Source organism: Ruegeria sp. YKSF070, assembly GCF_059612725.1.
On record NZ_JBXWRD010000023.1, the window covers coordinates 1 to 55,937 of the forward strand.

The following is a 55,937-nucleotide window of genomic DNA, read 5'->3' on the forward strand; positions in this document are numbered from 1 at the left end:
TCCTTCGTCAGATCGCCGGCGCAGCCCTGTAGTTCTCTCCCTTCACGAGCAGCGCCCAAGCCCTGCGCGCTGTCTTGTTGGCGATGGCCACGGTCACGAGCCGCGTTGGCTTACGTTCAAGCAGGGATCTGACCCAGGCCCCGGTCCGGGTGTCAGTAGTTGTCACGCGCCGTGTCACCGAGGTGGCGCCGACGACCAGCAAGCGGCGCAGGTAGCCGTTCCCCATCTTCGACACGCGCCCCAATCGCTCCTTCCCGCCAGACGAGTTCTGCCGCGGCACGAGCCCGAGCCAAGCCGCAAACTGCCGGCCCGATTTGAACACGGACGGATCCGGCACGCTGGCCGCGAGCGCCGTGGCGGTGATGATGCCCACGCCCGGGATCGTTTCGAGCCGCCGGCTCGCCGCACTCTGCCGATGCCACGCCATCAGCTGTCGTTCGATCTTGCCTATCTCTTTGGCCAGGATATCAAGCTGGGCGGCCAGCGACAGAAGCGCCGACCGAGCGAGAGCTGGCAGGTCCAGCCCGTCGTCGGGATCGCTCAGGCGCCGGACGAGGTCGACAACCTTCCGTGGGCCCTGCGCGGTGATCATCCCGAACTCCGCCAGATGTGATCGGAGTGCGTTGAGGATCGGCCAGAGCAGCGGCACGGTTCATCTTGAAATTTGGACTGGTGTAGAGGCTGCGTTCAGAATTGAAGAGGTTGTAAATCGAGGCATGGACGGCGGCGAATTTCTGTAAACTTCGCATGCGCCGAAAGCGTTGCATCGCCCGTTCTCGTCGTCGAAACGGCAGGTGCGAATTTTCCGCTCTGTTGTTCAGCCAGCGACCTGTCTCATGCCGGTCCGTAGCTCCGACCTCCTTCAGCGCGGCGCCGTAGGATCGAAGCTTGTCTGTTACGAAGACGTGCGGCCGACCGTAGCGCTTCATTGATTTCCTTTTGAATTTCAACGCGGCTTTCTTGTCCCTCGTCTTCGTGACAAAGCTCTCCAGGACCTCGCCCTCGTGGTCGACGGCCCGCCAAAGGTAGTGCCGTTCTCCGTTGATCTTCAGGAACATTTCGTCCAGGTGCCAACGCCACTGCGGACCCGAGCACAGGCGCTCGGCGCGTTTCTTGCGGATTTGGGAGGCGAACATCGGGCCGAACCTGTTCCACCAGAACCGCACGGATTCATGGCTGATGTCGATCCCGCGCTCATGCAGCAGATCCTCGACATTGCGCAGCGACAGTGAAAATCTGACGTACAGCATCACCGCCAGGCGGATGACCTCGCGGCTCGTCTTGAAGTATTTGAACTGGTCAGGCTTCATCATCCCAATTAGCTACTCAGGCCCCCGCCCTGTCGCAAGCCAAGTTCCCCTGACATCACCGCGGCGTGCCATAGACGGTCTCGAACGCAAGCGCCATCTGCGCCCGCGCCCCTTGGGCTCGTGCCATGGTGTTCTCCTTTATCAGGAATGTTTTGGTCTATCTTTCGGGGGACGGAGGCCGCTAAGGTCTCAGAATGCCGTTACTTCGGCGATGCTGGCCATGCCAGCAGGCCGTTCGAGGATTACAGACCATGTCGCAGACCGACCCATCATCGCATTCTCAAACACCGACCGGCCAACGCGGCGGTCGATCGCATCTCGCCGCAGGAACAAAACTTTCGGGCGATCTCACGGTCCCGGGGTTCATGGAACTGTTTGGACATGCCGACGGTACGATTGTCGCCGACGGCATCGTGATCCAGGATGGTGGGTCGGCCGTCGGTGAGCTGCGTGCCCGAAGTATCGCGATCAAGGGTAGTTTCGAGGGTCGGATCGTCGGCGGTGACGTCCGACTGCAATCCAGCGCTCGCGTGTCCGGAGAAATTTCCTACTCGAAGCTCGTCATCGAGGCCGGGGCCGAAGTGAATGCGGCCTGTTCCCGCGCATCGCAGGGCAGCACCTGACCTCCGGTTTCTGTCAAGTCAGCGGATCGGCCGTGGAATAGTGCAGCACCACCGGGATCATGGCCGCCTTCAGGCTCGCCGCGCCCTCGACCGGCAGATCAACCGGCGCGACGCTTCCGCCTCGACCCAGTCGCAGAGCCCGCCCAGAGTGCGGTCAGCGACAAGCGCAGCGCCGATGCTGGCAGTCAGCGTATCGAAGGCGGCGTCACGGTCGCCGCCCTGCACGACAGCCTCGATCTCGGCGCGGTGCTGGTAGTGGAAGGCGAGCGGTGACAGCGTCACCTCGGGCTCGCCCGGCTCGCCATCCCGCAGGATCAATAGACCTGCAGGCGGCACGCGCTCGGGCAGGACCTCACCTCGGAGCACGGTGGCGGGCACCACCGACAGCCGCGCGTGCAGCGCTGTGAGGATGGTTTCGCGGGTGGTGGGCATTGTTGTTCGCTAACCTGCAGAGACACAAAAAGTCGGGGCGGAGGCTTAAGCGGACCTATGGGAACTCAGCCTCAATCGTGCGTGAGACCAAAACGCTTGCATGCTTCTCGACTTTGGACTTAGCGTGGCTGAGACACGCCGCAGATCACTTCACATCGTATCGTTGTCTTGGAGGAATTCTCTCTTGCCGAAGCGATGGGTTGTTCTGTTTGTGCTGTTTTTCGCCCGAACGGTCATGGCTATCCAGTTCCAGTCCGTTGCGGCGCTGTCTCCGTTCATCATGGACAGCCTCGCGATAACGCTCACGGAGATAGGAATCCTGATCGGTCTCTTCTCGGGACCCGGTATCATTGTCGCGGTTGCAGGCGGTGCGGTTGCAAGCTGGTTTGGTGACAAGCGGACAGTCACCGCAAGTCTGGTGCTCATGGTCATCGGCGCGGCGATATTCATGACAACGACGACTCTTGCATGGGCTGTTGCCGGTCGGATCATTTCAGCCATGGGCGGGCTGGTTCTCAACGTTCTGATGACCAAGATGGTGATCGACTGGTTCGCCGGGAGGAATGTTTCAACGGCTCTGGCGATCTTCATCAGTTCCTGGCCCGTCGGGATCGCGCTTGGTCTGCTGATACTGCCGCCAATCGCCGCCAACGCAGATTTACGGACAGCCTGGATCGCCCTGACGATCCTCACCGTGGCGGCCCTTCTGCTTTTCGCCTTCGTCTACAAGGTACCGCCCGGCGCGGTAGCAAGTAACGCGCGGATCAGCTTCTCCGCTCTGCCCTGGACGCCATTGGCATGCGCCGCGGTTCTGTGGGGCCTCTACAATTGCGCATTCGCAATGATCTTCAGCTTTGGCGCCCTTGTTCTCGCTGAGCGCGGAATGCCGGTCATCGCGGCCAGTTCCGCGATCAGCTTTTACATCATTGCGGCCACGACATCGATTCCGGTCGGCGGATGGCTGGCGGATCGGACCGGAAAGCCCAATCGGATCATCCTCGTAAGTCTGGTTGGCGGAATGCTCGTCTTTCCGGCAGTATTTTTGCTGCCAAACAGCTTTTTGCTTGCCGCACTCGTGCTGGGCGGCCTGCTGGCCGGGCTGGCGCCCGGGCCCATGGTTGCCATGCCCGGCCTTATCCTTGCGCCCGACATGCGCACCTTCGGGACCGGCGTGTTCTACTCCATGTATTATGTGCTGATGATGATCGCCCCGGCCTTGGCGGGCGTCCTTGCCGATTACATCGGCAATGTGAGCGTCGCCTTCGTACTGGGTGCCGGCATGATGCTGCTCGCGATCTTTGCGCATTGGGCGTTTCGGCTAACAGCCTCTGCGCCGCAGGTCGCGGGATCATGATCCGGCCATCGAGTCAGAAGAAGACAAAGCCGCGTGGTTCACAGGCCTGGCCCGAGCAATGACGGCCTGCGAGGAAAGGCTATGACAGACCGTGGTTTCGCAGAGACCGAGAATGGCAGAATTCTGACCGGGATGGCCCGAAACTGCCGCATGATCTTTTTCACCGGGCTGCCAGCGTCCGGCAAATCGTTCTTTCTCCGCGCGCTCCTCTCGATCGCAGGGGATGCCGGGCGCCGCGTGCATTTGATGCGCTGGGATGCGGGCCTGGCAATGTTTCAGACGGATGAAATTCTGGCACGCTACCCGGATGTCGCGGACGGAAGCCACCCGATCGTCCGAATGGCCGCCGGATTATGGGGACGGCAGGCCATTGCACGCTGGCTGGACATGCATCCGGATCACGCGGACCTTCTTGTCGGAGAGGTCCCCATCGTCGGAAACAGGTTTTCCGAGTTTGTGAAAGTGCTTCCCGATGAGGTTGAGGCCGCCCTGGTATCGCAGGAGACGGCTTTTGTTTATCCGGTGCCGACCAGGGAGATGCGGGTAAAGCTGGAAGCCCTTCGGAGAGAAACCTTCGCGAACCCAAGGCATCCGGATGAGGCCAGGGATGCTCCTCCCGCCACCATGGACCTGGCCTGGAAGCTGACCTGCACGAAGTCCATCGAACTTGGGCTGGTCCAAGCGGCGGAAGGCGAAAGCACGCCCGCATATGACGCGGCATTGTACCGCCTGTTCTTCGACCATCTGCTGCAACACCGGAACGCCTGGGCTCTGGACGTGGACATGTTCTATGCAAGCAGCGGATCGCCCCACGATATTCAGGGCGGGGTTTCGGAGATCTTCGCGTCGCCCGGAGAAGTCGAGGACGCGATAGCAGCGATCGAAGCTGTCATGGACCCCGAAGCCGCCGCCCGAGCGGTCGAAAACTGGTATCGAATGTGATCTGTCTGCGGTGGCCGTCGTGTCCCGCAAGCCGGCGTCACCAGTTCTTGTCCTCCGCCCAGTTCGCCTTAATCAACCCCGGTACGCAATCGAGCGCCCGCTCGGAATGCGGCAAAGCCGCTTGGAGAGCCGGATTGGTCGTGAAAGTCGAACCCTGCATTCGTGCCGCTGTTTCTTTCAGCGGGCTGACAAACTACGCTCCCTGTCGAGGCGAATTACAGGAGAAGACGATGCGCAAAGCCTTTTTCGTCGCACTTGCGGCGGTTTCTATCGGAACTTTCCTGAGTTCCAACCCTGTAGCGGCCGCGTCGCTCGGACGCTTCGAGGTTTCCGGCGTCGAAGCGGATGAAATGCTCAAGATGCGCGCAGGCCCAGGAACGGGGTACCGCGTGATCCTTGGCTTGCCAAACGGCACCGTGCTGCAAGTCCACTCTTGCGAGCAGACCGGCGGAACGCGCTGGTGCAGTGTATCCTTGGAGCAAGCTCGTCGGCTCAAGGGGTATGTTTCCTGGGCATACTTGCGGAAACTTTGAACCAAAACCACCGGCTCGCCGTCGCGCAGGATCAGCAGGCCAGCTGTGGGCACGCGCTCGGGCAAAACGTCACCGCGCAAGGCGGCGGCGGGCAACGCCGAGAGACGCGCGTGCAACGCGGCGAGGATAGTTTAGCGTGGGGCATAGCCCACCACCCATAACCCTCGAAAGCAACGGAAAAATCCGGCCGCAGCCGGGTGGGGAGAACAGTACCTTGAGGGCAAGTGGCGGACAGTGAGGGATTCGAACCCTCGAGACGGTTCCCCGCCTACACACTTTCCAGGCGTGCGCCTTCGACCACTCGGCCAACTGTCCGTGACGGCGTATTTCGACCATCGGGCCGAGATTTGCAAGGGGCTTTTTCCCTTTGTCGCTAACCGTCCAGATGCAGATAGACGCGGCGGTTTTGGCGGCCCTTCTTTTCGATCTTGCCCAGCCGGATCGTCCCGATCTCCCCGGTGCGGGCCACGTGGGTCCCGCCACAAGGTTGCAGATCGACCTGATCGTCCCCCTGCCCGATCCGCACCAGCCGCACCCGGCCGCTGCCGCGCGGCGGCGAGACCGACATGGTCTTGACCAGCGCCGGGTTGGCATCGAGTTCTTCATCGGTGATCCAGTCCTCGGTCACCGGCAAGTTGCGGTCGATCAGCGCCTGCAACGCCTGTTCCAGCGCTTCCTTGTCCTCGGGCGCATCGGGCATGTTGAAGTCAAGCCGCCCTTTACCGGCCGCAATCGCGCCGCCTGAAACCTCAAGTGGGATGACCACCGACAGGAGGTGAAGCGCGGTATGGACTCGCATGTGGGCGTGGCGGCGGTCCCAGTCGAGATGCTGCGACACCTCGGTTCCCACGGCGGGCGGCATCGCACCCTCGGCCGGAATCAGCGCGATGGCGCCGTCGCCCGCTTTGATCGCCGTTTCGACCGCCATCTCACCCCCGCCCCAGCGGATCCACCCGCTGTCACCGGGTTGGCCGCCGCCGGTGGCATAGAACAACGAACGGTCAAGGATCACACCGCCCTCTTCGGTCAGGCCCGTTACCCGCGCCGGGGCCTCGCGCCGATAGGCGTCCTGCATGAACAGCGGTTCAGTAGTCATCTCCGGTGCCTCCATCCATGTCGGTCTCGGTCAGCATGGCAGGCGGGGTCTCGGTCGTCGGCTCGACCGCAGCCTGTTTTGCCGCAGCTTTCCCGGTCAGCGCCTCGGGATTGCGCAGCCAGATGTCACGCTGGGCAAAGGGTATCTCGATCCCCTCTTCCACGAATCGTCGGTTGATCTCGTGGTTCATGTCGGACTTGACCGACAATGCCCAGTTCACGTCGCGCAATATCGCCCGGATCTCGAAATCGAGCGAATCCGCGCCAAAGCGCTGGAACACCACGCTGGGGGCAGGATTGGCCAGCACCATCGGATGCGCCTCGGCGATCTCGCGCAGGACCGCTTCGACCTTCTGGGTGTCGGTGCCATAGGCCACGCCCACCGGTACGATCACGCGGCCCACCGTATTGCCACGGGTATAGTTGGTCACGCTGCCACTGATCAGGTCCGAGTTGGGGATGATCACATCGGTGCGGTCAAAGGTTTCGATCCGGGTCGAGCGGACCGAAATGTCGCGCACATAGCCCATTTTCCCGTTCACATCGATCCAGTCACCCTTGGAGATCGGCCGTTCGATCAGCAGGATGATACCGGAGACGAAATTCGACACGATGGTCTGAAGACCAAAACCGATCCCGACCGACAGCGCACCAGCGACAATCGCCAGAGAGGAGAGATCGAAGCCCGCCGTGGTGATCGCCAAAAGCGCGGCCAGAAAGATGCCCAGATACCCGGTCCCGGCCACGATGGCGTTCTGGCCACCCGGATCAAGCCGCGTCTTTGGCAGCAACGAATTGCGCAACCCCCCCTGCAACAGCCGGGTGACGGTGTAACCGATGGCAAAGACCAGCGCGAAGGTCAGGAAATTCGACGGAGAAATGACCACTCCGCCGATATCGAACCCCATCATGATGCGCGACCAGATCTCGGTCAGCTCTGCCTCGCGCGCACCCCAATAAAGCGCCAGAAGCGGCAGCGCCAGGATTGCCAGCAGGAAACCGAGGATCACGGAGAAGAGCGAATCCCCCGCCTCGTCGCCCTTGCGGGTCAGCCAACCATAGACATTGGTCAGAAAGCGCTGGACGATCACCAGCACCGCAATCAGCGCCAGTGTCTTGACGGCCGGATAGACCAGCGCCTCGGCGGCACTGTTGTAGCCGAACATCGCCAGTACCGGCGAGGCGATGCCCAGCAGGTAGAGAGCACGCCGCAAGAACTCGACTATTCGGCTGAACCCCGAACCGCCGCGCGCGGCCTCGGTGCTGTCCACCGTGCCTTCATTGACCGGACGCTGCGCACGCACCCGCTGTAGTCGGAGCAGCAGAAGCGCGGTCATGACGATCACCGGAAAACCGGCCACCGCGCGCGTCGCCTCAGGGATATTCTCAAGCCGCTCGAACAGCACGATCAGGTCGTGCAGCACCAGCATCACGGCCAGAAGGTCGACACACAACCGCGTCACCCGCACCTGCGACTGGCTCAGATAACGAAAACCGGTATTGGCGTTGAACAGATAGACCTGTCGCCCAATCCAGTTGAAATACAAAATCGCGGCCGCCCAATAAGGCACCTGGTCAAGCATCAGTGCTCCGCGCAGGCCGGTAATGTCCATCATCTCAAGCGCCTGGACCAGGAACATGACACCGACCCAAGGGATCAGGATCCTGAGCAGCGACACCACGAAAGACCAGACACCGGTTCCGACGCCTCCCAGCGAGCGCAGGAAGTCGCCCGCCTGCTCTGACCATCTACGGCCTCGCGCAAGGAGAACCAGCCCCACGACACTCAAGAGCAGAATGCCCGGGCCGTTGCTTTTAAGCCGTTCGCGCACCACGTCCGAGCGCATGTTGAACGCGACCTCATTGGCCAGCGCCGTCATCGCCTGATTTAAGTCCTTCCACGCATCCGGCCAATATTCGGGATTGAGCGGTGACGGCCCGCGTTTGAGCAATTCCTTGGTGTCGCGCGCCCGCACGATGCGGTCGATCTCGTTGATCAGGCCATTTGCGCGGCTATAAGCCTCTTCCGAGATGATGCGCGGCACGGTCAGCTTGGCGAGTTGATCGTTCAGATGCGCGCGCAGCCGGGCGATGTCCTCGGCCTCGCTCTCGCCGTCAGAGGGCTTGGGCCCCAGCGCTGCGATCTGTGCCTCCAACGTCTTGATCCGGTCCGAATTCTCGCCCCGAACCCGGTTGAAGGTATCCCGGTAAGATCTTACCTCGGCTCGCAATTGCTCGAATGCGGCCTGCGAGGCACGGTTGAGTTTGATAACCTCCTCCGCGCGCTCGGCGGTGCGTACCCATCGGTCGTAATAGGCACGACCCTCGTCGGTCAACTGGGCCGAGAGCGCGGTCGCCGTCATCAGCAGCAACGCGGTGAGCAAAGACCGCAACACCTGGCCCATCTTCATGTCAGACGTCCTCGAACACGCCCGGGATCGAACTGGGCGCTCGGGTCATCCAGTCGGGCACGGGCAGGTTCTTCTCGCGCAGGAAATCCGGGTTGAACAGCTTGGACTGGTAACGGGTTCCATAGTCGCACAGCATGGTGACGATGGTATGACCCGGCCCCATCTCGCGCGCCATGCGCACCGCGCCAGCGATGTTGATCGCGGTCGACCCGCCCATCACCAGCCCCTCCTGCCGCAGCAGGTCAAAGATATAAGGCAGCGCCTCGGCATCAGGCACCTGATAGGCAAAATCGGGTTTGAACCCTTCGAGGTTCCGGGTGATCCGCACTTGGCCGATCCCCTCGGCGATCGAGCCGCCCTCCATCGCCAGTTCACCGGTGGTGTAATAGCTATAGAGCCCCGCCCCCATCGGGTCGGCCAGCGCGATCTTGACCCCCTTGGGTTGCAACGCCTCGGCCACGCCCGCCAGCGTACCGCCCGAGCCCACCGCCGCGACAAACCCGTCAACCTTGCCGTCGGTCTGCTCCCAGATCTCGGGGCCGGTGGTTTCCACATGCGCCTGCCGGTTGGCGGTATTGTCGAACTGGTTGGCCCAGATCGCGCCATTGGGTTCGGTCTTGGCCAGTTCGCGCGCCAGACGCTCGGAATAACGCACGAAATTGTTGGGGTTGCGATAGGGCGCGGCAGGCACCTGTACCAGCTCGGCCCCCGCCAGGCGCAGCATGTCCTTCTTTTCCTCGGACTGGGTCTCGGGGATCACGATGACGGTCTTGAACCCCATGGACGCGCCGACCAGCGCCAAGCCGATACCGGTGTTTCCGGCGGTGCCTTCGACAATCGTGCCGCCAGGCTGAAGGTCACCACGCGCGATGGCGTCGCGGATGATGTAGAGCGCGGCGCGATCCTTGACCGACTGGCCCGGGTTCATGAACTCGGCCTTGCCGTAGATCTCGCACCCAGTCTCTTCGCTGACCCGGCGCAGCCGGATCAGCGGGGTATGTCCAACGGCCTCGGCCAGATCGCGTGCAATACGCATGTCGCCCTCACAAACTTGTCCTGTTGCACCCGATGTAGCCCTGCGCGCCCCCGACCTCAAGCGAGGAACGGCGCGCGGGCGCGATCAGCCACGCAGACGGTCGCGATGCCGCGCCAGCCAATTGGCCACTGCCACCAGGCCCAGATCCTTGATTTGCTGGGTGTCGATCAGTTCCATCAGCGCATCAAAGGTCAGGATATGGGTGCGGATATCCTCGCCCTCACTCTCCAGCCCGCCACTGTCGGTTACCTCGGAAATATCGGCCAGGGCGACGAAGAGATGGGCGAATTGTGTCGACGACCCGCACGAGGAATAGGCCCTGCCCGCCGGTTCCAGACGATGCGCCGTCAGATGCGCTTCTTCCAGCAACTCGCGTTCCGCCGCCTGTTCCGGGGTTTCGCCCGGATCGATCATGCCGGCGACCGCCTCCAGCATCCACGGGGCGGGATCGCCGATCATGTAGACCGGCACGCGAAACTGTTCGACCAGCAGCACCCGGTCGCGCCGTGGATCATAGGGCAACACGATGGCCACCTGCCCGGTGACCAGCGCGCCACGGTTCAACAACTCGCTCATCGTGCCATCATTGCGGCGAAAGCGCAGATCCAGCTCGTCCAGGCCAAAATAGTTCACATAAGCCCGTTCATGGCGCTCGACCACGACGTCGCGTGCAAGATCGCGGTCGGGATCGGCCGGCCGCGCCGCCGCCGCCAGCCGCGCCGCCGCGCGCAGCCGGATCGCCGGAAAACTGCGAGAGATCTGCTCCGGAGTCAGGCGGCCATGGAAATCCATCACCTCGGCCGCCGCATGCAGGCTGAGCGGCCCCCATTGCGCGATCCAGTCTTCCAACTGCCATGGTGCGTCAGGCGTCCAGAGACCCTCTTTCGGAAAGAAGACCTGCGCGGTGGCATCGGACCCCTCTGCCAGGGTGACGTCGACATGGCGCAGGTCGTAGTCGAAACCGCCCTCGTAGAAATTCAGCCGGTCCAGCTGCAGCGGCGTCAGGCCCCGCACGAACAGCCCCTCGGCCCGCGCCCCCGGCCTTGCCTGTATCATCGGAAAGGGCTGATCCTGCACGCCGAATACCGCGTGATCGGCCAGGCTGGCCGCCATGATATCCGGCAGGGGATCGGCCTCTCCCAGAACAAGTTTCAGCAGCGGCGCGTGGCGCAGCGTGCCATAAAAGAACAAATCACTCACGGGATGTCTCTATCCTTCGATGAAAATGAAGTCAGCGCCACCGTTTCCAGGCAATATCGGTGGCCAGGCCGGACAAGACCGCCCCAATCAACAGAGTTATCAAAATATGCGGCACCAGCAGGGCGGTTCCGAATTCGACCCCCTCTTCGAAAATTGCCAGTACCGCGTCGAACGGGCCGTCATAGCGATTGCGCATGGCCAACCGGAACATTTCATAAGCGCCGTGCACAAACAGACCCCAGAACAGCAGCGCCCCAACCCCGGTCAGCCCGTTGTTGATGCCGCCGACAAAGCCACGCCCGGCGCGCGGCCCCATTACGATCCAGCCGCAAAGCACGCCCAACCCGGAATTCACCCAGTTGAAATAGCCGAAATCAGTTCCCTCGGGCAGTTGCGGCTTGACCTGTTCGGACACGACAAATGCCAGCAGGGCCAGGCAAAGGGCGGCGACTAGGCGAGCGGCTGTAGGCATGGGAGATCGGTCTCAGCTGTGGTTCGGACGTGCCACCGTCATCTGTGTCACATCGCAGGTGCCGGTGTCAAAGGCCGCTCCACAGGACGTGAGGTAGAAATTCCACATCCGCCGGAACCGGTCGTCAAAGCCGAGTTCCGCCACCTGATCCCATTTGTCGTTGAAGGTCTCGTACCAGCGTCTGAGCGTCAGGTCATAACTTTTGCCGAACTCCTTGGAATGCACGAAATCCAACCCCGCCCGCGCCACCTGCTCGCGCAGAATACGCGGTGCTGGCAGCATGCCGCCGGGAAAGATGTATTTCTGGATGAAATCTACCCCGTTGCGATAGATCTCCCAGCGCCGATCCGCGACGGTGATGATCTGCAACGTCGCCCGCTTGCCCGGTTTCAGACGCGCGCGCAGCGTGTCGAAATAGACCGGCCAGTATTTCTCGCCCACCGCCTCGAACATCTCGATCGAGGCAATGCCGTCATAACTGCCACGCTCGTCGCGGTAATCCTGCAACTTGAACTCGACTTGCTCGGAAAGCCCCGCCTTTTCAATCCGCTCCCGCGCAAACTTGATCTGCTCCTGACTGATCGTCAGCCCGGTTACCCGCATCCCGCGCTCGCGCGCGGCATATTCGGCGAAGCCGCCCCAGCCACAGCCGATTTCAAGGATGTGATCACCCGGTAGTGCGCCCATCTCGTCAATCAGGCTGGCATATTTTGCCTCCTGCGCCTTTTCCAGACTCTCTTGCCCCGTCTCGAACAGGGCGCTGGAATAGGTCATCGTCTCGTCCAACCAGAGCCCGTAGAACTCATTACCCAGGTCGTAATGGTACGAAATGTTTTTCTTGGCCTGTTTGCGGTGGTTGCGTTGTAGCCAGAATCGCAGCCGTTCATAGGCACGGGCCAGGAACTGGCCGGTAAACCCGTCATAGACGGTCTCGTTGCCCTGATGTACCAGATCCATGAAGGCGCGTAGGTCCGGCGTGCTCCATTCCTGCTCGAGGTAGGCGTCGGAAAAGCCCAGTTCACCCTCGCGGATCAGGCGGGCAAACACATCGGTATCGTGGATATCGACACGGGCCACCGGGCCGGGTTCGGCCCCCTCGGACCGGAACACCCGCCCATCCGGCAAGGCAATGTCGAGCCGACCGGCCTCCATCCTGGCAAGCATCTGCATTACCTGAGGAAAATATCTGGGCAGGCCCTCCTGCCCCTCTGTTGACGTCAGGATCATCCGCCCCTCCCCGTTGCGGTTCGATCGACAGGTTAGGACGCGATGCCGACTCAGGCAAGTTCTCCGTCGGTGTCTCGCTGAAAGGCTCCGGAATAGGCCGCAAGTGCCAGTTTTCGCCCCAGATCTAGGGGCACCACCGGCGCCGGATAGGCCGCATCGGGCCGCAGGCCCCAATGGCGGGGCACTGCGTCGAAATAGGCAAGCGCCGTCTCGGAAGGCTCCCTCTCACCCTCGGCAATCCAGCGTCGGCGATAGCGGCCATCGGCATCGAACTTCTGTGCCTGTGTCTCCGGATTGAAAATGCGGAAATAGGGCGCGGCATCCGGCCCGCAGCCCGCCACCCATTGCCAGCCCATTGCATTGGCCGCCGGATCCCAGTCGGTCAGGCAATCGGCAAACCAGTCCATCCCCAGTTTCCAGTGCACCATCAGATGCTTGGTCAGGTAACTTGCGGCGATCATCCGGGCGCGGTTGTGCATACGCCCGGTCACATACATCTCGCGCATGGCGGCATCGACCAGCGGTATGCCGGTACGCCCGCGCGTCCAGGCGACAAAGCCGGGATCGGTTCGCTCGGTACTCCACGGAAACGCCTCCCAGCCCGGACGCCAGTTGTCGCTGAGCAGGTGTGGCGTGTGATACATCAGGTGATAGGCAAAATCGCGCCAGACCAGTTGCTTCATCCAGGTCTCGGCACCAGCGGCGCCCTGCCGTGCTGCCTCGGTCGCGCGATGCCAGAGGGTGCGCGGCCCGATCTCTCCCAGGCTGAGCGCATCCGACAGGGTCGAGGTGCCCTCGCCAGCGGGAAGGTCGCGACATTTGGCATAGCCGCCGATCCCTGTTTCGACGAACCGGTCCAGACGCTCCAGCGCCGCCGCCTCTCCGGGCGCCTGATGGGGGGCAACAACTGCCGCGCCCCGGCGCATCGGCGCATCCAGCCGCCAGTCGGACAGCGCATCGGATCCCGGCCATGTCGAAGGCGCACGAAGGCGCGCGGGCGCGGGATCGGGCACGGCAACCTCGCGCTGGCTGACCGCCCGCCAGAAGGGCGTATAAACCTTGTAGAAACCACCTGCCCCGGTCTCGACCGTCCAGGGTTCGAACAGCAGCGCGCCGCGAAACGAGCGTGCCTCGATCCCCGCCTGTTTCATCGCAGCCTTGACCGCGCTGTCACGGGTGATGGCCTGGGGGGTATAGTCGCGGGTCCACCAGACAGACCCAGCGCCGGTCTCGGCAATCAGCGCCTGCAAGACCTCCAGCGCCGGGCCACGCCGCAGGATCAGCCGGCTGCCGATCTCGCCCAGCGTGGCGCCAAACCGCGCCAGCCCAAGGCCCAGCCGGAACGCGGGCGCCGCTCCCAGTTCCGACACCGTCTGGTCATGGATGAACACCGCTATCACGGGGCGCCCGCTGGCTGCGGCGGCGGTCAGGCCGGGATGATCGGCAAGGCGCAGATCGCGCCGCAGCCAGTACAGGATCGGTCGGGTTTCGGTCACGCAATTCTCCGTCTCATCAAAGGTTTTACGAGACGAAAGCGATCCCGGATCACAACACCCGGTCGAGCGCCTCGATCAGCTGCGCGATCTCGGCCTTGCTGGTGTAATGGGTAAAGCTGAGCCGCAGAACGCCCTGCGTCGGATCGACCCCCATCGCCCCCAATGGGCGCACCGCATAGAAATCGCCACCCCCTGCCATGATGCCGTATTGCGCCAGTTCCGCCGCCACCGGCTCCGCCGGGCGGTTCAGCGCCAGCGCCACCGTCGGTGCGCGTCCCTCGGCCCGGTCCGGGCCAAGCAGGCGCACCGAGTTGCGCACCGACACCGCATCGAGCAGCGGTTGCAGCAACTCCACCTCATGCGTGCGCATCAGGTCGTGCACCGCCGCCCCGCGCGCCGCAGCATCGGTATCGGCAACCCCGTGATGGGTAGCCAATTGGTCAACATAATCGGCCATGCCCGCACAGGCCGCCACCTGCGCGTGATCGGGTCCTGCCGGGGTAAACCGTTTGTACAGAACTTCGGCGTTGAAATAATGCCCCTGATTGGGCAGCAACTCGCCAAGCGGGCGGCGGATCACCATCAGCCCCTGATGCGGACCATAGGTCTTGTAGGCAGAGAACAGGTAGATATCGGGTCCCAGCTCTCCGACATTGGGAAAGCCGTGGGGTGCATATGACACCCCGTCGACACAGACAAAGGCACCAGCGGCATGGGCAATCGCGGTGATCTCGGTCACCGGGTTGATCTCGCCAACCACGTTGGAACAATGCGGAAAACAGACCAACCGCACCGTCTCGTCCAGCAGGTCCTCCAGATCCTCGGGGTTGAGATGCCCGGTTTCCGGGTCGATCTGCCATTCACGCACATCGACCCCCGCCTCGGCCAGCCGTCGCCAGGGACCGGAATTGGCCTCGTGATCCTGATTGGTGACGATGATCGCCTCGCCCGGCTGCATCCATTGGCGGAACGCCTGGGCCAGAACATAAGTGTTCTGCGTGGTCGAGGGGCCAAAGCTCAACTCGTCGGTCTCGACCCCCAGGATCGCAGCCATGCGCGCCCGCGCCTCGTCCATCTCGGCGCCTCCCAGCCGGCTTGCGGCATAGGGCGCATAGGGCTGCACCTTGCGCTGGGTATAGAACCGGGTCAGCCGGTCGATCACCGGCTGACAAGTATAGGACCCGCCCGCATTTTCGAAAAACGCCTGACCGTTCAGCGACGGCTCGGCAAATGCGGGAAACTGCTTGCGGACAAAATCGATATCCAGCGCCATCTTGACCCTCTTTTCTGCTGGCAAATGGATGCCTTCTGACTGGGGCGGGGTCAAGTCACTCCGCTGATGACAGGATATGTCTACATGCCGGGCGATACAGCCCTCATCGCAAGCAATGAGGTAAGACGATGAGCTACAAACCCGCGCATTTCCTGGTCTGGGGCGAACTGCCCGTGACCGACATGGAGCGCAGCCTGGCGTTCTATCAGACCGTCACCGGTGCAGAACTGAGCATCGACACCAGCGGCCCGAACCCGATGGCGGTGTTCAAACCCGCCAATACCGAAACCGGCGTGGCCCTGCATCTTTATCCCGGCAAACCCGCGGGCGACGGGCGCGGCCCGACCCTGCACCTTGCGGCCAAGGGTGCGCTGGAACAGACCATGGCCCGCGTGACCGAAGCCGGTGGCGAGGTACTCTCGCCCGCCATCCCGCTCCCGGCCGGACGGTTCTTTTACGCCAAGGACCTCGACGGCAATTCGGTGGGCTTCTTCGAAACCGCCGCTGCCTGACAAGGAGAGGCCCCCGGAATTTCCCCCGGGGGTCTCTTACCATTCACACCCGATCAGGCGTTGACGTCGACGACCACGCGGCCCTGGACCTGACCCTTGAGGATATCGGCCCCCAGCTGCGGCAAATCCGACAGGGTGGCGGGCCGGATCATCGCCTCAAGCTTGTCCATCGGCAGATCGCGGGCGATCCGCTCCCAAGCCCGAACCCGATTGTCATAGGGCTGCATGACCGAGTCGATGCCCAACAGGTTGACCCCGCGCAGCAGGAAGGGGATCACGGTAGCAGGCAGGCCCGCGCCCCCGGCCAGACCGACAGAGGCGACCGAGGCGCCGTATTTCATCTGGCCCAGCACCCGCGCCAGCATGGCGCCGCCCACCGCATCGACACAGCCCGTCCAGGTCTCGGATTCCAGCGGGCGTTTCACGGTCTCGTTGATCTCTTTACGCGCCACGATCTGGGTGGCACCCAGCGATTTCAGGTAATCGGCGGTCTCGGGCCGCCCGGTGACCCCGGCCACCTCATAGCCCAGATGAGCCAGGATCGCAGTCGCGACCGAACCGACACCGCCAGCGGCGCCGGTAACCAGAACCGGCCCATGGCCCGGTGTCAGGCCGTGATCCTCCAGCGCCATCACCGCCAGCATGGCGGTGAAGCCAGCAGTGCCCACCGCCATCGCGCGACGGGTATCCAGCCCCTCGGGCAGCGGCACCAGCCAGTCGGCGCGCACATTGGCCTTCTGGCTGTAACCGCCCCAATGCGCCTCGCCAACGCGCCAGCCGGTCAGCACCACCTTGTCGCCGGGCTTGTAGCGCTCATCGGACGAGGCCTCGACCGTGCCGGCAAAATCAATCCCCGGCACATGCGGATACTTGCGCACCAGCCCGCCGCCGGGCCCGATGCACAGACCGTCCTTGTAGTTGACCGTGGAGTATTCGACCGCCACCGTTACCTCGCCTTCGGGCAAATCCGCCAGCGACAATTGCTTGACTGCGGCCTGCGTCTTGCCGCTCTCTTCGTCCTTGTCGACCACCAAAGCATTGAACATCTGATCACTTCCTTCCCAGAGGTGTTTTCCTCTTGCCAAAAAAATCCCGGGGGAGCCGCGGCCTGCCGCGGCGGGGGCAGCGCCCCCCTTCTAACGCCAGAACCCCTCGCGCACCGTAACCGGTCGCATGCCGTCGGGTGTCTCCACCTCCATCGTGCTGCCGGGCGCCCAGTGGCTGCGATCCACCATGCCGATCGCGACATTCACGCCGAATTCAGGGGAATGGATCGCAGACCCCACCTGCCCCATCCGGCGACCGTCGGCCAGCAGCGGCCAGGCATCCTGACAAGGCGGAATCTCGCCACCGATCACCAGCGCCCGGATCTGACGCGCCGGTCCGTTCTTGGCTTGTTCGGCCAGAGCCGCCTTGCCGATATAGTCCTCGGGAGAGTTGCAGAACTTGCCCAAACCGCATTCATAAGGCGTGTTCTCACGGGTCATGTCGTTGCCATAGCTCAAAAGCCCGCTTTCGACACGTTCGATGTTGTTGGGGCAACCCGCCCGCACGTTCAGGTCCTCGCCCGCTGCAAACAGCGCGTTCCAGAGCGGCATGCCCAGTTCCGACCCCTCGACATAGATTTCAAAGCCGCCCTGTTTCGACCAGCCAGAGCGCGCCACCACCAGCTCGACCCCCTGAAAGGCCAGCCGCTTGTAGCGGAAAAAGCGGATATCGCGCACCGTATCGCCAAAGACCCGCGCCATCAGATCGTCCGCCTTGGGGCCCTGGACAGCCAGCGGCGACACATCGGGCTCCTCGATCTCGACATCAAAGCCCCGGGCGATGGCAATCCCCAGCGCAAATTGCAGCAGATCTCCGTCAGCCAGCGACAGCCAATAATGATCGGCGGCCAGTTTCACCGCCACCGGGTCGTTGAGCATGCCGCCGCGATGATCGACCGTCGGCACGTAATAGCACTGGTCATCGGCCATCCGGTCCATGTCGCGCGGGCTGATCAGCTTCATCAGCCTCAGCGCATCAGATCCCTTGATGCTGACCTGCCGTTCGCAGGCCACATCCCAAACCTGCACATGCTGCTTCAGATGCGCGCAGTCCGCTTGCAGACTGTCGAAAACCGTGGGCAGCAGCATGTGATTGTAGACCGTGTAGCCTTTGACACCGGCGGCCTCGACACCGTCGGAGAAAGGAGTGCGCCGGACCCGGCGGGACGGGAAAATGCTTGCCATGCTCAGACCTCCAGATGAGCGTTCATGGATGTGGGCCAAACAAGTGCGCATACGGTGACACGGCGGTGATCCGCCGGCTTGCCCGCGCCGCGATACCCGGTCCCGGCTCTTGCCCTCGGCCGACTCACGTCCTAGGGTCTAAATGTCAGACTTTTAAATGTCAGACAAATGATTTCTCGCCGGTCGCGTGCCGGCTCCGATAACTTGCAGGGCCTTGAATATGCGGATCGACCCCAACAGCGCCACCGATCTTCCGGTTCAGATCGCGCAGGCAATCAAGGATGCAATCGTGTCGGGTGCACTGATCGTGGACGAGCGCCTGCCCTCAGAAGCGGAACTGTCCGAACAGTTTCAGGTGTCGCGCCCCACGGTGCGCGAGGCCCTGAAGCGGCTGGCGGCACAATCGCTGATTCGCACCCAGCGCGGTGCATTTGGCGGCGCCTTCGTGAACCGGCTGAGTTTCGAGGATGCACAGGCGCAGCAGATCACCACCTCGACCCTGCTGCTGTCGATGAACGCAGTCAGTTTTGACACTGCCTGCGAGGCGCGTTTCGCGTTGGAACGCGCCTGCGCACCTCTGTCCGCGGAACGACGTAGCGCAGCACATCTGGCCACGATGCGAGACGAGATCCGGCGTCAAGGGGCGCCCGATCTCAGCGACGAGGCGTTCTGCGCATCGGACGTGGCCTTTCACCGGGCGCTGGTCGATGCGGCTGCCAATCCGGTGCTGTCCTATCATCTGGCGGGCGCGGTCGAGGCGATGCAGCCGCTCATGAACATGATCACCTTTACCGCGCGCTCGCGCAGCACCATCGTGTCGCTGCATGAACGGATCGCCGAGGCGATCGAAACAGGGAATGCGGCGCAGGCTGACACCGCGCTGGCAGAGCTGATGCACTATACGATGTCGCTCAAGGATGATGTCATGGCGGCCCGCGCGGCGGCGCGGTCTTAACCGCGCATTTACCCTTGCCGGGCAAATTCGGGGCATGTTCGCCTCAACCAACCCATTCTCCCCCGAAATCTGGCTCCGGGATGTCTTTGACTGCAAGGCCGTCACCCATGGTCAGGTGATCCGCCGCAAGACCCGCGATATCGAGAGATATGTCGGTATGAAACGGTTCCTGGAAGAAGTCCGTCAGCGTGGCTTTCAGGCGGTGCAGAACCGCGAACAGATCATCATCTTCTGCAACAGTGCCCCGATCCACCGCCTGGTCTGAACCGCTTTCCGACACGGAAAGCAGCCGGAAATCCTGCAAGGATTTCCGGGAACGCACCGCAACCTGTTTTCCTCGCAGGATGTCGGTTGCCGTTGCAACCGCTGCTGGAGCGACTATATTCAAGCCGTTCCCTCGGGAACTATGGACATAAACGCGCTCGTAATAAGCGGATCGGACCCGGGGGCGGTACCCGGCGGCTCCACCAGATACCCTCGTTGGGGGACCTTGGGGCCGAAACAGGATCGACGGACGTCTAAAGGGGTTAGCTTTGTCTCGGCGGGGTACCACCGTTATCGGTCCGTAAAGCATAATTGCCAACGACAATCGTGCTCCGGTCGCTCTGGCTGCGTAAGCAGTCCGAAACACCGAAATCTAAGCCCTTGCGCCTAGCAGCGTAAGGCGGGGTTCGCAGGTACCTGGCAACAGAAACCTGCACTTTCCCTAAATAAGTCTGTTTTTGATCGGCGTTTCATCGACGTCATTCAGCATTCGTTCACCAATCGGGCGCATTGTGAGGACAGCGACGATGGAGGCTCAGATGAACAAGTCCGAGTTGTTGAAGGAATGGTATGCCCGGGTTTGGGAGCAAGGCGATGTCGATGCGATTGATGATTTCTTTGCCGGCGACACGATGGCCGAGGGACTGATCCCCGAGATGCAGGTGGGCGCCGACGATTTCCGCGAATTCGTTTCGGCCTTTCGCTATCACCTGGGCGATATCCGGGTGGACATCCCCAAGACGATCGAAAACGGCGACTGGCTGTCGGCGATCCTGCATGTGCATACCTCGCGCGCCGACAATGGCGCCCCGATCGAGGTCACGGGTCAGGTGATGGCCCGGTACAAGGGCGGCAAGATCGTCGAGGCCTATAACCAGTTCGACCTGATCTCGCTGTTCGAGCAGCTGGGGCAAATGCCCGCAGACACCCTGCCCATCTGCATGACGGGCCAGCGGCTGGAATGGGCGTGACCGCGCCGCGGCATTGACGCCCTGCCCCCCGACGCGATAGCGAGATGCCGCAGCGCTGCAAATTCCCGATCCGGGTTGCTCAGCACTCTGCACTTGGCGGGATGGCGAGGGGGACGCTGGCATGACGGCAACTGACGCGCAAGGCGGGGAGGCCGCGACACCCGGGATGCGTCCGCCGCCGTCGCTTGCCCAGTTGACCCGTGTCTTTGGCCGCATCGGCCTGCTCTCCTTTGGCGGGCCGGCGGCGCAGATCGCTCTGATGCATCGCGAACTGGTCGGGGCCCGCGCCTGGCTGGACGAGCAGACCTTTCTGCGCGCATTATCGCTTTGCATGCTGCTGCCCGGCCCCGAAGCCATGCAACTGGCCACCTATGCCGGCTGGCGCCTGCGCGGAGTGACGGGCGGCCTGCTGGCGGGAGCGTTGTTTGTGCTGCCCGGCGCGCTGGTGATCGCCGCGCTGGTGGCAGTCTATGTGCAGGTCGGCACCGTGCCTGTGGTGCAGGCCGGGTTTCTGGGCGTCAAGGCGGCGGTAATCGTCATCGTCATCGAGGCCTTGCGCAAACTGGCGGCACGGGCGCTGACCTCACCGGCAGCCTGGCTTCTCGCAGGGCTCGCCTTCTCGGCGATCTTCGCCTTGTCGCTGCCGTTTCCACTGATTGTCGCCGCGGCGGCGCTCTGGGGATTTCTTAGCACCAAGCCGGGCGTCGCCGGCAAATCCGCCCTGCCACCTCCACCCTTTCGCATCGCCGCAACGTTGCTGGCGCTCTGGCTTGTCCCGCTTGTACTGTTGGACGTCTCGGGTCCGCCCTTGCTGGCCGATATCGGCTGGTTCATGGCCCGGCTCGCCGTGGTCACCTTTGGCGGCGCCTATGCCGTACTGGCCTACATGACACAGACGGTGGTCGACCAATATCACTGGATCACCACCGCCCAGATGATCGACGCGCTTGGGCTGGCCGAAACCACCCCTGGCCCGCTGATCCTGGTCACCCAGTTCGTCGCGATGCTGAGCGCCCATCTGGCCGGCGGTCCGGCGCTGGCGGTCGCCGCGGGCCTGGTTGCACTCTGGGCGACCTTTGTTCCTTGTTTTCTCTGGATTTTCACCGCCGCGCCCTATCTTGACCATATCGCCGGACGTCCCCGCCCAGCGGCTGCGCTGGCCGCGATAACTACGGCTGTAGTTGGCGTTATCCTGAACCTGTCGCTCTGGTTCGCCATGCATGTGCTGTTCTCCGAGATCTCGGTGCTGCGCGCAGGGCCGGTCGCACTGCCCCTGCCGGACTGGAACAGCCTCGACCTGCTGGCCCTGGCATTGGTCGCGCTGGCAGCGGTCTGGATGATCCCGCTGCGCCGGGGCATGGGCGAGACGGTACTGCTGCTGGCCCTGGCCGGCGCCGGCAGCCATTTCCTCTGACGCGCCCTAACTGCGAAATGCGGCCCGGGATCTCTTTTGTTTCCAGCCGAATCCCCTATGCTGGGCTTCAAGACGGAATGGGGACACTACATGTCGAGAGACATCGACTACGGCAACCTGATGCACACCGCGATGCGCGGCCTGATCAAGACGGTTCTGGCGGATGTGGCACAGCACGGCCTGCCGGGCGCGCATCACTTCTTCATCACATTCGATACCCGGTACGAGGGAGTGCAACTGGCAGACTGGCTGGCCGATCGCTATCCGGGCGAAATGACCATCGTGATGCAGCATTGGTACGAGAATCTCGACGTCGGCGAGGACGGGTTCGCCATCACGCTCAATTTCGGCGACTCGCCGGAACCCCTCTACATCCCCTATGACGCGATCCGCACCTTTGTCGATCCGTCGGTGGAATTCGGCCTACGTTTCGAAAGTCCGGATTTCGACGAGGATGACGAGGACGATATCGAGGTCGAGGAAGAGCCCGAAGCCCCGAAACCGGATGCCGAGGTGGTATCACTGGACAGTTTCCGCAAACCCTGATCCGTGATCGCATCCAAAACGCCCGCCATCCTTGCAAGAATGCGGCAGGCGTTGCGAAACCGGGCTATTGTTTCTGCAAGAATGTCTCGACCGACTTGGCTGGCCGACCGTTCTTGACGCGCGAGAAATTCAGGATCAGCCCGCCCTCGGCAAGGGTTCGGTCGAATTGCTGCATCTCGTATCCGCCGTCATCGGCCACGAACAGCGAGAACACCGTCAGCGTATCGCCCGCGATGCGGCCCCAGACATAGGGCTCTCCCTTCATCGGGTCGAGTTGCACGGTATGGCCGAACACATTGCGTCGCATCGCGGCGGCATAGACGCCGTCACGCGTGCTGGGCAGGAAATCGACTGAATAGTCGCTTTCCTTTATACGTCCGTCCGGCTTCTGGATGGTGGTTGACCAACTGACGGTGAACCCGTCCTTGGTTTCCTCGATCATCACGTCCATATCGCGCATTTCGGTCGTACCATCGGTGCGCTGAAGCTCGGCACTGCCTTGATAGGTGCCGACAAAGCGGGCCGCCTCTCCGGCAAAGGCATCGGGAACCAGAAGAAGCGAGATCAGCAATGCCAGCGCCAGAACCGGACGTGTCAGGGCGGAAAGAGAGATGGCAGGCATCGGGCGCTCCTTTGTACTGGGGTTTCACGAACATATTACAGGCCGCGCGCGGCGGAACAATGAACGAGTTCACCTCCCCCTCCGATTTGATCGCTGCCGCGCTATACCTTGCCTGCGTCAGACCCTATCTTTGACGGAACAAAGCCACCAGATGGAGATGCAGATGACCGCGACCCGCACCGAGACAGACAGTTTTGGCCCGCTGGAGGTTTCCGCAGACAGGTATTGGGGCGCGCAGACCCAACGCTCGATCCAGAATTTCCCCATCGGGTGGGAGCGTCAGCCCGTTGCCGTCATCCGCGCGCTGGGCGTGGTGAAACAGGCCTGCGCCCGGCGCAACAAGGAAACCGGCGCGCTGGCCCCGGACCTGGCCGATGCGATCATCGCCGCCGCGGGCGAAGTTATCGCAGGTCAGTTGGACGACCATTTCCCGCTGGTGGTGTGGCAAACCGGGTCCGGAACGCAATCGAACATGAACGCCAACGAGGTGATCGCCAACCGCGCCATCGAACTGCTGGGCGGGACGCTGGGCAGCAAGGACCCGGTACACCCGAACGACCATGTGAACATGGGGCAATCCTCGAACGACACCTTTCCCACCGCGATGCATGTGGCGGTGGCAATGACCGCTCGCGACGTGCTGTTGCCGGGGCTGCGCGCCCTGCTGGCCGGGCTCGAACAGAAGGCCGAGGAATTCCACGACATCATCAAGATCGGCCGCACCCATACGCAGGACGCGACGCCGCTGACCCTGGGACAGGAGTTTTCGGGCTATGCCCAGCAGATCCGCATGGGGCTGGCCCGGATCGAGGCCGCCTTGCCCGGCATTCATGAGCTGGCCCAGGGCGGCACAGCCGTGGGCACCGGCCTGAATACAAGCGAGGGCTGGGCCGAGGCGGTCGCCGCCAATATGGCCGAGATCACCGGCCTGCCGCTGGTCACCGCGCCCAACAAGTTCGAGGCGCTTGCCGCCCATGACGCCATGGTCTTCCTGTCCGGCGCGCTCGCGACGGTGGCGGGCAGTTGTTACAAGATCGCCAACGATATCCGTTTTCTGGGTTCCGGCCCCCGGTCGGGGCTGGGAGAGTTGATTCTGCCCGAAAACGAACCCGGCAGCTCGATCATGCCGGGCAAGGTCAACCCGACCCAGGCCGAGGCACTGACCCAGGTCGCCGCCCATGTGATGGGCAACGATGCGGCGATCAAGTTCGCAGGCTCGCAGGGGCATTTCGAGCTGAATGTCTATAATCCAATGATGGCCTATAACCTGTTGCAATCCATGCAACTTCTGGGTGATGCGGCAGACAGTTTCACACAGCGGATGCTGCTGGGCATCCGCGCCAACACCGCACGGATCGACCAGTTGATGCGCGAAAGCCTGATGCTGGTCACCGCGCTGGCGCCGACCATAGGCTATGACAACGCCACCACGGTCGCCAAGACCGCGCACAAGAACGGCACCACCCTCCGTGAAGAGGCGGTGCGGCTGGGCTTTGTGGATGGAGAGACCTTTGACCGGGTGGTGCGCCCCGAACAGATGATCGGGCCGCGCGACTGATGGGCAAACCGGTCAACCTCAACCAGTTCCGCAAACAGAAGGCGCGCGCCGAGAAAAAGGCGCGTGCCGATGAAAACGCGGTGAAATTCGGCCGCAGCAAGGCCGACAAACAGCTGGAGCGCGCCCGCGCCGACAAGGCCCGGCGCGATCATGACGGCCACGAGGTCGAGGAATGAGCGGCCGCCCCGTCAAACGTTCGCTGACGCTGCGGGGGCACCGAACCTCGGTCTCGCTCGAGGATGCGTTCTGGCGGGCCTTTCGCGAGATCGCTCGAGAAAAAGACATACCGATCAATGTTCTGGCGGGCGATATCGATGCCGCGCGCGACCCCGAGACCGGCCTGGCCTCGGCCATCCGGGTCTATGTGCTGAGCTGGTATCAAAGCAGGCGCTGAACGCGAGTTGACAGAATTAGGACGCTTGCCCTAGAGCTCTTAGGACATGCATCCTAGAGGTTGGATATGGCACAAGCTCAGACCAGTGAACAGATCGTCACTGCCGCCGATGATCTGTTCTACCGGCAGGGATTCGCGCAGACCTCATTCGCCGATATCGCAGCGGCGGTGGGTATCTCGCGCGGCAATTTCTATTATCATTTCAAGACCAAGGACGAGATCCTGGCCGAGGTGATCCGGCTGCGACTGGCCCGCACCGCGCAGATGCTGGAGAATTGGCAGGGCACCGGCGACAGCCCCCGCGCCCGCATCGCCAGTTTCATCGACCTGATGATCATGAACCGCGCCAAGATCACCCGTTACGGCTGTCCCGTCGGCTCGCTCTGTACCGAACTCAGCAAGCTGGATCACGCCGCGCAGGGGCAGGCCAACGGGCTGTTCACCCTGTTTCGCGACTGGTTGCAGCGTCAATTCACCGAGGCCGGACAGGGCACCGACGCATCCGCACTGGCGATGCATCTGCTGGCCCGCAGCCAGGGCGCGGCCACGCTGGCGCAAAGCTTTCACGACGAAGGGTTTCTGGGCACCGAAGTGGCCGACATGCACCGCTGGCTCGATGACACTCTCTCCAAGACAACTTGAGGAAATCGCCAAATGTTCCTGATATTGCTGAAATTCTCAACCAACAAAGCCCGCGCGCCCGAGTTCATGGCAGACCATGTGTACTGGCTGAAACAGGGGTTTGACGACGGCATCTTTGACATTGCGGGCAGCCTTCAGCCGCAATTGGGCGGCGGCATCCTTGCCCGCGCCGCCACCCGCGCCGAGGTCGAGGCCCGCGTCGCCGCCGACCCCTTTGTGATCGAGGATGTGGTGACCGCCGAGATCCTCGAACTCACGCCATCGCGCACCAGCGCCGATTTCGCCTTTCTGCTGCCCGCGGTCGCGGCATGAGCACCACGATCCCCGGCCCCGACGGGCAGCCGCGCTGTCGCTGGTGCAATGCGGCGCCGGAATTCGTCGACTATCATGACCGCGAATGGGGTTATCCGGTGGATGACGACCGGCGCCTGTTCGAAAAGCTCTGCCTTGAAAGCTTTCAATCCGGCCTAAGCTGGCGCACCATCCTCGCCAAGCGCGAGAATTTCCGCGCCGCGTTCGACGGGTTCGACTGGACCCGCATCGCCATCTATGACGACACAGATATCTCCCGGCTGCTGGGCGATGCCGGCATCATCCGCCATCGCGGCAAGATCGAAGCGGTGATCAACAATGCCCGCCGGATGGGCGATCTGCTGGACGAACATGGCAGTCTGGCGGCCTATGTCTGGTCGTATGAACCCAGGCCCGAAGAGCTGCCCGAGCCGCAGACGGCCAGCATCATCCCCGCCTCGACCGCGATGTCGAAGGATCTGAAGAAACGCGGCTGGAAATTCGTCGGCCCCACCACGGTGTTTGCCTTCATGCAGGCGATGGGGCTGGTTAATGATCACGCGCACGGCTGCGTCATGCGCGACAAGGCGGCGGACCTGCGGGCAGGCTTCACGCCGCCCAAATGAAAACGGGCCGCGAAATAGCGGCCCGGTTCCCGTATTTTGCGGCTCTTACAGCGAGGCGCGATAGATCTTGTCGATATTGCCGCCCAGGGCCGTGTTGAACTCGGCATCCGACTGCTGTTTCGACAGGCCCTCGGTCAGCGCGCGCGAGAACGAGGCGATCATCTTGCCGTTCCGGCTCAGCAGGTCGCAGGCCTGATCGGTGGAATAGCCACCCGACAGCGCCACCACCCGCACCACGCGGGGATGATCGGCCAGCGCGTCATACAGGTTGGCAGTGCTGGGAATGGTCAGTTTCAGCATCACGTCCTGCCCCTCACCCAGGGTGTCGAGATGTTTGAGGATTTCCTCCTTCAGCATCTCTTCGGCTTGCGCCTTGGTGGTCGAATGGATGTTCACCTCGGGCTCGACGATCGGCACCATGCCGGCGGCGATCACTTCGCGTGCCACATCGAACTGTTGTGCCACCACGGCGGCGATGCCTTCGGCATTGGCCTCGTGGATGACCGAGCGTTCCTTGGTGCCGAATACCCCTTCGGCCTTGGCCAGGGTCGCGGCCAGACCCGGGATCGGCTTCATCATCTGCACGCCATTGGCCTCGTCCTCAAGCCCCTTGTCGATCTTGAGGAAGGGCACCACACCTTTGACGTTCCACAGGTAATCGGCCACGCCGCGGCCCTCGATGCTCTCGCCCAGGGTGCGTTCGAACAGGATCGCGCCGATCACCTTCTTGCTGGTGAAATCGTCGGCCAGGATGATCCGGGCGCGCATGCGCTGGATCTCGGCAAACATCTCTTCTTCGGAGCCGTATTGCGCCGCGTCCACACCATAAAGCGCCAGCGCCTTGGGGGTCGAGCCACCGCTCTGATCCAGGGCCGCAATGAAGCCCGCGCCATTTGCCATCTGTTCGCGCATTTGTGCCTTGGACATATGTCTTTCCCGTCTTAATGATTCCGCTTGGCACCGCATACAGTATGGCAAGCGCGGATGGTAGGATGTTAGCGCTCAACTACGCGCAGCCAGATGCCATCTGCGGCCCGCACGGTCAGGTGCGCCACCGGGACCGGCTCGCGCCCCGCGATCCGCTCGAACCGGAACCGCCGCAGCAGCATCGACAGGATCAGCGGCCCCTCGACCATGGCGAACCCGGCCCCGGTGCAAACGCGCGACCCGGCCGAAAACGGCATATAGGCCGTGCGCTGGCAGGTCTTGCCATTCTCGGTCTGCCAGCGGGCCGGGTCGAAGTCGTCGGGTCGATCCCACAGGCGTTCGTGCCGGTGCAGGTGCCAGGGGCTGAGTACGACCTGCGCGCCCTTGGGCACATCGCGGTCGCGGAACCGCTCGGGGCAAGTCGTCTCGCGCACCATCATCGGCACAGGCGGATACAGGCGCAGCGCCTCGCGGAACACATCTCGGCTGAGCCGCAGTTTGGACATCACGCTGAAATCCGGGGCACCATCCAGCGCGCGCGCCTCCTCGGCCAGCTTCTCCTGCCAATCGGGGTAAACCGCCATCAGATAGAGCGTCCAGGCAAGCGCCGAGGCGCTGGTTTCGTGCCCCGCCAGGAAAAAGATCGCCACCTGATCGACCATCTCGTCAGTGTCAAACCGGTCGCCTGTCTGCGGGTCGCTGGTGGTCATGATCTTGGTGGCCAGATCGTCGGGCGCGGTGCCGGCGCGGATTTCGTCCATCCGGGTATCGGTCAATTGCCGGATCAGCCCCCGGATCACCGCCGCGTTCCGGCGGGTCTCGCGCGAATGGAACCGGGGCACCCAGCGTGGCACCGGCACAAAGGCCGCCAGATTGAGTAGAGGCTGCGCCCGCTGATAGGCCCGGAACCGGGTGAACACCTGCGCCGCCACCTCATGTTCGATCGGGATCGAAAACAGAGTACGGAAAATCACATCCGCCGCCGCGTGGCTGGTGACCTCTTCGATCTCGCTCTCCTGCCCGGCCTGTGCCGCCAGCCGGTTCACCGCCGCCTCGGAGGCCGCCCACATGGCAGGAAAAGTATCGCGCAGGCGCCCGCCCTCGAATGCCGGATCGATGATGCGCCGCTGGCGTTTCCAGGTCTCGCCATTGGTCAGAAAGACGGAATTGCCCAGCAGCGGCCGCAACCCCTCGCTGATGCGGTTCGACTTGGGGAAATCGTCGGGCCGCGTTTTCAGCACCGTGTCCACCAGGTCGGGCTGGTTCACCAGATACGAGCGAAAGAAGGGCGTGCGGAACTCGGCCATCCAGGCGCGGTACAACCGCGCGGGCTGCGCCGACAACAGATCCTGGCGGAACAGCTTGAGATAGCGCCAGAGCGAGACCTTGTCCGGGCGCGCGGGGGGTTTGGGCGGGATCATGCGGCGCCCATATCGGTATATTTGCTCACCGCCCGGTCGATCCGCGATTTCGACGGCGCCCGGTCGTGATAGCGCGCGGCCAGCGTCTGCGGCCCGGCAGTGATGCGGAAATAGTCGTAATCCCCCACCTGATCGAAGGCGCAGAGATACTGGAAATGCAGCCGGAAAAAGCGCCAGCGCAGCTCGGCCCAACGGGCCGGGCTTAGCGTCTGGGTAAAGGCCGCTGACAGGACCAGCGGCCAGCGCTTGCCCGCCTTGGGGGCAACCCCGCTGACCGCCACAGGATCGCACAGCGCGAATGCACAGCCATCGCCGGGGGCCGAGACATCGACCCAGGCCAACTCGTTGCGGGTGCAGAGGTAATGCAGATCGGCGCGCAGCCGCTGCGCCTCGGGCAGGAAGGACACCATCGGCACCACCTGCCCCAGGGTCAGAAACCCCAGCGCCGGACCATCGGCGGGCACCCTGCCCGCCCGGATCAGATCGGCGAGCACAGACACACCCACATGCGCGCCCGAGGAATGGCCCACCACCAGCACCTCGTCCACATCGCTGGCCAGCGCCACGGCGATACGGTCGGTGAAATCACCGATCCGCGCCTCCAGCTCGGGCGGGTTGGCGCCGCGCCAGCGCGCCGAATAGGCATAATCATGCATCAGGTAATAGGCAAAGAAGGTGCCATCCTTGGATCGAAACCAGCGCAGCAGGTAGACGCCCGCCGCAAGCCCCAGCGCCAGCCCGACCAGCGCAACAATCGGATAGCCTGTCAGCCCGCCCAGCCGCCAACCCATCCAGACCAGCAAGAGCGCGGCGAACAGCTGCGCCAGCAGCATCCCGACCGGGTAAAGGGCCGCAATCACCGGGCCCTTCCTCAGCCGCATCAGCCGCCAGAGCACGCCCGAGGCGATATAGGTCCAGGCGGTGCGCCCCAGTTGTGCATAGGTGGCCGGGATCGTGTTCGACATGCTGCCGCGCACGATATCGGACCAGACCAGCACTTCTACATCCGCCTCGACCGCCTCACCCTCCTGTTCGGAGCTGACATGCCAGCCATAAGGGCCCTTGGTGGTCTTGGGCTTCAGCGTGACGGAATAGCCCGAGATCCGCGCCTGCTCGGCGCTTTCCTTGCGATAGAGCTCGCGGTAACGGCGGGGATGAATCGGGTCGTAACCGGGAATATAGAACACCCGGCGTTGGCGCACCTGACCTGCGGATGGGACACTGCTCATGGCTCGACCTCTTTGGTCGCAGCCTAGCTGATCACTGGGGCAAGATTAAGCCCAAGCGATGGCACCACCTGCTTGTTTCTGGTTGGAAATACTCTCGGGGGGCGGCGGGCCAAGGGCCCGGCGGCGGGGGCAGACAGCCCCCCGGCCTCGCTCAGCCCAGCACCGCCAGCGCCGGGAAGGTTTCCAACAGCCACCAGCTGAACTGGGTAAAGAGGCCCGTGACCAGCATGATGCCGACAAACAGCAACAGCCCGCCCATCACCTTCTCAATCAGGCCCATATGAGGCTTGATCCGGTTCATCACCGCCATCGAGCGGCTGAGGAACATGGCCGCCAACAAAAACGGCACCCCCAGCCCCGCCGCGTAGACACCCAGCAACAGCGTGCCGCGCGCCACCGAGGCCTCGGACGCCGCCAGCGACAGGATCGCGCCCAGCTGCGGCCCGATACAGGGGGTCCAGCCAAAGGCAAAGGCCAGACCCAGCACATAGGCGCCAAAAACCGAGCCGCCTGCATCGCCGGTCTGCATCCGCGCCTCGCGATCCAGCAGCGGAATGCGAAAGACACTCAGAAAGTGCAGGCCAAAGACGATGACCACCACGCCCGAGACCTTGGCGAAGAGTTCCTGATTCGACAGCACAAAGGCGCCAAAGGCCGAAGCCGTGAACCCCAACAGCAGAAAGACGGTCGACAGGCCCAGCACAAAGAACAGTGCCGCCAGCGTCGCCTTGCGCCGCGCGGCGGCCTGATCCTGTATCTCGCCCAGGCTCACCCCGCTCATATAGGCCAGATAGGGCGGCACGATGGGCAGCACACAGGGGCTGAGAAAACTGACGATCCCGCCAAGGAGCGCCACGAACATGGCGGGTAAAAGCCCCGCGTCGATGATCTCTATTCCAAACATGACCTGCACATAGGTGATCACGGGGGCCGCGTCACGGGGCCATGCGGTCACATCCTCGTGGCCGTGTTGTAGCAATGACGCGGCGGGCGCTGGACAGGCGCGCGGACCGGGCGTATCTGCGAGACATGACCGACGAAACCCAGACCCTCGACGCGTTGGGGCTGCTTTGCCCCCTGCCCGTGCTCAAGGCCCGCAAGCGGCTGAAATCCATGGCGCCCGGTGCTGTGCTGCGGCTCTTGGCCGACGATCCTGCCGCGGTGGTGGACGTACCGCATTTCTGCGCCGAAGCGGGTCATGTACTGATCGGTCAGGAGGACGCCGTCGATCACCAGATTTACCTGATCCGCCGCGCGGAATGAAAAAGGCGGGTCCCTGAGGGGCCCGCCTTTTCCGTTACTGTCCTAGCGACCACCAGCCGCGCCGCTTGGGCTTGGCTGGACTGTCGGGTTCCGGCTCAGCCTCGGCCACCGCCAGTTCAGGCGTGGGTTGTTCCTCTGCCTGCGCCAGTTCTGGCGCGAGCTCCGCGTCCGGCTCCGCCTGCGTCGCAGGCGCTTCCTCGGCGGGCTGAGCGATTTCCTCGGCAGTCACCTCGGCCTGACCTGCATTGGCCTCGACGGGCATCACCGGCTCTGCCTCTCTCTCGGGCTTGGCCGCCTCGGCGGGTGCTTCGACCTCGACCGGAGTGTCGACCTGTGCCGCTTCGACCGGAGCTGTCTCTGCCTCGGCACGAGTGTCGGTCATAGCAGTAGCGGCATCCGCCGCGACCGGGACGGCCTCGGCGCCGGGTTCTGCCACAGCCTCGGTTGCGACGGGCTCGGCAGGGGTTTCGGCCTTCTTGCTGCGGCTGCGCGGTTTGCGCGGCTTCGGCGTCTTCTTCACCGGTGCCGACTCAGCCTCAGCCTCGGACTCAGCCTCAGTTGCGGCAGAAGCCTCCTCGCTCACCACCTCGTCGGTGGCTGCTTCAGCAGCCGCTTCGGCCTTGACCGGTTTCTTGCGCGTGCGGGTCCGCTTGCGCGTGGTCTTGGCCGGAGCCGCCTCCTCGTCGCTTTCGGTCTCGGTTGCAGGTTCTGCCTCGGCAGGCGCCTCGGCCCCGCTCACGTCGTCTCCGTCATCCGAGGCGGAATCGTCACCCGCGTCATCATTGCCGTCGGTGTCGTTGGCGCCATCCTCGCCGCCATTGCCACCGCTCTTGCGCCGCCGCCGCCGCCGCCGCTTGCGCTTGGGCTTGCCGTCGCCATCGTTCTCGGCCGGTTTCTCGGTGCGGGGCTCGTCTACCTCGTCCTCGTCCTCGGCGGTCTCGTCGGCGTCGACCTGATCCATCAGCCGCGAGTCGACCGAGACCACGGGCGCCTGGGCCTGCGGCACCGCGCGGGTTGCGGTCTTGAACTTCTCAAGGCTGAAATCGGGGCTGACCAGATGCGCGTCGCCCTCGATCCGCACGCTCAGACCATAGCGCGCCTCGATCTGCGCGATATGCTCGCGTTTCTGGTTCATCAGATAGTTGGCAATGCCCACCGGGCAGCGCACCAGCACCTCGCGCGAGCGGCGGCGAGTGCCTTCCTCCTCGATCTGGCGCAGGATGCTCAGCGCCATGTTGTCGTCGGAACGGATCAGGCCGGTACCATGGCACGAGGGACACGGCTGCGTGGTGGCCTCGATCATACCGGGGCGCAGACGCTGGCGGCTCATCTCGAGCAGGCCAAAACCCGAGATCCGGCCCACCTGGATACGGGCACGGTCGGATTTCAGCTTGTCCTTCAGACGCTTCTCGACGGCGGCGTTGTTCTTGCGCTCATCCATGTCGATGAAGTCGATCACGATCAGACCGGCCAGGTCGCGCAGGCGCAGCTGGCGGGCCACCTCTTCGGCGGCCTCGAGGTTGGTCTTGAGCGCGGTTTCCTCGATCGAGCCTTCCTTGGTGGCGCGGCCAGAGTTGACGTCGATCGCCACCAGCGCCTCGGTCACGCCGATCACGATATAGCCGCCGGATTTCAGCTGCACCGTCGGGTTGAACATCGAGTTCAGGTAGCTTTCCACCTGGAAACGCGCGAACAGCGGCAACTGGTCCTCATACCGCTGCACGTTCTTGGCGTGGCTGGGCATGATCATCTTCATGAAGTCCTTGGCGATGCGGTAGCCGCCTTCGCCCTCGACCAGAACCTCGTCGATGTCGCGATTGTAAAGGTCGCGGATCGAGCGTTTGATCAGGTCGCCTTCTTCATAGATCTTGGCTGGCGCGATGGATTTCAGCGTCAACTCGCGGATCTGCTCCCACATGCGCTGGAGGTATTCATAGTCGCGCTTGATCTCGGCCTTGGTGCGCTTGGCACCGGCGGTGCGCACGATCAGGCCCGCGCCCTGGGGCACGTCCATTTCGGCGGCGATCTCTTTCAGCTTCTTGCGGTCGACGGCGTTGGTGATCTTGCGGCTGATGCCACCGCCACGCGCGGTGTTCGGCATCAGGACGCAATAGCGGCCCGCAAGGCTCAGATAGGTGGTAAGCGCCGCGCCCTTGTTGCCGCGCTCTTCCTTGACGACCTGCACCAGCATGACCTGGCGCACCTTGACCACTTCCTGGATCTTGTACTTGCGCGCGCGCGGCTTGCGGACAGGGCGCAGATCCTCGGCATCGTCTTCTTCGGCGATGGATTCGATGCTGTCATCCTTTGAGGCGGCATCAGCCTTGCCGCGACGGGGGCGCGGCGTATCCTCGCCATCATCCGCGTCCTCATCCTCGTCATCGGCGTCGTCGGCGCGATCCTCGGCACTGTCCTGCGTGGTGTCACCGTCGGCCTTGGCCGTAGCGGTGTCATCGGTCGTATCAGCAGCCTCGTCCTCGGCCTGTTCCGTGGCCTCATCGGCCCCGTCCTCGGGTTCTTCGACCGGGGTGTCGGCCACACGCTCCATCGGCGAGCTGCCCTCGGGAACGTCCAGCACATCACGATCCTCGTCATCGTCGAGGTCGATGGTCTCCATGCCGCTGATCTCGGTCTCGGTCACGTCCATGGTTTGGACCGGGTCCGAGGAACGCAGGCTTTCGGCCTTGCTGCGCGAGCGGCTGCGGCTGCGCTTGGGCTTCGGGCGCGACTTGCCGCCCTCTTCATCCTCGTCGCGCGCCTTCTGCGCCTCGGCATAAGCGCGCTCCTCCTCCATCAACGCCTGCCGGTCGGCGACGGGGATCTGGTAGTAATCGGGATGGATTTCCGAAAAGGCGAGGAACCCGTGCCGGTTTCCGCCATAGTCGACAAAAGCCGCCTGGAGCGAGGGTTCGACCCGCGTGACCTTTGCCAGATAGATATTGCCAGCTAGCTGGCGTTTGTTTTCGGACTCAAAATCGAATTCCTCGACCTTGTTGCCGTCGACCACCACGACGCGGGTTTCCTCCGCGTGGGTGGCATCAATGAGCATCTTCTTTGCCATGTTTCCTTGGTGCACCGCGCAATGCGCAACCTCCCAGGCGGTAGAACCGTCCTAAGGGGGGTACGATTTGGCGGGTGTCTTGTCAGGGCGATTGGAGACGCCGCGCGGCAGAGATCGGCGTTTTGCCCCTCTGCTCGTCCACTCGAAAGTTGCGCGCGCGTCATCGCGGTTCTTCTCCGACAGGTCGGGCGTTTCCCGGGCCTGCCCATTTATTCCTGTCACCCGGCAAGCGGGCGAAGGCATTGTATTGCCCCGGTCAGGGGCCAATCGGTCTGCTTTGTCTCCGGGATCTGTGCCAGCGGGGGCAGAGCAGCGAAACTCTATTGGGTGCGGGAGCAAGGAACCCTTGGGGCCGCCCCGTTCTGTCACAATAAAAGCAGTGCTGTGGAAAAGACAATGGGCAAAGTGCATGTTCACGAGGGTCAAGGGGCCCATAGGCCCCCGAACACGGCCAAAAACCGCCCGGAGGGCGACGCCGCCGACGCCTTCCGGTCGCTGTAGGTGGCCCAGGATCGGCCAGCCATACCTCGGCGGCGCTGGCCGCGCCCGTGAGAGCCGTCGCCGCCGGGTTGGATCAGAGGTAATCCGAGCGCTGAAGCCCGTACTTCGCCATCTTCTCGTTCAGGGTCCGGCGCGGCAGGCACAGCTCGTCCATCACCGCCGCGATCGAGCCCTTGTGCCGCCGCATGGTGTTGTCGATCAGCATCCGCTCGAAGGCCTCGACATATTCCTTGAGCGGCTTGCCTTCGGTGGTCATCACCGGCTGCATGTCCTCGTGATCGGACATCAGGAGCGAAGCGATAGTGCCCGAGCCGCGCCGCGCCTGCAGCACCGCGCGCTCGGCGATGTTGATAAGCTGGCGCACGTTACCCGGCCAGGGCGCCTGCAACAGCTGCGCGGCCTCTTGCGCGCTGACCTGCGGCGCGTCACAGCCGTATTCCTCGGCGAACTGCTCGCTGAGCCGGGTGAACAACGTCAGGATATCCTCGCCCCGCTGGCGCAGCGGCGGCATGGTCAGGCGCAGCGCGGCCAGGCGATAGAACAGGTCCGGGCGCAGCACGTCCTCGCTGGTCTTGCCCGCCTCTTGCAGGTTCGAGATCGCCACGATCCGGGTTTCGGCCGGCGTGCCCTGCTGGTTCATCACCGACAACAGCTTGGCCTGAAGCGCATCGCTGAGCGACTCGATATCTTCCAGCACCAGCGTGCCACCGCGCGCCTCCTCGATGGCGGGCAATTGCGCATCCTCGGGGATCATCGGGCCAAAGAGCCGCTTTGACAGCGCCTCTTCCTCCAGCGCCGAACACGAGACCAGCACGAATTTCTTGCCCGCCCGGCTGCCCACCGCATGCAGCGCATGCGCCACAAGGGTCTTGCCGGTGCCGGTCTCGCCGTCGATCAGCACATGACCGTCGGCCTGGCCCAGGTCCAGAATATCCTCGCGCAGCCGCTCCATCACCGGGCTGGTGCCGATCAGCTTTTTCATGATCTGGCTGCCATCGCTCAGCTCGCGTCTGAGCGCCCGGTTGTCCAGCGTCAGCCGGCGCGCATTGCTGGCGCGCTTGGCCAGGTCGGACATCCGGTCGGGGTTGAACGGCTTTTCCAGAAAGTCGAAGGCGCCGACCCGCATCGCCTCGACCGCCATTGGCACGTCGCCATGGCCAGTGATCATGATCACCGGCAGCGAGCTGTCCGCCCCCATCAGCTTTTTCAGAAACTGCATGCCGTCCATGCCCGGCATCTTGATATCCGAGATGACGATGCCGGGATAATCCGATCCCAGAACCTTCAGCGCCTCCTCGGCGCTGGCAAAGGTTTCGGTGTCATAGCCCGACAGGGCCAGCCACTGGCTGATCGACTGGCGCATGTCCTGTTCGTCGTCGACAATCGCAATCTTCATCGCCTGTGCCATAGGGTTTTCCCTCTTCATTCCGCGGCTTCCAGACCGTCTTCGAGGATCGGCAATTGCATCTCGAAAACGGCACCGCCATGTTGCCCGTTCCGCGCCGTCAGGCGCCCGCCAAGGTCGTTGACGATCCCCGAGGAGATTGCAAGGCCCAGGCCCACCCCGTCGCCGGGCTGTTTCGTGGTGTAGAACGGCTCAAAGATATTCTCGAAATCACGGATCCCGTGACCATTGTCGCGCACCGTCAGGGTGGCGGTCTCGCCCGCGGCCAGGATGATCTCGACCTCGGGGTCGCGCACCGATTTGGTGGCGTCGAGCGCATTGCGCAAGAGGTTGACCATGACCTGTTCGATCCGCATCCGGTCGCCCATCACGAATACCGGTCGATCCGGCAGGATCTGGGTGATCTGCACCTGCCGCTGGCGCAGCTGCGGTTCCATCATCGCCAGCGAGGCCGCCAGCGCATCGCCCATGTTTATTGGCGAAAGCGCCTCTTGCCCCTTGCGGGCATAGGATTTCAGCTGCCGCGTGATCGCCCCCATCCGCTCGATCAGGTCGTCGATGCGGCCAAAGCTCGACAGCGCCTCTTCGGGGCGGTTGCGGCGCAGCAGCAGGCGGGCGCCGGCCAGATAGGTCTTCATCGCCGCCAGCGGCTGGTTCAACTCGTGACTGACCGCGGCCGACATCTCGCCCAAGGCGGCCAGTTTCGAGCTTTGCGCCAGCGTCTGTTCGGCCACTTCGAGGGTCTTTTGCACCCGTTCACGTTCGGCGATTTCCCGCTGTAGCCGGGCATTGAGCGCGCGAAGCTCCGCCGACTCGCGCTGGAACAGCGCCATGCGGAACGCGGTGCGCCGGCTCAACGCATAGAAGCTGAGCGCCAGCAGAATCGCGAATCCCATGATCTCCAGCGCCAGCACCCCGTTCACCCGCTCGCGGATCGAGGCGTAGGTGGTGAACGAGGTCATCTGCCAGCCCCGGAACGGGATGCGGCTGTCCATCCGCATCACCGCCTCGCCGCGCAGATAGGCGTCAGCGGGCAGCGCGGTCCAGTCGGCGGTCACCCGGATCGCCCGTTCGATGGCGTTCTCTGGCGTCTGCTGGCTCAGCGCCTGGGCCGGGGCCAGACCGCGCCAGCGCGGCTCGGTGGCCAGGATGATGGTGCCCGCGGAATTGGTCACGAACACCGCGTCCGAAATCCCCGACCAGGCGCGTTCGAACTTTTGCAGATCGACCTCGACCACGATCACGCCCAGCACGCCGGAACTGTCCTCCAGCCTGCGGGAATAGGTAAAGCTGTAGCCGCCCGCCTCGCGCTGGATGGTCGAGAACACGGTTGCATTGGACCGCACCGGATCAACGAAATAGGCCGCCGAGCGGTGCTGTTCACCCAGCCGATTGCGGTCGGTGGCGGCCACGGTACGCCCGTCGCGGTCGAGCAGCATCAGCGAGGCGGCACCGATTTCCTCGACAAAGGAAATCAACCGCTGGGTCGATTGCGAGAAATCGCTCGATTGCAGCGCCGCGATCAGCGTCGGGTCGCGCGCCAGCAGCTGTGGCACGATGGCGTTCCGCCTGAGTTCGCTGAGCAGGTTGCCGGAATAGAGCGCCAACCGCAGCTCGGCCCGGTTGCGGGTGCTTTCGGTGAAGCGGTCGGTCAGCAGCCTGTTGGTAACCCAGACCGTCGCGGTCGCGCTCAGCAGCACCAGCGCCGCACGCACCCGCCAGCTGAGCTGGCCGGTGCGGATCCAGTTCTGTCCCTTCGGGTCTTTGCGCGCGGTACTCATAAGGTAAGGCTACGCGCGCGGGGCGCGTTGCTCAAGTCACGCCGGGGTCAGCGCCCCGGCCAATGCGCGGAAGAGTGCCACCCCATCCGTGCCGCCATGGCCTGCATCGGCGGCCCGTTCGGGGTGCGGCATCATCCCCAGCACACGGCGGTTGGCGCTGAGAATGCCGGCGATATCGTCGCGCGCGCCATTGGGGTTGTCGGTATAGGTGAAGGCGATCCGATCCTCGGCCTTGAGCGCGGCCAGCGTCTCGTCATCGGCATAATAGTTACCGTCGTGATGGGCGATCGGAATGCCGATCACGTCGCCGGCATTGTAGCCCTCGGTAAAGACGCTGTTCGAGGTCTCGACCTTCAGCTCAACGGTCTTGCAGATGTATTTCAAACCGGCATTGCGCAGCAGGGCACCGGGCAGGATGCCGGTTTCGGTCAGCACCTGGAACCCGTTGCACACGCCCAGGGCATAGCCGCCACGCTCGGTATGCTCGACCACCGCCTTGCAGATCGGCGATTTCGCGGCGATGGCGCCGCAGCGCAGATAGTCGCCATAGCTGAAGCCGCCGGGAATGCCGACAATGTCGATCCCCTGCGGCAGGCTGGCATCCTTGTGCCAGACCATCGAGACATCGAAACCGGCCTGTTCAAAGGCCACGGCCAGATCCCGGTCGCAATTCGATCCGGGGAAGACAACAACGGCTGCACGCATGGGCGAGACCTCCTAGCTAGCAAAATCGGTGATCACCGCCACGCCCGGCGGGGCGGGACGGTCAAAGGCGGCAAGCTCGTCGCTTGCCTGGGACAGGGCGATGGTGCGGGTCACCAGCGGCGACAGATCCACATGTCCGCCGTCGATGAGAGAGAGAAGCGAGGGATAGCGCCAGGCAGGCATGCCGCGCGTGCCCTGCAGGGTCAGTTGCCCGGAGTAAAGCACATCCATCGGCAGCGTCATGGCCGTATGCTCTCCCGCCGGCATGCCGATCATCACCAGCCGGCCCAGCTTGCGCAGGGCCCGCATGGCGCCGGTCATGGTGGCGGCAATCCCCAGCGCCTCGATGGCGACATGGGCGCCGCCGCCGGTCAGCTCACGCACCGCCTCGGCCGCGTCGATTTCGGCGGCGTTGACCACCGCATCGGCGCCAAGGCTTTTGGCATGGGCCAGTTTGTCTTCGACCACATCGACCACGACGACGCGTGCGCCAAGCGCGCGGCCCAGAAGCAGCGCCGACAGCCCGACACCGCCGCCGCCAAACACCGCCAGCCATTCGCCCGGACGCAGCTCGGCCCGGCCTACCAACGCCTGCCAGGCGGTGGTGACCCGGCAGCCAAGGCCGGCGGCCACATGCGGCGGCAAGCTCTCGGGCAAGGCGGTCAGGTTGGTATCGGCAAAGGGCACCGCGATCAGCTCGGCAAAGGCGCCATCGCGGGTAAAGCCCGGCACCTGCTGGTTGGCGCAGATGGTCTGATGTCCGGCCGCGCAATCGCCGCAGCGCCCGCAGGCCAGGATAAAGGGCGCGATCACCCGGTCGCCCAGCCGCCAGCGGCTGACACCGGTCCCCAGCGCCACCACCTCGCCGCAGAATTCGTGGCCCGGCACCATGGGCAAGACCACATCCGGGTCGGCCCCGGTCCAGGCATGCCAGTCAGACCGGCACACCCCGCAGGCCAGCACGCGCAACACCACCTCTCCCGGTCCCGGTGTCGGGTCCGGCAGGGTCGCCAGCGTCAGAGGCTGGCGCCAGGCGGTCAACTGCGCGGCGCGCATGGCTCAGACCAGCTCGATCTCGTAGCGTTCGATGACAGTATTGGCGAGCAGCTTTTCGCACATCTCGGCCACGTCGGCCTCGGTGGCGCCTTCGACCAGATCGAGGTCGATCACCTTGCCCTGGCGGACACCGGTCACCTTGTCAAAGCCCATGGCGCCAAGCGCGTGGCGCACCGCTTCGCCCTGCGGATCGAGAACCCCGTTCTTGAGCATCACATGCACGCGTGCCTTCATCTTTCCTTGTCCTTCATCCTGATTCTGCCGGACCACGCGATCCCACCCGTCACAGGGCTGGCCGCGCGCCCGCATAGCTGTTTCGATCTGTTGCGCGCGGCGGTCACATTCCGCCGACGCAATGTCCCGATTTCTGCGCCGTCCCGACCTCAGTTGATCAGCGTCGGTTTCGTCACCTGGGTCTTGGGGATCACGCCCAGGCGGCGGGCCACCTCGGAATAGGCATCGGTCAGGCTGCCCAGGTCGCGGCGGAACACGTCCTTGTCCAGCTTCTGCCCGGTGGCGATGTCCCACAGACGACAGCTGTCGGGGCTGATCTCGTCGGCGATGATCAGGCGCGGATAGTCGTTCTCGTAGACCCGGCCGATCTCGATCTTGAAATCGACCAGCTTGATGCCGACGCCATACATCAGCCCCGAAAGGTAATCGTTAACGCGCAGCGCCAGGCTCAGGATATCGTCCATGTCCTGCTGGCTGGCCCAGCCGAAGGCGGCGATATGCTCCTCGGTCACCAGCGGATCGCCCAGCTCGTCATTCTTGAGGCAGTATTCCACGATCGGGCGCGGCAGTTGCGTGCCCTCTTCGATGCCCAGCCGTTTCGACATGGTGCCGGCGGCAAAGTTGCGCACGATCACTTCCAGCGGCACGATCTCGCAGGCGCGCACCAGCTGTTCGCGCATGTTGAGACGGCGGATGAAATGGGTCGGCACGCCGATCTGGGCCAGACCGGTCATGAAATATTCGCTCAGGCGGTTGTTCAGAACGCCCTTGCCTTCGATCACGTCCTTTTTCTGGGCGTTGAAGGCGGTGGCGTCATCCTTGAAGTACTGCACGATGGTGCCCGGTTCCGGGCCTTCGTACAGGATCTTGGCCTTGCCTTCGTAAATCTTGGTGCGACGCGCCATCTGCGACCTTTCCGACTGGGGCGGGGAAATGAGTCCCCCGTCATGGCGCTCTCATACGGCAAGCGCCGCAGTGTCGCAAGGTTACCGCTGCCTCTTGCGGTCTGCCCCCGCGAACGGCATATCAGAAGCAGAGCACAATTCACTGAGGGGACGCAACCCATGACCACCTTCGACGATCGCGAACACGCGTTTGAAGCCAAGTTCGCCCATGACGAGGAAATGCAGTTCAAGGCTCAGGCCCGCTGCAACAAGATGCTGGGCCTGTGGGCTGCTGGCCTGATGGGCAAGACCGGCGACGAGGCCGCCGCCTATGCCAAGACCGTCGTGATCGCCGATTTCGAAGAGGCCGGCCACGAGGACGTGGTGCGCAAGGTCACCGCCGATCTGGACGGGCTGGCCGATGCCGATACGGTGCGCGCCAAGATGGCAGAACTGCTGCCCGAGGCCAAGGCGCAGATCATGGGCGAAGCGGGCTGAACCGCGCAATTTCTGGTGCGATTTCAATCGCATGGAGAACCCGCAAGCACCTGCTTGCGGGTTTACTTTTGGGAAAGGGATGCGCGGCTAGTCTTTGGCCAATTGCCAAAGGACCCCGCATGCTTCGACCCGTCCCTTCGTTCCCCCGCCTGACCGGTCTGCTGCTGCGTCTTGGCGGCACGCTTGCGCTCACCCTTTGGCTGTTGTGGATGCTGGTCGAGCGTCTGGCGGCGATCGAGCCGGGCGCGGTGACCGAGGCCCTGTCCGGCCTGCCCGTCTGGCGGCTGGCGGTGGCGTTGCTGGCCGCTGCGGTCAGTTTCTGGGCGGTGGGCCGCTATGACGGCGTGGCGCACCGGCATTTCCGGACCGGTCTGGCGCAGCGGCAGGCCCGGCTCTGCGGTATGGCCGCCATCGGCTTTTCTCAGTTCTGTGGCTGCGGCGTGCTGAGCGGCGCATTCGCCCGCTGGCGCTTGATCGGCGATTTGACCCCGGCGCTGGCGTTGCGCCTGACCGCCTTCGTCGCGGTCACCTTTCTGCTGGCGCTGGCCTTCTGGGCCTCGGTCCTGTGCCTGATCGCGCCACCACTGCCGGGGTTGCGGCAAACGGGGCTGGCGGGGATGGCGCTGCTGCTGCCGATCGGGGTGGTCCTGTTCCTGCTGCCACGGCTGCGGCTGGGGCGCATCACGTTGGGCCTGCCCAGCCTGCGGGCGCTGGGGGCGATCCTGGGCTGGGCCGCGCTGGACCTGGCGGCGGCAGCGCTGGTGCTGGCGGTGCTGCTGCCTGGCCTGTCCTGGGTCGATCTGCCCTTGCTGCTCACGGCCTATGTGCTGGCACTGGCGGCGGGGCTTCTATCCGGGGCACCGGGCGGGCTGGGGGCGTTCGAACTGACGCTGCTGTCACTGCTGATCACGCAACCCGAGGCCGAGCTGATGGCGGCGGTGCTGGCCTATCGGCTGATCTATGTGGCCCTGCCGGCGCTGGTGGCGGTGCCGCTGCTGCTGTCGCCGCCCGACCTGCGGCTGAGGCGGCAGAGCCGTCTGTCAAGGTTGGGGCATTACCACCCGCCCGCACGCCCCCGCGCCGAAACCGCCGTAGTGACGCAATCGCACGGCTATGTGCTGAGCGGCGGGTTTGCCGACATGGCCGTGGTCGAGACCGATCAGAGCCTGATCATGCTGTTCGATCCGGTCTGTGGCGGCCGTCACCCCGATCTGTCCCTGCTGTCGTACCGGGCGGCGCAGCGCAATCTCTGCGCACTGGTCTACAAGTGCTCGGCCCGGGTCGCAGTCTCGGCCCGGCGCGCAGGCTGGCGCGTGCGACATGTCTCGAACGAAGCGACGCTGGTGCCCGCCACGTTTACCACCGAGGGCGCGGGGCGGCGCCAGATCCGGCGCAAGCTGCGCTATGCGGTGCGCGCGGGCTTGCGGACCTGCCGGGCCAGTGCCCTCCCGCTGGCCCAGATGGCCGAGGTCGACAGACTGTGGCAAAGCGTGAACGGACGGGCATGGGGGCTTACCATGGGCCGCTTTGCGCCCAGTTACCTCGCCCGACAGGCGGTATTCCTGGCCTGGCGCGGCCCACGGCTCGAAGGGTTCGTCAGCTTTCACCGCAGCCGGGACGAATGGTGCCTTGACTTGATGCGGGTTCGCCCGGACGCACCCGAGGGCACCATGCATGCGCTGGTGGTCGAGGCACTGACCGTTGCCGCTGCGGCACGGGTGCCCCGGCTGTCACTGGCAGCGGTGCCATGCGGGCTATTGGGTCGCGGCTTTGAAGGTCTGCGCCGGTTCAAGGACAGTTTCGCCCCCCGCTGGCAACCGCTTTACATGGCCGCACCCGGCTGGACCGTGATGGCGGTGGCCGCGCTCGACCTGGCCCGCCACGTACAGGCGCCACCACCGCTGGCCCGGCACCATCCACAGCCGGCTCATGATCATGATGAAGAGTTTGAATTTGCCTCTCTCACGGGAACGTGACACATCTGCCCATCAAGGCGGGCCCTGCGGGCGCCGCGCAATCGGGGAGTCGCAATACCATGACCAACGCATTTGCAGACATGCTGGCCAGCCATGACGTGCTGCTGGCCGATGGCGCCACCGGCACCAACCTGTTCGCCATGGGCCTGCAATCGGGCGACGCGCCCGAGCTGTGGAACACCGATGAGCCCGACAAGATCCGCGCGCTGTATCAGGGCTCGGTCGATGCGGGCAGCGATCTGTTCCTGACCAACACTTTTGGCGGCACCGCCGCGCGGCTGAAACTGCACGACGCCCAGGGCCGCGTGCGCGAGCTGAACCGGATCGGCGCCGAGCTGGGCCGCGAGGTCGCGGACCGCGCCGGGCGCAAGGTGATCGTGGCCGGATCGGTCGGACCCACCGGCGAGATCATGGAACCGGTGGGCGCTCTCAGCCATGCCGCCGCGGTCGAGATGTTCCACGAACAGGCAGAGGGCCTGAAAGAGGGCGGCGTCGACGTGCTGTGGCTGGAAACGATCAGCGCCCCCGAGGAGTTTCGCGCCGCCGCCGAGGCCTTTGCGCTGGCTGGCATGCCCTGGTGCGGCACCATGAGTTTCGACACTGCCGGGCGCACGATGATGGGCGTCACCTCGGCCGATATGGCGCAACTGGTCGAAACCCTGCCCAACCCGCCGCTGGCCTTTGGCGCCAATTGCGGCACAGGCGCCTCGGACATCCTGCGCACGGTGCTGGGCTTTGTTGCCCAGGGCACCGAACGCCCGATCATCTCCAAGGGCAATGCCGGCATTCCGAAATATGTCGATGGTCACATCCATTACGACGGCACGCCCGAGCTGATGGGCGTCTATGCCACCATGGCCCGAGATGCCGGCGCCAAGATCATCGGCGGCTGCTGCGGCACCATGCCCGCGCACCTGACCGCGATGCGGGCGGCGCTGGACACTACCCCGCGTGGCGACCGTCCGACGCTGGAGGAGATCGTGGACAAGATCGGCCCCTTCACCTCGGCCTCGGACGGCACCGGTGACGATGCGGGCCCCGAGCGCCGCGCGCGCGGTGGCCGCCGCCGCCGCGCCTGAGCCTGACGCTTAGTCTGCGGGCGCGTTCAGCAGCGCCCGCAGCCGCGCCACCGGCACGCCCAGGTTCGAGCCGCCGAAATCCGGCAGGATCGCGGTATTGACCGCCACCACCTGACCGCGAAGGTTCAGCACCGGCCCGCCGCTGCCGCCATGGGTGGTTTCGGCATCATAGGTCACCAGTGCAGGGGTCACCTGCCCAACGATGCCCCGGCTGGCCAGCGGCCAGATCAGCCCCTCGCCCGCAAGCCGCGCCGCCACCTCCCAGAACCCGGTGACACCGGCACCGCGCAACTCCTCGACGAAACCGGTGCCCGAGCGCGCCAGCATCGACATCAGCCCGGTCGGATAGCCCATCACCAGCACCTCGAGCCCCGGCGGCGGCGCGGCCTCGGCCAGCGGCAGGCCCGGCGGCAAATCGACCGGCGCGACGGGTGCCACAAGCGCCAGATCGGCACTGTCGCTCAGGCCCCGCACCTCCAGGTCGACCGGATCGGGCCGGGCCGGAAAATAGGCGATGAAGCGGGTAAAGACCGGCTCCATCGCGTCCCCGCCAAAGCCCATGGCGGCGGATTTTTCCCATGGGACGGCAACATGACGGTTGGTGGCGATAAGCCCGGTATCCGCCAGCACGAAACCGGTGCCGGTATACTGTACCTCGGCCACCGGCCCGGTGCCGTCGAGCGAGAGCATCGGCTGCCCGTTCGGCAGCATCAGCCGGTTGCCTGCCGCATCCAGCACGTGGCGCAACATCCGGCCACTGTCGCGGTGACGCAACCCATAGCCGCCCTGGATGAAGGCCACCGACCCCGCAGCGGTCGAAATCACGCGGGTCCCGGCGCCTGAGCGCTCCTCGAGCGTGTCGAGCCGCTCGGCATTCAGTTGCAGGCGGATGCCGATCTCGTCCTGGAGCGCGTCCAGATCGCCGGGCCGGATCGCCTCGCGCCGCGCCTCTGCCAGGGCCGAGGCCAGCGCCTCGACCTGAAAACGGCCGCTTTCATATTGAGCGCGTAGGGCGCGGTCGGCGCGAATCTGCCAGACCGCCAGAGCCGCCAGCGCCACGAGGCCAAGCAAGACCAGCCCACGAAACAGCAAGGCCCCGTTGCCCAGGAGCCGGGCCAGGAACATCCCCGCCGCGCGCGGCAGGCGGGCCAGCATCGGGCGGCGGCTGGTGCGCAGATAGCTGAGCGCGTCCCCCAACATCTCGGCCAGGGTGGGATGCGGGCGGCGACGTTCGTCATAGATACGCAGACGCGACAGCGGCCCCTGCTCGCCGAACTCGATCACATCGCCATGGGTCAGATCGGCGGCCTCGACCGGCTGACGATTGACCCAGACCCGCGCACCCGGCGCGGTAATAAGGTGATAGACCCCCTCTTGCCGTCGCACCCGCGCAATCAACTCTCCGGGGATACCGACGTCTCCCGGTGCCAGCACCCGCAGCCACCCATCGCGGTCAAGCAGCAGCTCGACCCGATCCGAAGTGATCCAGGAATAGAGTCCCCGGTTTCGCCCGGTCAGATGTTCCAGGACGGCCGCGTCGGGGCTATGGCTGGGCACGCTCATGTCACCATGATGCCCAGCCTACATGGCCGGTTGTCAATCCGGCCTGCGTTCACCGGCCTTCAAACTTGGCGGCGCGCTTTTCCATGAAGGCGACGACGCCCTCCTGAAAATCGCGGCTGCGGCCGCATTCGCCCTGCAAATGCGCCTCGGCCGCCAGCTGGTCGGGCAGCGCGGTGCCATAGCTGCCCCGGATCGCTTTCTTGATATTGGCAAAGGCAGCGGTGGGGCCATTGGCCAGATAGGCGGCGCGCTTGCGCCATTGGGCGTCGAAGTCGGGGTCGGGCACCGCCTCCCAGATCATGCCCCAGGCCTCGGCCTGACGGGCGTCGATCTTGTCGGCGAACAGTGCCGCACCCATCGCCTTGGCCAGACCCATCTGGCGTGGCAGGAACCAGGTGCCGCCGGCATCGGGCATCAGGCCGATGCGGGCAAAGGCCTGCAGGAAATAGGCGCTTTCGGTTGCGATCACCACATCGGCACAGAGCGCCAGATTGGCCCCCGCCCCTGCCGCGGGTCCATTGACCGCTGCGATGGTGGGCACCGGGCAATCATAGATCGCCTCGAGCATGGGATTGTATTCGTCGCGCAGGGTGCGTTCGAGGTCGATCTTGCCGGAACTGCCCGCATCACCCAGATCCTGACCGGTGCAAAACGCACGGCCAGCCCCCGTCAGCACGATGGCGCGCGCTTCGCGCCCGGCGGCCTTCATGGCATGGGTGATCTCGGCCCGCATCCGGCTGGTCAGCGCGTTCATTTTGTCAGGGCGGTTCAGGGTCAGAACCGCCAGACCATCGGCGATGTCCAGAGAGATGGTGTCGTATTGCATGCGTAGAGACCCCCGGTTGGATGCTGATGCGCCGCAAACTGGCGCAAGTTGACGTGTTGGGAAAGCGAAACCGCGCGTCACTCTTCCAGAATACGGCGCAGGCGCTCCTGCTCTTCGGGGTTGAGAGCCGTTTCGGTCGCGGGTGCCGCCGTGGCCCGCCCGCGCACAAAACCCCAGCCCATGCCCGCCGCCGCCAGCAGCATCAGGGGACCGGCCAGCCAAAGCAGCCAGTTGGCCCCCGTGGTTGTGGGTTTCAGCAGCACGTATTCGCCGTAGCGGTCTACGATATAGGCCACCGCCTGTTCGTCGGTATCCCCCGCCACCAGCCGTTCGCGCAACAACAGACGCAGGTCGCGGGCCAGCTCGGCATTGGATTCGTCGATGCTCTCGTTGCGACAGACAAGGCAGCGCAGCCCCTCACTCAGGTCCCGCGCGCGGGATTCGAGCGCGGGATCGTCCAGCACCTCGTCAGGCTGCACCGCCCAGAGCGGCGCCGCGATCAGCGACAGGATCAAGATCAGGCGTTTCATTCCGCGGGCACCCCGCTGGCCGGTGCCTTGCGCGCGCCCGCCGCCACCCGGAAGCGCCGGTCGCTGAGGCTGAGCGCACCGCCAAGTGCCATCAGGATGCAGCCGCCCCAGATCCAGTTGGCAAAGGGCTTGATATAGGTCCGTATGGTCCAGCCGCCGTCATCCTGCTGGTCGCCGATCACAACATAGACATCGCGCAGAATACGATAGTCGATCGCCGCCTCGGTGGTGGGCATGCGCGCGACCGGATAGTCGCGCTTTTCGGGGTGCAGCGTGTCGATTGCGCGGCCCGCCTTTTCCAGCCGGACACTGCCCATGGTCGATATATAGTTGGGCCCCTGCACCCGCTCGACCCCGTCGAGCGTCAGGGTGAACCCGCCCACCTCGAAAGGTTCGCCGAGACGGGCGACGCGGATATCCTCGACCTCCCAGGCCATCAGCCCGGCAATCGCGAACATGGTGACACCCAGACCAGAATGGGCCACTGCCTTGCCCCAGTCGGCGCGCGGCAAACGGAACAGCCGCGCCACGCTGCCGCCGCGCCCGGTGCGGCTCCACAGATCGACAATGGCGCCGAAGGTGATCCAGACCCCCAGGAACAGGCCCACCGGACCCAGCGCGCTGCGCCCGGTCTGCAGCACCCAGACCAGGATCGCCAGCGCCAGCGCCAGCACAAAGGCATAGCGCAGGCTGTGCGCCACCCGCCCCAGCTTGCCGCGTTTCCACGGCAGCATGGCGCCCAACGGCAACACCACACCCAACGCCACCATGAACGGGGTAAAGGCCGCGTTGAAGAACGGCGCCCCAACCGAGAGTTTGCGGTCAAAGAACATCTCGGCCAGGATCGGCCAGAGCGTGCCGAAGAACACCACAAAGGCCGACACCGCCAACAGGATATTGTTGAGTACCAGCGCGCTTTCCCGGCTCACCATGGAAAAGACGCCCTTGGCCTCCATCGCCTGCGCGCGCGCGGCAAAGAGCGTCAGCGCGCCACCGGTAAAGAGTCCCAGAATGATCAGGATGAACACCCCCCGCTCGGGGTCGTTGGCAAAGGCATGCACGCTGGTCAACAGGCCCGAGCGCACAATGAAGGTGCCGATGAGCGAGAAGCCAAAGGCAAGGATCGCCAGCAGGATGGTCCAGCTTTTCAACGCCTCGCGCTTTTCCACCACGATGGCCGAATGCAGCAAGGCAGCGGCCAGTAGCCAGGGCATGAAGCTGGCGTTTTCCACAGGATCCCAGAACCAGAACCCGCCCCAACCCAGTTCGTAATAGGCCCACCACGAGCCCAGCGCGATCCCGATGGTCAGGAAAATCCAGGCCGCCAGCGTCCAGGGCCGCACCCAGCGGCCCCAGGCGGCATCGACGCGCCCCTCGATCAGGGCAGCCACGGCAAAGGAAAACGCCATGCTCAGGCCGACATAGCCGAGATAGAGGAACGGCGGATGGAAAGCGAGGCCCGGATCCTGCAACAGCGGGTTCAGGTCCTGCCCGTCAAAGGGCGGCACCGCAAGGCGCAGAAACGGGTTCGAGGTGAACAGGATAAAGGCAAAGAACGCCACCGCGATCGCCGATTGCACCGCCAGTACACGGGCCTTGAGCGTCGGCGGCAGACCACCGCCAAACCAGGCCGCCATTGCGCCGAACAGGGTGACGATCAGCACCCAGAGCAGCATGGAGCCCTCGTGATTGCCCCATGTGCCGCTGATCTTGTACAGCATCGGTTTGGCCGAATGGCTGTTCAGCACCACCAGCCGCAGCGAGAAATCCGAGGTCACAAAGGCCCAGACCAGCGCCGCAAAGGCAAAGGCGGTCAGCAGAAACTGCGCCCCCGCCGCCGGTTCGGCCAGCGCCATCCAGCCGGGCCAGCGTTTATGGGCTCCGATCATGGGAACGACCATCTGCACGATGGCGACCATGAAGGCGAGGATGAGGGCGAAGTGACCGAGTTCCGTAATCATGACCCGAGATATAGACCCCGGCCCCGGCACCGCCAATCCCTTTCGCCGGGATCGGCGGCGCATAGTGTCGCGCCGTCAGGCCCGTTTCAGGCGGCGCCACTCCTCCAGCGCAGGGTTTGCTTCGGGTGTGGACGCCGCCAGCGCCGTTTCCACATCGGTGCCGGTGTCGGCCACGCCGGGGCTGTCATGGCGCAGGGCGCGCAGGGTTTGGATATTCTCGACCGCCTGCGGTACGCGGGCCATCGTGGCGGCCAGATCGCGCTGGAAATCCTGTGTCTTGGCTTGATGCCGGGCGCCGAAGTAGAACGACACGATGACGCCCAGCAGCCACCAGAGCGGTTCGGGCACCAACGCCAAGCCCTGCATTCGTTCGCCGAACCAGATCGGATCGGCCATCGCCGCGATGAACAGGCCCAGCGTCCCCAGTGCCAGCGCGGGGCGCGGCAATCGGTTCAGCCCGTCCATGAACCGGTCGAACCCGCCGCGCCGGCGCTGCGCGAATTCGGCCGCGAACTGGTCCAGCGCGCCCATCTGTACCTGGGTCGCGCGCGCCGCCCCTGCCTCGGCATTCTCGCGAAACACCTCGACCGTTTCGCGCACCGCGTTGCGACCACCGCCAAACAGCATCCCCAACAGATCGCCGATCAGTCCCATCCCGAAACCCTCCGCTGAAACTCTGCATCGCTCAGGCGGTACTCAGGCGCCATGAATTCCTCGGCCCGCTTGATCCAGCCACCCTTGACGCCCGCGCGGGTGCGGGCGTATTTGCGGCTGGCCGGGCGCCGGTCGGCGAGGCGAAAGTAATAGTTGCGCCGCGCCACCCCATAGGCATCGCGCAGCGCATTGGGGCGCGGCACCGCCGCATCCTGCGCCGCGCGCAGGGTCTGCGGCCCGATTGCGCCGTCCACCGCCACCTCATAACCCATGTCACGCAGCAGCCGTTGCAGAATCTTGACCGCATTGCCGCCCGCGTTGACATACATGTCGAACAGCGAGGCTTGCACCGCCTCGGGCATCTCGCCGATCCTCGGGCGGGCAAAATAGTGGGTCAGGAATAACTCGACCGCCTGCTCCCGGCTCAGCGCCCGCACATCGGCCACATCCACCACGCCGTCACCGGTCACATCCAGCCCCAGCCGCCGCATCGTGTGGATGGTCACCCCGAAATTGGTCGCCCCGCCCGGATCGTCGGGATCGTTCACGAATCCGCCCTCTCGTGCCACGATCTCCTGGGCGATCTGCCTTACCGTCTGCATTGGTCTCGACCTCCATCAGAACCGCCCTGATGAGGCCGAAAAAGAGTTAATCCCGCGAAACAGCAAAGGGCGCCGCTTGCGCAACGCCCCTGTCTTCATTCCGCCTGAAATACTCCCGCCGGAGGCGCCTCGTCAGCTGTCTGGCGCCTGATAGACGCCCTGCTCCTTGAGCGCGTCCATGACCTCTTTCGGCATATAGGTCTCGTCATGTTTGGCAAGGATTTCCGAGGCTTCAAAGACGCCATTCACGTAACGCCCGGTTCCGATCATGCCCTGGTTCTCGGCAAAGAGATCGGGCAGCACACCGGTAAAGACAACCGGCACGCTGGCGCCGCCATCGGTCACCGAAAAGCGCACAGTCTCGCCCTGTCCCCGCACGAGGGTGCCATCCTCGACCAGCCCGCCGATGCGAAAGGTCTCGCTGGGCTGCGGCGGTTCGGCGATGATGTCGCTCGGCGCCCGGAAGAAGTTAATGCCGTCGCGCATGGCATAGCCGATCAACCCCGTCGCCAGAACCAGAGCGACAGTCGCCAGTATGATCACCTGGATACGTCGTTGTTTCTTCAGCGATTTCATCTCGTCCTCACGGGAATAGCGGGGCCATGGTCAGCCCGGTGGTCTCTGTTTCACCTAACATCAGGTTGGCGTTCTGCAAGGCCTGGCCACTGCTACCTTTTGTCAGGTTATCCAGCGCCGCGATCACGATGGCCCGGCCCGCGATGCGATCCCCCGTCACCCCAATATGGCAATGGTTCGAGCCGCGTACATGATGGGTCGAGGGTGTCTCGCCAAAGGGCAGCACATGCAGGAACGGTTCGTCCGCATAGGCAGCCGCCAGCGTCTGATGCACGGTTTGCGCATCGCCGCGCACATAGGCGGTGGCCAGGATGCCCCGGTTGGCGGGGATCAGATGCGGGGTAAACTGCACCTGCACCGGACGCCCCGCCAGCGCCGAGAATTCCTGATCGAACTCACCCAGATGCCGGTGGGTGCCACCCACCGCATAGGCGTTATAGCCCTCGCTCAACTCGGCATGCAGCAGGTTCTCTTTCAGGCTGCGCCCCGCGCCGGACACCGCGCATTTCAGGTCGAGGATGATCTCGTCCAGGTCAATGACACCGGCGGCGATCAGCGGCCGCAGCACATATTGCCCGGTGGCCGCGTTGCAGCCTGTTCCCGCCACCAGCCGCGCGGTGCGGATCTGCTCGCGGTAGAACTCGGTCAGGCCATAAACCGCCTCGGCCTGCTGTTCCAGCGCAACGTGTTCGTTGCCATACCATTTGCGATAGGCCTCGGGGTCGCGCAGCCGGAAATCGGCGCTCAGATCGACGATCTTGAGCGTTGAAGGCAGCGCGCGGATCACCTCCTGGCTGGTCTTATGCGGCAGCGCGCAGAAACAAAGGTCGATCCCGGCAAAGTCGATCTCGTCGATCTTGCACAGCACCGGCAGGTCCAGATGGCGCAGATGCGGGAACACCTCAGCCATGCTCTGCCCGGCCTTGCGCTCGCCCGACAGGGCGACGATCTCCATGTTCGGATGTTCGGCGATCAGCCGGATCAGTTCGGCCCCGGTGTAACCGCTGGCGCCCAGAATTGCGATCTTGTGGGTCATGTCAGACCTCTTCTCAACTGTGGTTTCGTCGCATCGCGACTGCCCCGCATGGGGCATAAGACGGTGAGGCAGCGCGCGCCTTGACCGAAGTCAGGCGGCGGCAAAGGTGATCTGTCGTCGCAGGAACTGGGTCGCGCGATTGCTGACGGTGCCGGGCTTGCCGGTGGTCAGATACCCCGCCGCGCCGCTGCCGCGCATGTTCGGATGACGCTCCAGGTAATCGGCCAGGCTGTCGGCCACCAGATTGCCCTGGCTGAACACCCGCACATCGGGGCCCAGTGCGTCCTGAAAGATAGGCTCCATCAGCGGATAATGGGTACAGCCCAGGATCGCCGCCTGCGGATAAGGCATTTTGCGTTTCAGCGCGTCCACATGGCTGCGCACCAGCGCCTCTGCCAGGATCAGGTCGCCCTCTTCGATGGCATCGACCACCCCGCCACAGGCCTGCGCCTCGACATCCACACCGATGGCACGAAAGGCCAGTTCGCGTTGGAACGCGCGGCTGGCCACGGTGGCGGGCGTGGCGAACAGGGCGACGTTCTTGACCTCGACCTCGCGCGGGGGGCTGTTGTCACCCCATTGCCGCTCGGTCAGTGCCTCGATCAGCGGCACGAACACGCCCAGCACCCGTTTGCCCGGCGGCACGCCCTCTTCCTGCATCCGGCGCAGCGCGGCGGCGCTAGCAGTGTTGCAGGCCAGGATCACCAGATCACAGCCCCGGTTCCACAGATCATGTACCGCCGCGCGGGTCAGTTGAAAGATATCCTCGGGCGTGCGAACCCCATAAGGCGCATGCGCGCTGTCGGCATAGTAGAGGAACTCTACATCCGGCAACCGTTTCTGCGCCGCTTCCAGCACGGTCAGACCACCCAGGCCCGAATCGAATATCCCTACTGCCATCTTTCCCTTCAGGCGCGATGCCGTTCCTCGAATTCGTAGCCGTAGTCATAGGACTTGAGCGGCGTCGGAGACAGCTCATACGTCGCCTTGCGCAGAAAATCCATCATCTTGCGCGTGTCCCGCGCCAAGGGGTTCAGAATGTCGCGCCCGATGGGCTGGCCCACCACCACCCGCACGGGCGTATCCACCCGTTTGCGGAATTCCTTGATCAACAGGCCCATGCGCAGGGTTGCATGAAGGTGGCTCGCGATCTGGAACAACCGGCTGGTATGGCCGTCAAAGAACACCGGTACCACCACCGCGTTGGATTTCGCCACCATTCGCGCGGTAAAGCCGCGCCAGCCCGGATCCATCGGATGCGAGAACGGATGCAGCCCGGTCGAGACGGTGCCGCCTGGAAAAATGCCGATCGCACCACCCTGCCCCAGATAGTTCAACGCCTGTCGGCGGGTGTCGATGTTCAATTGCATGGCCTCGCGGGTGTCGTCGAACGAGATCGGCAGGATGATCCGGTTGATATCCTCGGCCTTGCGGAACACGCGGTTCGCGATGATGCGGAAATCTCCCCGTGTCTGAGACAGAATATGCCCCATCATCAGCCCGTCGAGGATACCATAAGGGTGATTGGCGATCAGGATCAGCGGGCCGTCCTGAGGAATATTCGCCAACTCTCCGCCCACCACATCCAGTGTCAGGCCATATCGCTCGGCCATCACCGCCCAGAAATCGCGGCCCCGGGCCACTTCGCGTTCGTATCCCTGCGCCCGCCGGATCAGGCCCAGGCGTCCGGTGGTGTTCTCCATCAGGCGGATCACCGCCCGTCCTCCCCTGGTCGCGGCGGAATGGGCATAGCTGATATCGCGGGCGATATGGCGCTGTGCGGTCATGAACGGCTCCGAAAAAAACTGCCCCTGAAATAGGGGCAGTCCTGGATTTTGCATAGAGCTTGTAACAGCGAAATGACGCGTTATTCTGCCGCTTTTGCCAGTTCCGGCCCGCCATCACGGATCACCGACAAGAGTTCCTCGCGCCGCTTGGCGGCCTTGGCCTCGTTTGCCAGTTTCACCGGGCCAAAGCCGCGAATTTCCAGCGGCAACCGTGCCAGCGCCACGATGGCATCGCGGGTACGTGTGTCGAGTTTCGGCAGCACCTCGCGCATGTCCTTTTCATATTGCCGGATCAGCGCCCGCTCCATCTTGCGCTCGGCGGTATAGCCGAACAGGTCGAGTGGCGTGCCGCGCAGCCCCTTCATCCGCGCCAAAAGCTTGAACAACCCCAGCCATCGCTCGGAAAACTCGCGCTTTTTCGGGCGACCATCCGCATCCTTGCCGCCCAGGATCGGCGGTGCCAGATGCAGGGTCAGCTTCAGATCACCATCAAACTCGGCCGCGGCCTTGTCGCGGCTGTCGAGCAGCAGGCGCGCCACCTCGTATTCATCCTTGTAGGACAAGAGCTTGTGATAGCCCTCGGCCACCGCCGCGCGCAGATCACCGTCCTCGATCCCGTCGACCAGCTTGCGATAGCGCTTGGCCAGACGCGCGCCCTGATAGGCGGTCAGGTGTTCGGCGCGATAGGCGATCTTGTCCTCGGGCGATTTCGGCAGTTCGACCACGCCGGGCCGGATCAGATGCGCGGCCTCGTCCGGGTGCAGCACTGCCCAGCGGCCGATGTCGAACGCGCGCTTGTTGCGTTCGACCGCGGCGCCGTTCAGTTCGATCGCCTGCATGATGGCCTCGTGGCTGACCGGCAGCAGCCCGCGCTGCCAGGCGGCGCCGAACACCATCATGTTGGAATAGATCGAATCGCCCATCACCGCGCGCGCCAGCTCTGATGCATCGAACAGGTCGAGCCGCTCTTTCAGCCGCGCCTCCAGCGCCAGGCTCAGCCGGTCGGCGGGGATGGTGAATTCGGTGTTGCGGGTGAAATCACCGGTGATGATTTCGTGGCTGTTAACCACCGCGCCGGTGGTGCCGGTGCGGGTCAGGCCCAGTGTCTTGGCACCGGCACTGACCACAAGGTCACCACCGATCAGCGCATGCGCCTCGCCGGTGGCGACGCGGATGGCGCTGATATCCTCGGGTCGGTTGGCAATGCGGCAGTGGATATGTACGGCGCCGCCCTTTTGCGCCAGTCCCGCCATTTCCATCATGCCCGCGCCCTTGCCGTCGATCTGGGCGGCCTGCGCCAGTACCGCACCGATAGTCACCACGCCAGTGCCGCCAACGCCGGTGATCACCACGTTATGGGTGCCGGTGATGGCGGGCAGGTTCGGCATCGGCAGATGCGGCAGGTCGATCTCGGCGGTGGCCTCCTTGCGGATCTTGGCCCCCTGCACCGTCACGAAGGACGGGCAGAACCCTTTGACGCAAGAGAAATCCTTGTTGCACGAGGATTGGTCGATCGCGCGTTTGCGGCCCAGTTCGGTTTCCTTGGGCACGATCGAGACACAGTTCGACTGAACTCCGCAATCGCCGCAGCCCTCGCAGATATCAGTGTTGATGAACACCCGCTTGTCCGGGTCAGGGAAGGTGCCGCGCTTGCGGCGGCGGCGTTTCTCGGCGGCGCAGGTCTGGATATAGACGATGGCACTGACGCCCTCGATCTCGCGGAACCGCTTTTGCACCTGCATCAGTTCGGCGCGCTCGTGGAACGGTACGCCCGAGGGGAACTGCGACCGGTCCACGTCTTCCTTGTCGTCATAGACAACGGCCAGTTCCTTGATCCCCATCGCCTTCAGCTCGGCCACGATGCGGGGCGCGGTCAGATCGCCCTCGTTCTCTTGCCCGCCGGTCATTGCGACCGCATCGTTGAACAGGATCTTGTAGGTGATGTTGGTACC

At 64.1% G+C, this 55,937-nt stretch carries 54 protein-coding genes, 1 tRNA gene, 1 other RNA gene and 3 pseudogenes (1 of these 59 running past the window's edge); 20 read left to right on the forward strand and 39 right to left on the reverse strand.

All coding sequences use genetic code 11. From position 1 onward, the window contains the following. Positions 1-7 precede the first annotated feature (7 nt). The gene (locus AC2FL1_RS12665) at positions 8-592 is read right to left on the reverse strand and encodes an IS110 family RNA-guided transposase (RefSeq protein WP_496877171.1); all 585 of its coding nucleotides are present in this window, start codon (positions 590-592) and stop codon (positions 8-10) included. A gap of 31 nt (positions 593-623) precedes the next feature. Further along, a pseudogene (locus AC2FL1_RS12670) lies at positions 624-1,310 on the reverse strand (IS6 family transposase); the annotation flags it as partial. Between the two features lie 251 nt (positions 1,311-1,561). Here AC2FL1_RS12670 and AC2FL1_RS12675 point away from each other — a divergent pair. Further along, positions 1,562-1,933 (forward strand): bactofilin family protein, encoded by a 372-nt coding sequence (locus AC2FL1_RS12675; RefSeq protein ID WP_496830716.1) that lies wholly within the window; start codon positions 1,562-1,564, stop codon positions 1,931-1,933. A gap of 13 nt (positions 1,934-1,946) precedes the next feature. Here the strand turns inward: AC2FL1_RS12675 and AC2FL1_RS12680 are convergent. Further along, positions 1,947-2,365, reverse strand: a pseudogene (locus AC2FL1_RS12680) (acyl-CoA transferase). Positions 2,366-2,549: 184 nt separating this feature from the next. Between AC2FL1_RS12680 and AC2FL1_RS12685 the strand changes: the two are divergent. From AC2FL1_RS12685 to AC2FL1_RS12695, 3 genes are all read left to right on the forward strand, one after another. After that, on the forward strand, positions 2,550-3,719 hold the full coding sequence (locus AC2FL1_RS12685; RefSeq protein ID WP_496877172.1) for an MFS transporter: 1,170 nt from the start codon (positions 2,550-2,552) through the stop codon (positions 3,717-3,719). An 81-nt stretch (positions 3,720-3,800) separates the two neighbouring features. Beyond that, positions 3,801-4,661, forward strand: a complete 861-nt coding sequence (locus AC2FL1_RS12690; protein WP_496877173.1) for a hypothetical protein — start codon at positions 3,801-3,803, stop codon at positions 4,659-4,661. Positions 4,662-4,891: 230 nt separating this feature from the next. Continuing rightward, the gene (locus AC2FL1_RS12695; protein ID WP_496877174.1) at positions 4,892-5,194 is read left to right on the forward strand and encodes an SH3 domain-containing protein; all 303 of its coding nucleotides are present in this window, start codon (positions 4,892-4,894) and stop codon (positions 5,192-5,194) included. Between the two features lie 11 nt (positions 5,195-5,205). Here AC2FL1_RS12695 and AC2FL1_RS12700 read toward each other — a convergent pair. The 10 genes and pseudogenes from AC2FL1_RS12700 to AC2FL1_RS12745 all read right to left on the reverse strand — a co-directional run. Then, positions 5,206-5,322 (reverse strand): annotated as a pseudogene (locus AC2FL1_RS12700) (acyl-CoA transferase); the annotation flags it as partial. Positions 5,323-5,419: 97 nt separating this feature from the next. Continuing rightward, positions 5,420-5,509, reverse strand: a tRNA-Ser gene (locus tag AC2FL1_RS12705). A 58-nt stretch (positions 5,510-5,567) separates the two neighbouring features. Continuing rightward, positions 5,568-6,290, reverse strand: coding sequence for an alanyl-tRNA editing protein (locus tag AC2FL1_RS12710; RefSeq protein WP_496877175.1), 723 nt, complete (start codon positions 6,288-6,290; stop codon positions 5,568-5,570). Then, positions 6,280-8,700, reverse strand: coding sequence for a DUF3772 domain-containing protein (locus AC2FL1_RS12715; RefSeq protein WP_496877176.1), 2,421 nt, complete (start codon positions 8,698-8,700; stop codon positions 6,280-6,282). The genes AC2FL1_RS12710 and AC2FL1_RS12715 overlap by 11 nt, the downstream gene beginning before the upstream one ends. 1 nt (position 8,701) lies before the next feature. Continuing rightward, on the reverse strand, positions 8,702-9,736 hold the full coding sequence (locus AC2FL1_RS12720; RefSeq protein WP_496877177.1) for a cysteine synthase A: 1,035 nt from the start codon (positions 9,734-9,736) through the stop codon (positions 8,702-8,704). Between the two features lie 84 nt (positions 9,737-9,820). Next, a complete protein-coding gene (locus AC2FL1_RS12725; protein WP_496877178.1) occupies positions 9,821-10,936 on the reverse strand; it encodes an NUDIX domain-containing protein in 1,116 nt (371 codons plus the stop codon). A gap of 31 nt (positions 10,937-10,967) precedes the next feature. Further along, positions 10,968-11,408, reverse strand: coding sequence for a TrgA family protein (locus AC2FL1_RS12730; RefSeq protein ID WP_234144088.1), 441 nt, complete (start codon positions 11,406-11,408; stop codon positions 10,968-10,970). A gap of 12 nt (positions 11,409-11,420) precedes the next feature. Further along, positions 11,421-12,635 (reverse strand): class I SAM-dependent methyltransferase, encoded by a 1,215-nt coding sequence (locus tag AC2FL1_RS12735; protein WP_496877179.1) that lies wholly within the window; start codon positions 12,633-12,635, stop codon positions 11,421-11,423. Positions 12,636-12,685: 50 nt separating this feature from the next. After that, a complete protein-coding gene (locus tag AC2FL1_RS12740; protein ID WP_496877180.1) occupies positions 12,686-14,131 on the reverse strand; it encodes a cryptochrome/photolyase family protein in 1,446 nt (481 codons plus the stop codon). A gap of 49 nt (positions 14,132-14,180) precedes the next feature. Then, positions 14,181-15,404 carry an aminotransferase class V-fold PLP-dependent enzyme gene (locus tag AC2FL1_RS12745; RefSeq protein WP_496877181.1) on the reverse strand — a complete coding sequence of 408 codons (1,224 nt, stop codon included), beginning with the start codon at positions 15,402-15,404 and terminating at the stop codon, positions 14,181-14,183. A gap of 128 nt (positions 15,405-15,532) precedes the next feature. Here AC2FL1_RS12745 and AC2FL1_RS12750 point away from each other — a divergent pair, with 128 nt between their 5' ends. Further along, entirely contained in the window at positions 15,533-15,916 is a 384-nt protein-coding gene (locus tag AC2FL1_RS12750) for a VOC family protein (protein ID WP_496826022.1), read from the forward strand. A 53-nt stretch (positions 15,917-15,969) separates the two neighbouring features. On the opposite strand, the gene acuI is transcribed toward AC2FL1_RS12750, so the two are convergent. Together acuI and AC2FL1_RS12760 are read right to left on the reverse strand one after the other, a co-directional pair. Further along, positions 15,970-16,962, reverse strand: a complete 993-nt coding sequence (acuI, locus tag AC2FL1_RS12755) for an acryloyl-CoA reductase (protein WP_496877182.1) — start codon at positions 16,960-16,962, stop codon at positions 15,970-15,972. A 90-nt stretch (positions 16,963-17,052) separates the two neighbouring features. Further along, a complete protein-coding gene (locus AC2FL1_RS12760) occupies positions 17,053-18,147 on the reverse strand; it encodes a dimethylsulfoniopropionate demethylase (RefSeq protein WP_496877183.1) in 1,095 nt (364 codons plus the stop codon). Positions 18,148-18,367: 220 nt separating this feature from the next. On the opposite strand from AC2FL1_RS12760, the gene AC2FL1_RS12765 reads away from it, so the two are divergent. Then, entirely contained in the window at positions 18,368-19,102 is a 735-nt protein-coding gene (locus AC2FL1_RS12765; RefSeq protein ID WP_496877184.1) for a FadR/GntR family transcriptional regulator, read from the forward strand. Between the two features lie 43 nt (positions 19,103-19,145). On the opposite strand, the gene AC2FL1_RS12770 is transcribed toward AC2FL1_RS12765, so the two are convergent. Continuing rightward, a complete protein-coding gene (locus tag AC2FL1_RS12770; RefSeq protein WP_496877185.1) occupies positions 19,146-19,490 on the reverse strand; it encodes a hypothetical protein in 345 nt (114 codons plus the stop codon). Between AC2FL1_RS12770 and ssrA the strand changes: the two genes are divergently transcribed. The 4 genes from ssrA (at position 19,456) to AC2FL1_RS12790 (ending at position 22,297) form a co-directional block, all read left to right on the forward strand. Then, positions 19,456-19,804: a transfer-messenger RNA gene (gene ssrA / locus AC2FL1_RS12775) on the forward strand. The genes AC2FL1_RS12770 and ssrA overlap by 35 nt on opposite strands. A gap of 89 nt (positions 19,805-19,893) precedes the next feature. Continuing rightward, positions 19,894-20,337, forward strand: a complete 444-nt coding sequence (locus tag AC2FL1_RS12780; protein ID WP_496877186.1) for an ester cyclase — start codon at positions 19,894-19,896, stop codon at positions 20,335-20,337. Between the two features lie 121 nt (positions 20,338-20,458). After that, complete coding sequence (gene chrA, locus AC2FL1_RS12785) at positions 20,459-21,751, forward strand: chromate efflux transporter (protein WP_496877187.1); 1,293 nt, start codon at positions 20,459-20,461, stop codon at positions 21,749-21,751. A gap of 90 nt (positions 21,752-21,841) precedes the next feature. Beyond that, on the forward strand, positions 21,842-22,297 hold the full coding sequence (locus AC2FL1_RS12790) for an SspB family protein (RefSeq protein ID WP_496877188.1): 456 nt from the start codon (positions 21,842-21,844) through the stop codon (positions 22,295-22,297). A 64-nt stretch (positions 22,298-22,361) separates the two neighbouring features. Here AC2FL1_RS12790 and AC2FL1_RS12795 read toward each other — a convergent pair whose 3' ends face one another. Further along, positions 22,362-22,919, reverse strand: coding sequence for a hypothetical protein (locus AC2FL1_RS12795; protein ID WP_496826037.1), 558 nt, complete (start codon positions 22,917-22,919; stop codon positions 22,362-22,364). A 163-nt stretch (positions 22,920-23,082) separates the two neighbouring features. Between AC2FL1_RS12795 and fumC the strand changes: the two genes are divergently transcribed. The 6 genes from fumC (at position 23,083) to AC2FL1_RS12825 (ending at position 26,430) form a co-directional block, all read left to right on the forward strand. Beyond that, positions 23,083-24,477 (forward strand): class II fumarate hydratase, encoded by a 1,395-nt coding sequence (fumC, locus tag AC2FL1_RS12800; protein WP_496877189.1) that lies wholly within the window; start codon positions 23,083-23,085, stop codon positions 24,475-24,477. Further along, positions 24,477-24,653: a DUF4169 family protein gene (locus AC2FL1_RS12805; RefSeq protein ID WP_496826040.1), complete on the forward strand. Its 177-nt coding sequence runs from the start codon at positions 24,477-24,479 to the stop codon at positions 24,651-24,653. The genes fumC and AC2FL1_RS12805 overlap by 1 nt, the downstream gene beginning before the upstream one ends. Next, positions 24,650-24,871 carry a ribbon-helix-helix domain-containing protein gene (locus AC2FL1_RS12810; protein ID WP_496877190.1) on the forward strand — a complete coding sequence of 74 codons (222 nt, stop codon included), beginning with the start codon at positions 24,650-24,652 and terminating at the stop codon, positions 24,869-24,871. The genes AC2FL1_RS12805 and AC2FL1_RS12810 overlap by 4 nt, the downstream gene beginning before the upstream one ends. A 66-nt stretch (positions 24,872-24,937) precedes the next feature. Beyond that, on the forward strand, positions 24,938-25,513 hold the full coding sequence (locus AC2FL1_RS12815) for a TetR/AcrR family transcriptional regulator (RefSeq protein WP_496877219.1): 576 nt from the start codon (positions 24,938-24,940) through the stop codon (positions 25,511-25,513). Positions 25,514-25,525: 12 nt separating this feature from the next. Beyond that, entirely contained in the window at positions 25,526-25,825 is a 300-nt protein-coding gene (locus tag AC2FL1_RS12820; protein WP_496877191.1) for a YciI family protein, read from the forward strand. Then, positions 25,822-26,430 (forward strand): DNA-3-methyladenine glycosylase I, encoded by a 609-nt coding sequence (locus AC2FL1_RS12825; RefSeq protein WP_496877192.1) that lies wholly within the window; start codon positions 25,822-25,824, stop codon positions 26,428-26,430. The genes AC2FL1_RS12820 and AC2FL1_RS12825 overlap by 4 nt, the downstream gene beginning before the upstream one ends. Before the next feature lie 45 nt (positions 26,431-26,475). On the opposite strand, the gene AC2FL1_RS12830 is transcribed toward AC2FL1_RS12825, so the two are convergent. The 4 genes from AC2FL1_RS12830 to AC2FL1_RS12845 all read right to left on the reverse strand — a co-directional run bounded on the left by AC2FL1_RS12830 (position 26,476) and on the right by AC2FL1_RS12845 (position 30,911). Further along, entirely contained in the window at positions 26,476-27,357 is an 882-nt protein-coding gene (locus AC2FL1_RS12830) for a fructose bisphosphate aldolase (RefSeq protein WP_496877193.1), read from the reverse strand. 68 nt (positions 27,358-27,425) lie between these two features. After that, a complete protein-coding gene (locus AC2FL1_RS12835; protein WP_496877194.1) occupies positions 27,426-28,778 on the reverse strand; it encodes a cytochrome P450 in 1,353 nt (450 codons plus the stop codon). Further along, positions 28,775-30,007, reverse strand: coding sequence for a hypothetical protein (locus tag AC2FL1_RS12840; protein WP_496877195.1), 1,233 nt, complete (start codon positions 30,005-30,007; stop codon positions 28,775-28,777). Before AC2FL1_RS12840 ends, AC2FL1_RS12835 begins: the two co-directional genes overlap by 4 nt. A gap of 151 nt (positions 30,008-30,158) precedes the next feature. Beyond that, on the reverse strand, positions 30,159-30,911 hold the full coding sequence (locus tag AC2FL1_RS12845) for a cytochrome c biogenesis CcdA family protein (protein WP_234136592.1): 753 nt from the start codon (positions 30,909-30,911) through the stop codon (positions 30,159-30,161). Positions 30,912-31,036: 125 nt separating this feature from the next. Here AC2FL1_RS12845 and AC2FL1_RS12850 point away from each other — a divergent pair, with 125 nt between their 5' ends. Next, on the forward strand, positions 31,037-31,270 hold the full coding sequence (locus AC2FL1_RS12850) for a sulfurtransferase TusA family protein (RefSeq protein ID WP_234144054.1): 234 nt from the start codon (positions 31,037-31,039) through the stop codon (positions 31,268-31,270). A gap of 34 nt (positions 31,271-31,304) precedes the next feature. Here AC2FL1_RS12850 and AC2FL1_RS12855 read toward each other — a convergent pair whose 3' ends face one another. The 7 genes from AC2FL1_RS12855 to purC form a co-directional block, all read right to left on the reverse strand. Then, positions 31,305-34,331: an Rne/Rng family ribonuclease gene (locus tag AC2FL1_RS12855; protein WP_496877196.1), complete on the reverse strand. Its 3,027-nt coding sequence runs from the start codon at positions 34,329-34,331 to the stop codon at positions 31,305-31,307. Positions 34,332-34,905: 574 nt separating this feature from the next. Continuing rightward, positions 34,906-36,240, reverse strand: a complete 1,335-nt coding sequence (locus AC2FL1_RS12860; RefSeq protein WP_496826382.1) for a sigma-54-dependent transcriptional regulator — start codon at positions 36,238-36,240, stop codon at positions 34,906-34,908. Positions 36,241-36,254: 14 nt separating this feature from the next. Then, entirely contained in the window at positions 36,255-38,018 is a 1,764-nt protein-coding gene (locus tag AC2FL1_RS12865; RefSeq protein WP_496877197.1) for a sensor histidine kinase, read from the reverse strand. A 36-nt stretch (positions 38,019-38,054) separates the two neighbouring features. After that, entirely contained in the window at positions 38,055-38,723 is a 669-nt protein-coding gene (gene purQ / locus AC2FL1_RS12870; RefSeq protein ID WP_496877198.1) for a phosphoribosylformylglycinamidine synthase subunit PurQ, read from the reverse strand. Between the two features lie 12 nt (positions 38,724-38,735). After that, positions 38,736-39,779: a zinc-dependent alcohol dehydrogenase family protein gene (locus AC2FL1_RS12875; RefSeq protein WP_496877199.1), complete on the reverse strand. Its 1,044-nt coding sequence runs from the start codon at positions 39,777-39,779 to the stop codon at positions 38,736-38,738. A gap of 3 nt (positions 39,780-39,782) precedes the next feature. Next, positions 39,783-40,013 (reverse strand): phosphoribosylformylglycinamidine synthase subunit PurS, encoded by a 231-nt coding sequence (gene purS / locus AC2FL1_RS12880; RefSeq protein WP_011047621.1) that lies wholly within the window; start codon positions 40,011-40,013, stop codon positions 39,783-39,785. A 149-nt stretch (positions 40,014-40,162) separates the two neighbouring features. Further along, positions 40,163-40,918 (reverse strand): phosphoribosylaminoimidazolesuccinocarboxamide synthase, encoded by a 756-nt coding sequence (purC, locus tag AC2FL1_RS12885; protein WP_496877200.1) that lies wholly within the window; start codon positions 40,916-40,918, stop codon positions 40,163-40,165. 159 nt (positions 40,919-41,077) lie between these two features. Here purC and AC2FL1_RS12890 point away from each other — a divergent pair, with 159 nt between their 5' ends. The 3 genes from AC2FL1_RS12890 (at position 41,078) to bmt (ending at position 44,450) form a co-directional block, all read left to right on the forward strand. Then, on the forward strand, positions 41,078-41,395 hold the full coding sequence (locus tag AC2FL1_RS12890) for a DUF1476 domain-containing protein (RefSeq protein ID WP_234144042.1): 318 nt from the start codon (positions 41,078-41,080) through the stop codon (positions 41,393-41,395). Positions 41,396-41,514: 119 nt separating this feature from the next. After that, complete coding sequence (locus AC2FL1_RS12895) at positions 41,515-43,371, forward strand: phosphatidylglycerol lysyltransferase domain-containing protein (protein WP_496877201.1); 1,857 nt, start codon at positions 41,515-41,517, stop codon at positions 43,369-43,371. Between the two features lie 59 nt (positions 43,372-43,430). Then, positions 43,431-44,450, forward strand: coding sequence for a betaine--homocysteine S-methyltransferase (gene bmt / locus AC2FL1_RS12900; protein WP_496877202.1), 1,020 nt, complete (start codon positions 43,431-43,433; stop codon positions 44,448-44,450). 9 nt (positions 44,451-44,459) lie between these two features. Here bmt and AC2FL1_RS12905 read toward each other — a convergent pair whose 3' ends face one another. From AC2FL1_RS12905 to AC2FL1_RS12955, 11 genes are all read right to left on the reverse strand, one after another. After that, the gene (locus AC2FL1_RS12905) at positions 44,460-46,013 is read right to left on the reverse strand and encodes a trypsin-like peptidase domain-containing protein (RefSeq protein WP_496877203.1); all 1,554 of its coding nucleotides are present in this window, start codon (positions 46,011-46,013) and stop codon (positions 44,460-44,462) included. A gap of 49 nt (positions 46,014-46,062) precedes the next feature. Beyond that, positions 46,063-46,839 carry an enoyl-CoA hydratase-related protein gene (locus AC2FL1_RS12910; protein WP_496877204.1) on the reverse strand — a complete coding sequence of 259 codons (777 nt, stop codon included), beginning with the start codon at positions 46,837-46,839 and terminating at the stop codon, positions 46,063-46,065. A 77-nt stretch (positions 46,840-46,916) separates the two neighbouring features. Beyond that, the gene (locus AC2FL1_RS12915) at positions 46,917-47,369 is read right to left on the reverse strand and encodes a cytochrome c-type biogenesis protein (RefSeq protein WP_496877205.1); all 453 of its coding nucleotides are present in this window, start codon (positions 47,367-47,369) and stop codon (positions 46,917-46,919) included. Continuing rightward, positions 47,366-49,330, reverse strand: a complete 1,965-nt coding sequence (locus tag AC2FL1_RS12920; protein WP_496877206.1) for a heme lyase CcmF/NrfE family subunit — start codon at positions 49,328-49,330, stop codon at positions 47,366-47,368. Before AC2FL1_RS12920 ends, AC2FL1_RS12915 begins: the two co-directional genes overlap by 4 nt. A gap of 75 nt (positions 49,331-49,405) precedes the next feature. Further along, complete coding sequence (locus tag AC2FL1_RS12925; RefSeq protein WP_496877207.1) at positions 49,406-49,984, reverse strand: holin family protein; 579 nt, start codon at positions 49,982-49,984, stop codon at positions 49,406-49,408. Further along, positions 49,975-50,586, reverse strand: a complete 612-nt coding sequence (locus AC2FL1_RS12930; RefSeq protein ID WP_496877208.1) for a holin-associated N-acetylmuramidase — start codon at positions 50,584-50,586, stop codon at positions 49,975-49,977. Before AC2FL1_RS12930 ends, AC2FL1_RS12925 begins: the two co-directional genes overlap by 10 nt. Positions 50,587-50,718: 132 nt before the next feature. Then, on the reverse strand, positions 50,719-51,162 hold the full coding sequence (gene ccmE, locus AC2FL1_RS12935) for a cytochrome c maturation protein CcmE (RefSeq protein WP_496826078.1): 444 nt from the start codon (positions 51,160-51,162) through the stop codon (positions 50,719-50,721). 7 nt (positions 51,163-51,169) lie between these two features. Beyond that, a complete protein-coding gene (gene argC, locus AC2FL1_RS12940; protein ID WP_496826080.1) occupies positions 51,170-52,198 on the reverse strand; it encodes an N-acetyl-gamma-glutamyl-phosphate reductase in 1,029 nt (342 codons plus the stop codon). Between the two features lie 90 nt (positions 52,199-52,288). Beyond that, complete coding sequence (murI, locus tag AC2FL1_RS12945; protein ID WP_496877209.1) at positions 52,289-53,098, reverse strand: glutamate racemase; 810 nt, start codon at positions 53,096-53,098, stop codon at positions 52,289-52,291. Positions 53,099-53,106: 8 nt separating this feature from the next. Beyond that, positions 53,107-53,985 carry a lysophospholipid acyltransferase family protein gene (locus tag AC2FL1_RS12950; RefSeq protein WP_496877210.1) on the reverse strand — a complete coding sequence of 293 codons (879 nt, stop codon included), beginning with the start codon at positions 53,983-53,985 and terminating at the stop codon, positions 53,107-53,109. Between the two features lie 80 nt (positions 53,986-54,065). Then, positions 54,066-55,937, reverse strand: the 3' portion of a protein-coding gene (locus tag AC2FL1_RS12955) for an indolepyruvate ferredoxin oxidoreductase family protein (protein ID WP_496877211.1). The gene runs 1,548 nt beyond the window's last position; the window shows 1,872 of its 3,420 coding nt (coding positions 1,549-3,420); its start codon lies beyond the right edge, outside the window; the stop codon is at positions 54,066-54,068.

Coding starts and splice junctions, on each gene's coding strand:
- murI (WP_496877209.1), bottom strand. CDS start 53,098: ATGGCAGTAGGGATATTCGATTCGGGCCTGGGTGGTCTGACCGTGCTG.
- AC2FL1_RS12695 (WP_496877174.1), top strand. CDS start 4,892: ATGCGCAAAGCCTTTTTCGTCGCACTTGCGGCGGTTTCTATCGGAACT.
- ccmE (WP_496826078.1), bottom strand. CDS start 51,162: ATGAAATCGCTGAAGAAACAACGACGTATCCAGGTGATCATACTGGCG.
- AC2FL1_RS12675 (WP_496830716.1), top strand. CDS start 1,562: ATGTCGCAGACCGACCCATCATCGCATTCTCAAACACCGACCGGCCAA.
- AC2FL1_RS12815 (WP_496877219.1), top strand. CDS start 24,938: ATGGCACAAGCTCAGACCAGTGAACAGATCGTCACTGCCGCCGATGAT.
- AC2FL1_RS12920 (WP_496877206.1), bottom strand. CDS start 49,330: ATGATTACGGAACTCGGTCACTTCGCCCTCATCCTCGCCTTCATGGTC.
- purQ (WP_496877198.1), bottom strand. CDS start 38,723: ATGCGTGCAGCCGTTGTTGTCTTCCCCGGATCGAATTGCGACCGGGAT.
- AC2FL1_RS12835 (WP_496877194.1), bottom strand. CDS start 28,778: ATGATCCCGCCCAAACCCCCCGCGCGCCCGGACAAGGTCTCGCTCTGG.
- AC2FL1_RS12865 (WP_496877197.1), bottom strand. CDS start 38,018: ATGAGTACCGCGCGCAAAGACCCGAAGGGACAGAACTGGATCCGCACC.
- purS (WP_011047621.1), bottom strand. CDS start 40,013: ATGAAGGCACGCGTGCATGTGATGCTCAAGAACGGGGTTCTCGATCCG.
- bmt (WP_496877202.1), top strand. CDS start 43,431: ATGACCAACGCATTTGCAGACATGCTGGCCAGCCATGACGTGCTGCTG.
- AC2FL1_RS12665 (WP_496877171.1), bottom strand. CDS start 592: ATGATCACCGCGCAGGGCCCACGGAAGGTTGTCGACCTCGTCCGGCGC.
- AC2FL1_RS12820 (WP_496877191.1), top strand. CDS start 25,526: ATGTTCCTGATATTGCTGAAATTCTCAACCAACAAAGCCCGCGCGCCC.
- AC2FL1_RS12720 (WP_496877177.1), bottom strand. CDS start 9,736: ATGCGTATTGCACGCGATCTGGCCGAGGCCGTTGGACATACCCCGCTG.
- AC2FL1_RS12765 (WP_496877184.1), top strand. CDS start 18,368: ATGCGGATCGACCCCAACAGCGCCACCGATCTTCCGGTTCAGATCGCG.
- AC2FL1_RS12910 (WP_496877204.1), bottom strand. CDS start 46,839: ATGCAATACGACACCATCTCTCTGGACATCGCCGATGGTCTGGCGGTT.
- chrA (WP_496877187.1), top strand. CDS start 20,459: ATGACGGCAACTGACGCGCAAGGCGGGGAGGCCGCGACACCCGGGATG.
- AC2FL1_RS12735 (WP_496877179.1), bottom strand. CDS start 12,635: ATGATCCTGACGTCAACAGAGGGGCAGGAGGGCCTGCCCAGATATTTT.
- AC2FL1_RS12860 (WP_496826382.1), bottom strand. CDS start 36,240: ATGGCACAGGCGATGAAGATTGCGATTGTCGACGACGAACAGGACATG.
- AC2FL1_RS12915 (WP_496877205.1), bottom strand. CDS start 47,369: ATGAAACGCCTGATCTTGATCCTGTCGCTGATCGCGGCGCCGCTCTGG.
- AC2FL1_RS12855 (WP_496877196.1), bottom strand. CDS start 34,331: ATGGCAAAGAAGATGCTCATTGATGCCACCCACGCGGAGGAAACCCGC.
- AC2FL1_RS12930 (WP_496877208.1), bottom strand. CDS start 50,586: ATGCAGACGGTAAGGCAGATCGCCCAGGAGATCGTGGCACGAGAGGGC.
- AC2FL1_RS12890 (WP_234144042.1), top strand. CDS start 41,078: ATGACCACCTTCGACGATCGCGAACACGCGTTTGAAGCCAAGTTCGCC.
- fumC (WP_496877189.1), top strand. CDS start 23,083: ATGACCGCGACCCGCACCGAGACAGACAGTTTTGGCCCGCTGGAGGTT.
- AC2FL1_RS12790 (WP_496877188.1), top strand. CDS start 21,842: ATGTCGAGAGACATCGACTACGGCAACCTGATGCACACCGCGATGCGC.
- AC2FL1_RS12710 (WP_496877175.1), bottom strand. CDS start 6,290: ATGACTACTGAACCGCTGTTCATGCAGGACGCCTATCGGCGCGAGGCC.
- AC2FL1_RS12750 (WP_496826022.1), top strand. CDS start 15,533: ATGAGCTACAAACCCGCGCATTTCCTGGTCTGGGGCGAACTGCCCGTG.
- AC2FL1_RS12810 (WP_496877190.1), top strand. CDS start 24,650: ATGAGCGGCCGCCCCGTCAAACGTTCGCTGACGCTGCGGGGGCACCGA.
- AC2FL1_RS12925 (WP_496877207.1), bottom strand. CDS start 49,984: ATGGGACTGATCGGCGATCTGTTGGGGATGCTGTTTGGCGGTGGTCGC.
- AC2FL1_RS12795 (WP_496826037.1), bottom strand. CDS start 22,919: ATGCCTGCCATCTCTCTTTCCGCCCTGACACGTCCGGTTCTGGCGCTG.
- AC2FL1_RS12805 (WP_496826040.1), top strand. CDS start 24,477: ATGGGCAAACCGGTCAACCTCAACCAGTTCCGCAAACAGAAGGCGCGC.
- AC2FL1_RS12875 (WP_496877199.1), bottom strand. CDS start 39,779: ATGCGCGCCGCGCAGTTGACCGCCTGGCGCCAGCCTCTGACGCTGGCG.
- AC2FL1_RS12690 (WP_496877173.1), top strand. CDS start 3,801: ATGACAGACCGTGGTTTCGCAGAGACCGAGAATGGCAGAATTCTGACC.
- AC2FL1_RS12850 (WP_234144054.1), top strand. CDS start 31,037: ATGACCGACGAAACCCAGACCCTCGACGCGTTGGGGCTGCTTTGCCCC.
- AC2FL1_RS12950 (WP_496877210.1), bottom strand. CDS start 53,985: ATGACCGCACAGCGCCATATCGCCCGCGATATCAGCTATGCCCATTCC.
- AC2FL1_RS12905 (WP_496877203.1), bottom strand. CDS start 46,013: ATGAGCGTGCCCAGCCATAGCCCCGACGCGGCCGTCCTGGAACATCTG.
- AC2FL1_RS12840 (WP_496877195.1), bottom strand. CDS start 30,007: ATGAGCAGTGTCCCATCCGCAGGTCAGGTGCGCCAACGCCGGGTGTTC.
- AC2FL1_RS12825 (WP_496877192.1), top strand. CDS start 25,822: ATGAGCACCACGATCCCCGGCCCCGACGGGCAGCCGCGCTGTCGCTGG.
- AC2FL1_RS12845 (WP_234136592.1), bottom strand. CDS start 30,911: ATGTTTGGAATAGAGATCATCGACGCGGGGCTTTTACCCGCCATGTTC.
- AC2FL1_RS12745 (WP_496877181.1), bottom strand. CDS start 15,404: ATGGCGCTGGATATCGATTTTGTCCGCAAGCAGTTTCCCGCATTTGCC.
- acuI (WP_496877182.1), bottom strand. CDS start 16,962: ATGTTCAATGCTTTGGTGGTCGACAAGGACGAAGAGAGCGGCAAGACG.
- AC2FL1_RS12730 (WP_234144088.1), bottom strand. CDS start 11,408: ATGCCTACAGCCGCTCGCCTAGTCGCCGCCCTTTGCCTGGCCCTGCTG.
- AC2FL1_RS12895 (WP_496877201.1), top strand. CDS start 41,515: ATGCTTCGACCCGTCCCTTCGTTCCCCCGCCTGACCGGTCTGCTGCTG.
- AC2FL1_RS12830 (WP_496877193.1), bottom strand. CDS start 27,357: ATGTCCAAGGCACAAATGCGCGAACAGATGGCAAATGGCGCGGGCTTC.
- AC2FL1_RS12715 (WP_496877176.1), bottom strand. CDS start 8,700: ATGAAGATGGGCCAGGTGTTGCGGTCTTTGCTCACCGCGTTGCTGCTG.
- AC2FL1_RS12780 (WP_496877186.1), top strand. CDS start 19,894: ATGGAGGCTCAGATGAACAAGTCCGAGTTGTTGAAGGAATGGTATGCC.
- purC (WP_496877200.1), bottom strand. CDS start 40,918: ATGGCGCGTCGCACCAAGATTTACGAAGGCAAGGCCAAGATCCTGTAC.
- AC2FL1_RS12760 (WP_496877183.1), bottom strand. CDS start 18,147: ATGGCAAGCATTTTCCCGTCCCGCCGGGTCCGGCGCACTCCTTTCTCC.
- argC (WP_496826080.1), bottom strand. CDS start 52,198: ATGACCCACAAGATCGCAATTCTGGGCGCCAGCGGTTACACCGGGGCC.